Origin of the sequence: Marisediminitalea oceani (assembly GCF_003731635.1) — a bacterium.
GTDB lineage: Bacteria > Pseudomonadota > Gammaproteobacteria > Enterobacterales > Alteromonadaceae > Alteromonas > Alteromonas oceani.
The window spans coordinates 35,000-92,670 of record NZ_RCUA01000065.1; the positions used below are offsets into that span (position 1 = coordinate 35,000).

Here is a 57,671-nt window from a genome sequence, read left to right on the forward strand (position 1 = left end):
TGATCTAAGTCGTTTTGACTCACTCTGAGAGGGTAAACTTCTATGCGGATTGGTATAAACCTTTGATCACAATCAGGAGCATACCGGGTGCGAGTGTTGAATGTATTACTGCTACTGGGCGGTTTAGCCGTATTTAACAGTCAGGCGGCACCGGCCGATGAACTACTCTCATTGCGCGAGCGCGCACAAGTGCAGGATACCTTGCTGGCAAAGCGGGTTGAGCAGCTCTTACCCCAGTTAATGGCCCGCAGCGGCATCGACATGTGGCTTATGATTAGCCGCGAGTACAATGAAGACCCGGTATTACGCACCTTCCTGCCGGCAGACTGGCTGCAAACCGCCAGACGCACCACTATTCTGGTTATCGCCAGGGATGATCAGGGCAAGGTGCATACGCTGGCGGTAGCGCCTTACAAGGTGGGGAGTATGTTTGAACGAGCCTGGGATAAATCTGCGCAGCCGGATCAGTGGCAGGCTCTGAATGCGATTATTGAACGTTTTGATCCCAAGTCTATTGGCGTAAACCAGTCCGAAATCTGGGCCCATGCCGATGGTCTTACCGTTACCGACCGCGCCAGTTTAATGGCCGAACTGCCGGAAAAATACCAGTCGCTGGTGGTATCGGCGGAAGCGCTGGCCGTTGGCTGGCTGGAAACCCGCATTGATGCCGAGATTGCCCACTACAAGAAAATGGTCGCGGTCGCCCATCAGATAATTGCCGAAGGCTTTTCAGCCAAAACTATCACGGTAGGTAAAACCACCACCGACGATTTGGTGTGGTGGTTCAGAGAGCGGGTAGCGGAACTGAAGCTATCGACCTGGTTTCATCCGTCTGTCTCCTTGCAGCGAAGCGATAATCAGCGCTTCGATCATGAAGCTACGTTTGACGATGATAAGGCCGAGGTCATTATGCCCGGTGATTTGCTGCACGTGGATTTTGGCATTACCTATCTGGGCCTTAATACCGATACACAGCAGCATGCTTACATTTTAATGCCTGGCGAGAGTAGCGCGCCTGAATACCTGCAGCAGGCGCTGCAAAAAGGCAATCAGTTACAGGATATCTTTACCGGTGAGTTCGCCGCAGGCCGCACTGGTAACGAGGTATTGGCAAGCAGTTTAGCCAAAGCAAAAGCGGCGGGATTAAAACCGACTATTTATACTCACCCGTTGGGTTATCACGGCCATGCAGCAGGCACCACACTGGGTATGTGGGATAAGCAGGGCGGTGTACCGGGCGACGGTGATTACCCGCTGCATATGAATACTGCCTACAGTATTGAGCTGAATAACGCGGTGATGGTGGAAGCCTGGGGCAAAGAAATTCGCATTATGCTGGAAGAGGACGCGTTTTTTGATGACACCGGCGTCTGGTATCTGGACGGGCGACAGACCCGCCTGATAGAAATCCCCTCGCGCTCAGTGTTTACGCATCAGTTTTAACATCCAAACAAGAAGAACGAGATATGGATAAACGTACATTTTTAAAATTAACCGGCTTAAGTAGCGTTAGTTTGTTGCTGGCCGGCAAGGCAGGCGCCGCAGAGCAGCGGGAAGAACTGGCTTCGCTGTCATCACTGGTAGGCGATTTGTCGCCTATTTCTGCCAGTGAAAGACGCGCTCGAATTGCTAAGGCACAACAACTGATGGCACAACAAAACATCGATGCCATTGTTCTGGAACCCGGTGCGGCCATGGTGTACTTCACCGGTATTCAGTGGTGGCGCAGCGAACGGCTTACCGGCGTAGTGATCCCCGGGGAAGGTGAGATTGGCGTAGTGTGCCCGTTCTTTGAAGAGCCCAGTATCCGCGAATCCCTGGAAGTAGGCGATGACGTTCGGGTATGGCAGGAGCACGAGAGCCCATTTGAGTTAGTGACAAAAATCCTTGCCGATCGCGGTATTAAAAAGGGCGCCGTTGGTTTTGAAAACAGCGTACGCTTTTTTGTATCCGACGGGATCCTGAGTGCTAACCCACAGCTGCGTGCGGTAAGCGCCGAACCGGTTACTCGCGGCTGCAGAATGATGAAGTCAGATCATGAGCTCAGGCTAATGCATAAAGCCAATGAAATCACCCTGGCGGCTTACGGCTACGTGTATAAACGCTTACGCAAAGGCATGTCGCAGGCCGAAGTCAAGAGCATGATGAATCAGGCCATGGTGGCGCTGGGAGGCAGCCGGCCGTGGAGCCTGGCACTGTTTAACGAGGCCAGTGCCTACCCTCATGGCACCCGTCAGCAGCAGGTCATCGGGGATGGCTCTGTGGTGCTGATGGATTGCGGTTGTGCGGTGCATGGTTACCAGTCTGATATCAGCCGGACGTTTGTATTTGGTGAGCCTGATAAAAAGCAACAGCAGGTGTGGCAGACCGTACGTAAAGGGCAGGAGATTGCATTTGCGGCGGCGCAACTCGGTAAGCCTGCTGGCAGTGTGGACGATGCGGTGCGCGAACACTATACCGCGTTAGGTTACGGACCGGATTATGTGTTGCCAGGGCTATCTCATCGAACCGGTCATGGGATAGGTATGGAGGGGCACGAAAGTGTTAACTTCGTCAAAGGCGAAAGTACCCTGTTGCAAGCCGGCATGTGCTTTTCTAATGAACCCGGCATTTATTTACCCGGCGAGTTTGGCGTGCGACTGGAAGATTGTTTATACATGACGCCTGATGGCCCGGCCTGGTTTACGTCACCACCAGAATCTTTGGCCGACCCACTGGGTAAACTGGAGCCGCTGAAAGTTTAAAAATAAGTGGCAGGCGGCTACTGCCGCCAGCCGCTTTTAAACCTACTTATTCCATCGGGGTTACCTTAAGCCCTACAAAAATGGAGTCGTCTTCCTTGTCGTCGGGAATGATCACCGGGCCTGGCATTGGTGCTGGCATGGGAATGGGATTCAGACCCGGTAACGAGACTATCCCCGCACCGTTAACGTTAAGCAATTGGTGAGGCTGAAGTGAGGTAAGGGTTGTTTTGCTCATGATTTTTCTCCGTGATTAAAAAATAAACTGCCAGCTCATAGTAGTGCCTGAGACGCACGATGAGAGCTGACAGGAAGACCGGAAAAAAGCCAGTATTGTCAGATGGTATAATCGGGGTTAAGCATCGCTAAAACGGTGTTGAGCAGAACTTTCTTGCGTAACGGTTTAGTGATGTAGGCGTTCATGCCAGCTTGCAGACACTCTTGTTTGTCCTGCACAGAAGCGTTAGCGGTACACGCCACGATGGGAATGTTCTTGTACTGCTCGCCTGCCTTGCCGGTGCGGATAGCATAGGTAGCAGCAAAGCCGTCCATTACCGGCATGCGGCAATCCATCAGGACAAGATCGATATCATTGTTGGTTTTCAGTAAATCGATCGCGTGTTTGCCATCTTCGGCCGACAACACCGAAAGCCCTGCGTCCTGCAGCATATAAAAAGCTACCTCGCGATTAATTGGGTTGTCTTCTGCTATCAGGATGCGACCTGTTGGAGCCACCATCTGGTGGGACGGGATAAATGACAGATCGGCATTCTTTGCAACGTCTTTGGCTGAGCCCTGCAGCAAGGCGAATAGCTCATGACGTAAAACCGGCTTATTGAGCTTATGAAAAGTTTTGTCAGGTAAAGCCTTAGCATCACTGGTAGCATTGCGTTCGGCAAGGATAGCCAGATTGGCGGGTAATAGCTCAACCAGGTGGGCCTGCTTTTTACTGTTTCTCCAGGCGCTGAATTCAGCCTGTAGCGCGTCATCAATAATCAGCCAGTCCATGTTGGGCGGCATTTTTTCACTGAACTCAGCCAGTGAGTCGAGCGAGTCAATTAATACAAAGCGAACCTTCCAGACAGCTAATTGTTTACACAGTAATCGCGCCTGACTGTGCAGTGAACTCAACACGATAACGCCACCTACCTCCGGCAATTGTTGCAGGCGTACCGGCGAAGATAAAGTTGCCGTGGCGATAAACTGACTGCCTTCATTGAGTTTACTGGTTACGGAGATTTTGCCTTTCATCATGTGAGTCAGGCGATGGACAATAGACAGCCCGAGGCCGGTGCCACCAAAGCGCCGGGTTGTGGATGAGTCGGCCTGGCTAAACGGCTTAAACAACACTTGTTGCTGGGCTTCGGTCATGCCTATTCCGGTGTCTTTCACGGTGATTTCAAGCAGAATATGTTCGCTGTCCAGCGGAATACCTCGCAGACTCAGGTGCACCTCCCCCTCGGCAGTAAATTTAATCGCGTTAGACAGTAAATTGGTTAGTACCTGCCCCAGGCGTACTTCATCGCCGGTAAGCCGGCTAAAGGGTAGGTCACTCAAATCGACCTGGAGTTGTACAGGCTTTGTGCTCAGGTGAACTAATTGTTCCTCAACAATACGCTTAACCAGTAAATCTATTTCAACAGGCGCGTATTCCAGCTCCATTTTCTGCGCTTCGATTTTAGAAAAATCGAGAATATCGTTGATGATAGTAAGTAAGGCACTGGCACTGGTGCGGGCAAGCTCAAGGCGGCGTTGTTGTTGTTCGTCACAGGCGTGCTGAACCGCCAGCTGCAACATACCCATAATGCCATTCATTGGCGTGCGGATTTCATGACTCATGACGGCTAAAAACTCACTTTTAGCCTGATTGGCCTGTTCCGCTTCAGTTTTTGCCAGTTGCATTGCCAGTTCACTGGCCTTCACATTGGTAATGTCGGTAGCTACACCCAGAATAAAAGATTGCCCCCGGGCATCCTCAAAGCGGACTTTCTTGGTCCACAGAGTACGGACTTCGCCGTTGGGAAACTGGATTTGCTCTTCGTTTTCTGAACTGCCTGAGGCAAAGGCCAGGATATCCATTCGCAAAAACTGCGCGGCTTCATCCTTGTTGTATTCCTCGACAGTTGTATAGCCAATTACGTTTTGCCGCTTCTCTGGCGGATAAAGTGAGATAAATCTATCGTTGGCCATCACAATGCGGTAATCGGTGTCTTTCACAAATAAATATACTGGCAGGTGGTCGAACATTAACTGCTGAAAACTGGCCTTTTCGGCGAGCGCAATTTCGGTACGCTTTTTGTCATTAATATCCGTGTGGGTGCCCGCCATCAGCAAAGGTTCGCCCTTTTCGTTATAATCGGTAACCTTGCCCCGCTCGTGAAACCACTTCCATTCGCCGCTTTTATGCAGCATGCGGCATTCAAAATTGTAGAATTCTGTATGACCCTGCAGGCAATCGTGCAGTAGAGCTCTGGCTGTCTCGCGGTCTTCAGGGTGCATGGCATTAAACAGGGTATCTATCGACAGCGGGCCCAGCTCGTGAAGCTGGTAACCAAGCATATTCGCCCAACGGGCGTTGAGTTGCACGCGCTGGGAAGGGATCTCCCATTCCCAGGTGCCAGCTCCGGTAGCTTCTACAATAAAACCGAGACGTTTTTTCTTAATCAGCCTGGCCTGTAAAATGCGCTGCCGGGTAATGTGCTCACACAGGGTTGTGAGTATTTGTAAATAATGCTGCAGGCGATTAAACAGCTCTTCATCGGTAGTAGTGCCAGCCTTTAGCATCACGCACAGGCTGAGTTCTATATTGAGTGGTTCACTGAATAAGGTAAGTGCTGCCAGTTCATCGTGACAAGGCAGGGCAAAGTCGAGAATACCGGCGGGACAATGCCAGCGACTCTCGGCCCTAAATTGCCCCAGCAAAGACTCGATAAAATCGCTATCGAGGGATTGCTCGGTGGTGAAATACAGCTGATTCCACAGCGAACGTGAATGACACAGCAGCACCGCACCATCCAGACTAAGGTGATCGGTGAGTGTTTGAAAAACAGGTGTAAGCTGGGCGGCTTCCTCTGCGGTCATGTCACTGGTTAACAGAGAATAGTCGTCGTCAACCAGATTGCTGTCTATGGGGGTACTTAGCATATCATCGAAAAACACGGGCTTTGAGCAAAGTATAGTGCAAAGTCGCGAACCCCCAAGTTCAAATGGAAATTATCGTTCTCTTAATCGACGAGTAATGAAGTCTGCCAGTGTTCTGCTTACAACCGGGTGCTGGGTAGACTGAATAAACAGGCATACGTTGATCCCTCCCAGTGCCGGCAGGTTTTTGTGTTTCAGCTCCATCAGATTCGCCGGCATACTGGAGCGCGCCAGCGCGGTGATGCCCAGACCCTGTTGAATCGCCGCTACCAGGCCGGATAAATCGGCGTTGGTGTAGCTTATCTTCCAGGCCGTGGTTTGTTGTTTAAGGTGGGTTATTACGCGACTACGATAAATACAGCCATCGGGCGCCAGCACCAGGGCAATATTGGGAGTGATGAGCGGATGAGCCGGATCGCCAACCCAGACTACCTCATCTTCCAGGATCACATCGCCATCGGTAGCTTGCTCCGGGTTAACCAGCGCGAGGATCATGTCAAAGTCATTTTGCCGCGAAGGGTGAAGCAGCTCGCGGCTCAGGGCTGAAGTCACCTCCAGCGATACATCCGGATAGCGTTTTGAGAACTCGCCAATCAGGCCAGGCAGCAAGGTTGAGGCAAACTCGTTAGGGATCCCTAACCGCATGCGGCCGCGTAACGGAGTGGGATCCAAACTACGAAAAATACTGTCGTTAAGCTCCAGCAGCTCCTTGGCTTTCGGGTACAGCCAGTTGCCGTCAGAACTCGGAAAATGCCGTTGACCCACTTTAGTGAACAGCTTTTTACCCAGCTGTTCTTCCAGTTTTTTTATCTGCAGGCTGATGGCAGGCTGCGAGCGCCCCAGCCATTGACCGGCCTTGGCATAGCCGCCTTGTTCAATGACACCAACAAAGGTGCGCAGGTTGTCGAGGGAGAGCTGCTTCATCATAAAGATTAGTAATTCTGATATTTTACCTTATGTATATAAGCATTTTAAATGTATTCATAAGAATTTCCAATTTGTTGTGATTGCCAGGCCTCCCTATACTTTTATGCAATATCTTCACAATGTCGGGTTAGCCACAATGAGCAGCGCAACTACACAACGCACCGCGTTATACAACAAGCACCTGGAATCAGGTGCCAAGATGGTCGATTTCCATGGCTGGGATATGCCGCTTCACTACGGGTCGCAAATCGAAGAACATCATATAGTTCGCCAGGCGGCGGGCATGTTTGACGTGTCGCACATGACCATTGTTGATGTTACCGGCAGCCAGGCTAAAGACTATCTGCGTTACCTGCTGGCTAACGACGTTGATAAGCTTAAGGACAAAGGCAAAGCGCTATACAGCGGCATGTTGAACGACGATGGCGGCGTGGTTGATGATCTGATTGTGTATTATTTTGATGCTACTAACTACCGCATGGTGGTGAACTCGGCGACCCGCGAAAAAGACATGAACTGGCTGTTAAAGCAAACCGAAGGCTTTGACGTAACGGTTACCGAGCGTTCTGAATTTGCCATGATTGCAGTGCAAGGGCCGGAAGCCAAAGCCAAAGCTTCAGTGGTGTTCTCTAACGCCCAGAATGAAGCGGTAGAAGGCATGAAGCCGTTTTACGGTGTGCAGGCCGAAGACCTGTTTATCGCTACCACCGGTTATACCGGTGAAGCCGGTTACGAAATTATGGTACCGGTAGAAAAAGCGCCTGAGCTGTGGCAGAGCCTGCTGGATGCCGGGGTTAAACCCAGCGGACTGGGCGCGCGCGATACGCTGCGTTTGGAAGCGGGCATGAATTTATATGGTCAGGACATGGACGAGACCATTTCGCCGCTGGAAGCGAACATGGGCTGGACCGTGACCTGGGAACCTGCCGACCGTGACTTTGTGGGTCGTGCAGCGCTTGAGGCGCAACGTGAACAGGGCACCCAAAAGCTGGTTGGCCTGGTGATGAAAGAAAAAGGCGTATTGCGCGCCGGACTGAACGTCAAAACAGCAGAAGGCGAAGCGGGCATTATCACTTCGGGTACCTTCTCACCTACCTTAGGACATGCCATAGCCATGGCGCGTATTCCTGCGACTAACAGCAGCACCGTAGAGGTGGAAATGCGTAAAAAGTGGGTTAAAGTAGAAGTGGTTAAGCCCAGTTTTGTCCGCAATGGAAAAAGTGTTTTATAACAATTTAACGAAGAGCAGGAATACACATGAGTACTATCCCAAATGATTTACGTTACGCGGCGTCACACGAGTGGGTTCGCCCCGAAGGTGACGGAGTTTTTACCATTGGTATCACTGAACACGCGCAGGATTTATTAGGTGATATGGTATTTGTTGATTTACCGGATGTGGGTGATCAGGTAAATGCCGGCGACGACGTGGCAGTAGCTGAATCGGTAAAAGCCGCATCAGACGTTTACACCCCAATCACCGGCGAAGTACTGGCGGTAAACGAAGAACTTGAAGACTCACCTGAGCTGGTTAACTCAGACCCATTTGGTGACGGCTGGTTATTTAAAATCAAGGCCGACGATGTGGCTGAAGTGGACGAGCTGCTCGACGCTGAAGGCTACGCCGCCAGTATCGAGGACGACGAATAAGTCTGACGTTACAACATTGATAATAAAGGGGCGGTATTGGCCCCTTTGTTTATTCTTTTTACTCTATTGCAGATGCTTAACGAATTATGTCAAACGCTTCAATTTCACTGGCTCAGTTAGAGCAAAAAAACGCCTTTGTTGGCCGTCATATTGGCCCCAGCGAAGAAGAAATTCAGCAGATGCTGGACAAAGTGGGCGCCAGCTCACTGGATGACCTTATCGAGCAGACCGTGCCCAACAGTATTTGTCTGGATAAACCTATCGAAACCGGCGAAGGCGCCACCGAAGTTGAAGCGCTGTCAGCCCTAAAAACCACCGCCGCAAAGAATAAAATTAACCGTTCGTTTATTGGCATGGGCTATTACGATACCCACGTGCCAAACGTCATTTTACGTAACGTGCTGGAAAATCCAGGCTGGTATACCGCTTATACGCCGTATCAGCCAGAAATTGCCCAGGGTCGTCTGGAAGCCATCCTTAACTTCCAGCAACTGACAATCGACTTAACAGGTCTTGAGCTGGCCTCAGCTTCATTACTGGACGAAGGTACCGCGGCGGCAGAAGCCATGGCGCTGGCCAAACGGGTATCAAAAAACAAAAAAGCTAACCTGTTCTTCGTGGCCGATGACGTGCACCCGCAAACCCTCGACGTGGTAGAGACCCGTGCTGAGATGTTTGGCTTCGGCATTATTACTGGCCCTGCCGAGCAGGCGGCCGATCACGATGTGTTTGGTGCGTTACTACAATACCCCGGCACTACCGGTGAAGTGAAAGATCTCACCGACATTATTGCCGCGGTACAGGCCAAAAAAGGCATTGTAGCGGTTGCCACCGACCTGATGAGCCTGGCGCTGCTGAAATCGCCCGGGGAATTGGGTGCAGATGTTGCTTTAGGCAGTGCCCAACGTTTTGGTGTACCCATGGGGTACGGTGGTCCACACGCCGCCTTTTTTGCCACCCGTGATGCTTACAAGCGTTCATTACCAGGGCGTATTATTGGCGTAAGTAAAGACACTCGTGGTCGTCAGGCACTGCGTATGGCGCTGCAAACCCGCGAGCAACATATCCGCCGCGAAAAAGCCAACTCAAACATCTGTACTGCTCAGGTATTACTGGCCAACATGGCTTCGTTCTACGCGGTTTACCATGGCCCTGAAGGCATTAAGACCATCGCCAGCCGTATTCACCGCTTTGCCGATATTCTGGCTGCTGGTTTAACCAAAAAGGGTTTGGCACTGAAGCACTGCACCTACTTTGATACGCTCACCGTGCTGGTGGATAACAAAGACACTGTGATTGAAAAGGCGTTGGCACTGGGCCTCAATCTGCGTGCAGATCTTGAAGGCGCAGTGGGTATTGCGCTGGATGAAACCACAACCCGCGATGATATTCTAAACCTGTTCAGCGTACTCATTGGTGACGAGCACGGCCTGAGCATTGACGACCTCGATGCCCAGGTGACCACTCAGGGTAGCCAGTCTATTCCGGGCGACCTGGTTCGTACCAGTGACTACCTCACGCACGAAGTGTTTAACAGCTATCACTCAGAAACTGAGATGCTGCGTTACATTAAGAGCCTGGAAGATAAAGACTTAGCGCTCAATCACTCGATGATTTCTTTAGGCTCATGCACCATGAAGCTGAATGCTACAGCCGAAATGATCCCGGTGACCTGGCCGGAGTTCGGTCAGCTGCACCCGTTTGCGCCGCTGGATCAGGCAGCAGGTTATCAGGAGATGATAAGCGAGCTCAGCGACTGGCTAATCAGCATTACCGGTTACGATGCGCTATCTATGCAACCTAACTCAGGTGCCCAGGGCGAATACGCCGGACTGTTGGCCATTCAGCGTTACCACGAGAGTCGTGGCGAAGGCCATCGTAATGTGTGCCTTATTCCAAGTTCTGCCCACGGGACAAACCCGGCTTCGGCACAAATGGTTAGCCTGAAAGTGGTAGTCGTTGCCTGTGACAAAAATGGTAACGTAGACCTGAACGATCTACGTGCTAAAGCAGAAGAAGTGGGAAGTAACCTGTCTTGTGCCATGATCACTTATCCTTCAACCCACGGCGTATACGAAGAAACCGTGCGTGAAATTTGCGATATCGTGCATCAGTATGGCGGTCAGGTGTACATGGATGGCGCCAACATGAACGCCCAGGTAGGGATTACCGCACCTGGCTTTATTGGCTCAGACGTATCGCACTTAAACCTGCATAAAACGTTCTGTATTCCACACGGTGGCGGCGGCCCGGGTATGGGTCCTATCGGCGTAAAAGCGCATTTGGCGCCGTTCCTGTCTAACCACACTGTGGTAGACATTGAAGGTGCGGGTAAAGACTGTGGTGCGGTATCTGCTGCGCCATGGGGCAGTGCGTCGATTCTGCCTATCAGCTACATGTACATCAAAATGATGGGCAGTGCCGGTTTACGCAAAGCCACCGAAGTTGCCATTCTGAACGCTAACTATGTGGCACGTTCACTGGAAGGCCATTACCCGGTGCTTTACAAAGGCCGTAACGGCCACGTGGCACACGAATGTATTATCGATTTACGCCCGCTTAAGGAAGCCTCCGGGGTTACCGAGCTGGACATCGCTAAGCGCCTGAACGATTACGGTTTCCACGCGCCAACCATGAGCTTCCCGGTAGCCGGTACGCTGATGATTGAACCAACTGAGTCAGAATCGAAGTTTGAGCTGGACCGTTTTGTAGAAGCCATGATCCACATTCGCGAAGAAATCGCCAAAGTGGAAAGCGGCGAATGGGATGCCACCGACAACCCGCTGCACAACGCACCACACACACTGGCCGATATCTGCGACAACGACTGGAACCGCAGCTATGACCGCACCACCGCGGCATACCCGGTACCTACCGTTGCCCGCAACAAGTTCTGGCCAAGCGTAAACCGTATCGACGACGTATACGGCGACCGTAATCTCATGTGTAGCTGCCCGCCGCTGGAAAGTTATATTGAGGAATAGTGAGATTGTCGTACTCTAATAAAGTCTGTGACTTTATTTTGGTAGTTTGTGAGTCGAATATAGTTTGTGACTCGTAAAGAATTGAAAGGTGAGCCTAGTGCTCACCTTTTTTGTTATGACGGGCACAAAGTATATTCTTTACTTCAACAACAGGTTGGTACGAGTCCACGGCAAAGGAAAACAGGCTGTTGGACAAATCTGATTGTTCTCTCCCCTCTTTTAACTGCTTGTAATTTAATGGGGTTCTCACTGTTATTCTTTCGAAATTACATGATATTGAAGTAGGATAAATGCATATAAAATGTTAGCTTAAAATTCATAATATTGTTGTCAACAAGGAAGAATGTGATGCAAGAAATAAAAGTTAAAAGTAGTACCGTAACGTGGCAACCTTTAAATGACGAACAACATTCAGTAGAAGATATATTCGACTCGTGGTGTAAATCTAATTTTTCTTTCATTGAGGAAAACGAAAAACTAGGTATCGCTGGGCTGAGGCCCCCACAATTGGGTGGTATATTTGCTGCTCTAGGCTTTGATAGGTCGGACGAAAAAAATGCCGCAACAGTTGTCATGCCAACCGGGACGGGGAAAACTGAGACTATTTTATCTATCGTAGTTGCAGGGAAGTTTAAGAAAACTCTTGTGATTGTCCCGTCTGATGCTTTAAGAGAACAAACTAAAAATAAATTTGTTCAACTTGGTCTGCTTAGGCAACTGGGACTTGTTTGTGATGAATTTTTTAACCCTATAGTTTCAACTATTAAACATGGAATAGATGACCCTTCCGATTTATCCAAAATTCTTGATGCCAATGTGATAATTACATCAGCAGCCTCTTTATCAAAATTTTCTAAACAGTATTTCGAGAAATTAACGCAAGAATGTACACATTTAATTGTTGACGAGGCTCATCATGTTACAGCGACAACATGGGCGCAAGTTAAGTCTCGTTTTAGAGATAAATCAGTATTCCAATTTACTGCAACGCCATTTAGAAGTGATGGTTCGAGAATAGAAGGAAAAATTATATTTAATTACCCGTTAAAAAAAGCTCAAGATGACGGATATTTTAAGCCTATAGAGTTTCACCCTGTGAGAGAATTTGTTGAGGAAAAGTCAGATGAAGCGATAGCTCAACAAGCTATTTCTCTGCTCAGAAAAGACATAGAAAACAAGCTTGACCACATTGTTATGGCAAGAGCGGCAAGTAAAAAACGCGCAAAAGAAATATTTGAGATCTACGCAAAGGAAAAAGATCTTAAGCCTGTTTTGATTGATAGTAATACCAAGAATAAATCAAAAGTTCTTGAAGCAATTAAAAATAGAGAACACAAAATCATTGTTTGTGTAAATATGCTTGGTGAAGGTTTCGATCTCCCCCAACTTAAAATTTCTGCGATTCACGATCCACACAAGAGTATCAATGTAATGCTCCAGTTTACTGGGCGTTTTACAAGAACGACATCAAATGTCGGTGACGCTAAGTTTATTGCCAATATTGCGAACCCTAACGTAAATGAAAGTCTAGAAGAGCTTTATAAAGAAGACTCTGACTGGAACAATGTTATCAGTAGTATTAGTTCTAAAAAAATAAAAGTTGAAAAAGCCTATCAAGAATTTCGAGAAGAGTTTTCCGAGCCTAGTAAACTTTTGGATCTGGGACTGACCCCAAGTATAAGTACCACTGTCTATAGAATGCGAATTGCCAAATGGAAACCAGAAAGGTTTAGTAGATTTGGAAACAAGCAGTTTCAGATAATTGATTCCGTTATTAATGACGAAAAAGATACGTTGGTATTTTCGGTTAAATCTTTTCTTCCAGTAGGGTGGACCAGCTCTAGGGAACTTTTTGATGAATCTTGGGACCTATATATTGCGTTCTATGACAAAGCAAATGGTTTGTTGTTTATTCATTCTTCCGCTAAAGATGGCCTAGTAAAAAGGTTAGTAAAGTTGATTGCTGAAGATGCTACTCAAGTTCAAGGAGAATACGTATTCCGAGCACTTGCGGGACTCAAGCGTTTAAAACTGCAAAATGTTGGCCTTAATAAAAATAAAAAGGGGTTACGATACTCTATGCATACTGGTACAGAGATAAATGAACAAATACCTGATATTGAAGCCAATAGAGCAACAAAATCAAACATCTTTGGTAAAGGCTATGAAAATGGCGAACTAGTTAGTATTGGTTGTTCGCATAAAGGTAAAGTTTGGGCAATGGATAGCGACTCTTTAGATCAGTGGATAAAGTGGTGTAAAGGGGTCGGACAAAAAATATTGGACGACAAAATTGATACAAATGAAGTGATGAAGACGGCCATGCAAACCGAAGAGCTAGTTGAGTTTCCAAACATCCCAGCACTAGCTATTGATTGGCCTGTCGAAATACTTAGAAAAAATGAACTGAAAATTTCTATTGAGTCTGTAGCATGGGAAGAAACGCTAATAAACTGTGAATTATTGCTAAGTGACCAACTCAGCCCAGATTCTAAAGAAATTAGATTTTTCCTCAATAATCAATACGGCAAGCACAATCTGTCAATGAGAATTAAAGGCAACGGAGAAGTTGCTATTAGTTCGGAAAGCAAGTTAAACATTAAGATTGGGGAGCAGTCCACTCCGCTTGCTGAGTTTTTTGAAGAGCACCCCCCTACAATATTTTTAAGTGACACTTCATTAATAGATGGTGCATTTAGATATTACCCTAATGAAGATTACATTTATAAATACGATCTGAACAATACAGAAGATTGGGATTGGAATGGAGTTGATATATCAGTTGAATCACAGACCACAAGTAAGATTGCAAATTCAGTCCAATACTATACGATTCATAAAATTTTAAATGAATATGATTTGGTTTTTGATGATGATGGAGCAGGAGAAATTGCAGATATTGTCGCGATAAAAAACATAGATGACAATAAACTGGTGATTGATTTGTTTCATTGCAAATATTGCTCTAAAAAAGGTGGAGTGGCGACTCCGGGAGCAAGAATCGATGATGTTTATCAAGTCGTAGGTCAAGCAGAGAAAAGTGTTAAGTGGTTTGCAGACAAAGAAAAATTGATTTTACGACTGATGGAGAGAGAGCGTGGAAGGCTCAAAAATGGAAAAACCTCTCGAATAGAAAAAGGCTCATTTGAAGACTTAGTTAATCTAGCAAAAATATCTCGATATGCTGACTTTAAATTAGGTGTTTCCATTGTTCAGCCTGCTATATCTAAAGCAAAAATTTCTGATGATCAGCTAACAGTGATAGGTGCAACAGCGGCATACATAGATGAGATAAGTGGAGTGAAGCTTAGGGTCATTATTAATAAGTAAAATTTACCTTTAGGAATTGGATCGTAGTTCGTACTGATTTATATGCAGTCACGATACTATGATCCTTTAAATTGAATCTATTACCTAGAATTCATTGAATTTCGAGTGCCGAAGACTTCAATTTTCAAGCATCACTGTTTTAATGAATCATTCCATTCGATGCTGTATTTAATTGAGCGATCTGTATTGGGCTGTACCCCATTCGTAATAATTCAAAATCACGAAAATCAATGGCAGCATCTGTTCCCGTCCCATGAAGTACATAGACGCTGCCACTGTGCGTTTCAATAATACCTCTTTTCAGGTCACATTTCTCAATACGAGAGCTGGTGACATAATCATTTGGTGCAAACCTGTAGGTTTGGTCATCTAGTACGAAGCCATATAAAACCTTGCCTACGAACGTATTATGGTCATGTTGATCATAGCGGTCATATACGGAAACTATAATCCAATTGTAAACTGTCGTTGTTGCCATAGTAAGTTCGCTCTAGTGTTGGTCTTCATAAATCCTAGCTGAGTAGCTTTTAAAAACATAGGCCAAAGCATGGAGGTAATATGGATTATTTGCACTATGAGAATTTGAGATCTTTGATCTGCTCTTCAATTTCAAACACGAATCGAAAAAAATACAAAAAGTTTTCTGCGTGATTTTTTAACTTATTTTTCTCTGAATCGCCCTTAAAAAATAATTTATATGAAAATATATATAAATTAAGTTCTTATTAAACAATGTATTGGGAAATTACTAAATAATAAACATTAAAATAAATATATAATTTAACGTTTATTAAATCCTTTAAAAACAACGGGTTATGCTATTCCGCTTCTTGATTTTTGTGTTTATTTGTTCTATTTGTTTTAAGTGATTAAAAACTTAAGGTGAAATCATGAATACACTCAAATTAAGCGAACATTCTTTTTCAAGTGTTAAACAACTTTGTAAATCAGTAATTAATTCAACAGCTCTGAAAGTGCGCTTGATGCCTCAGTGTATAGAAGTTGAAAAAGTGGGATTATGCAGATTAAGCCAAAAAATGGTAACGGTACTTAGCATCAACAATATCGAATGTATCGAAGTACCGAGTTCACTTTTGAACTCTCCTGATGCACGTAAAATATTGCAGCTGCTTTTTAACTTAAACATAAAGCTTTGTTTTGAACCTGAGCTGACTAACTCCCAGTTGAAGTTGCTTCCATTGTCTGTTTTACGAAGAGTAACCTTTGGGTAACCGTCATGGCAGTCAAGCAACCTGATCTAACGGCTGAAATCGTTGGTGATTTGAGACGATGGAAAAAACTGACTCTTGAGCAAGGACATGCTCCTTGGGTAAGGGTCACTGATGTGAACAAAATGGGACGGAGACACTTAGTTGAATGTCCAAAACAAAAGCGAACCATTCACTTGCTTAGTGATGGCGAATACAGGGCATACCAGATACTAATATGGCGGCCCAATGTTATAGCAGTATATGAGCAAGTACCGTTACACATTCCGTCAACACTTAAGATAGCTCGCCAACTTAACATTGTTCATCATAAAAACTATGAAACCAATGAGGCTTATGTAGCTAGTACAGATTTTGTTGTTCATGAGGTAAACCTCAAGTCTAAGCAAATAGAGAAAATCGCTTATAGCTTTAAGTACTTTGATCAGTTTTACAGACTCGATGAAAGAGGAAAGCCTGTTTTAAAAAGAGGACGCACGCTTCAAAAGCAAAAAATAGAGCGTGAGTATTGGCGCAAAAAAGGAGTTATATTCCGTCTTATAACAGAATTAAATGCTACCAAAGCCAAATGCTGGAACATTGATTGGTTTACTCAGGCGTTTGGTATTGACGTTGATAAACACACCCAAATAAAATTTTGTGAATTGTTTTTAGAGCACTGGTATCTAGCACCTTTAAGTACTATTCAGGATCACATCGACTTTGCTTGCAAAAAGCTTCTGTTAAGTAAAAAGCAAGGCATTACTTTATTTAAGCTATCTGCACTAGATCAATTGTTACCGTTAGATCTCAGTGAAAAGTTGAAACTTTACTACCCAGTGAAATTAGTGGGCTAGGGGGTAGTTATGTACGAAGGCCTGCAAATAGTTAACCAAAATGAAGGCATAAATTACTTCATTTGTGCAATCGATAAATGGTCAGATCGAGTTGCAGTCATCGATGTTAATCACCTCGAAAATCCTAAAAATAACAACGTTAAAAAGCCTAAAATATGGACCTTCGATACGTTCAACTCATTTAAAAATAGAAAAGGAACAGAAATCCAGCGTTATGTGATGCCAATTGAGCTAGACATGACAGACTTACAAATTTTAAAAAAGCGCAACCAAACTTGGATTGATTTTAGAGAAAAACGAGTCAAAAAAATCAAATCATTACTTAATGACGAATGTGTCAACGAGTACTTATTTGGTGACGGTATCGCTGAAAAGATTGAACAGCTAATAGAGCAAGGTCACGAATGGAAAAGTGAAGGGGCGTTTTACAATGCCTTTAACAAGTATATTGCTTTTGGTTGTGTTGAGAATGCTTTTTTACCTTTTGGATTTAAGAATTGTGGTTCAAATTACCACCATGTAATTACACTCAAAGATGCAAATATCAAACGAGGACGCAAATCAGGAAAGCTTGATAAACAGTCCAAAGGTCGTCAAAAAACTGTTAGCAAACATCGTGGAGTGACCGATGTTGATAAACAAAATATGTTTCGTCTTTATTCATATTTTAAGCGCCATAACCTTCGGTACAAACCTGCATATGCACTGAGAGTATATCAACGAGAATTTGAAGTCGTTATTGAAGTAGTAGAAACCCCTAATGGAACAATCGAATGCGTAAGAGCCTTGCCTCCTGAAGAATGTATTTCAGATGGAATGTTCTACAGGCATTGGCGTATTTTGATCAAACATGAAGATTTGATGAGATTAAAATATGGTGATATTGCTTATGATAAGGACTGGAAACCCAGATTTGAGAGAGCGCGAGATGGCGTAATTGGACCCTCGTTTCGTTATGAAATAGACGCCACTATTGCCGACATATACATTCGATATTCCTATGATACTACTGGTAGATGGTCTGTAGGTAGACCCGTAATCTATTTTGTTGTTGATGTGTATACCACAATGATTGTTGGCTATTACATAGGATTTCATGGCCCCGATTGGATAGGGGCATCTGAGGCTATGGTAAATGCATGTTTACCAAAGGCTGAACATTGCGCCAAATATGGCATAACTTTAAAAGAAAATGAGTGGCCTTGTTTTCACATTCCATCTCAACTTACCGCTGATAATGGTTCTGAATATTCACTTAAACATTTAGAACCTATGCTCAAAGCCAACCTTCGCCTTCGCACTGTCAACTTTGTTCCTGTATATCGAGGAGATTGTAAGTCAATTGTCGAAAGACGTTTTGGCATTGTGCAAGACATGACGATTAACTTTGTTGCGGGTGCAACTGTAGATCTGAAAAGAGAAGAACAGCACCCTAGTAATAAGGCTATCTATACTATAGACGCACTTCATAGCATTATTATCAAAGACATTCTTCATCATAACAATACGAGCAACAGAGTTCATTTACTGAATAAGCGTGATGCTAAAAATAGTATTGGATTTACTCCAAGAGAGCTTTGGCTAGGCAACATTGATGAAGAAATGAATGGCGGTAATCCAGTTTTGACTGAGTATGATCGTATGCATGTTAGATGGGCTTTCTTATTAAAAGATCAAGCTTCTGTGCGAGACGGGTCTATTCATTTTCGGGGGCTTGAATATGATTCAGGCTACGCGCATGAACAAAAGTGGTATATCAGAGCTAAACAACATGGGGTCTTTAAGATCACTGTAGGTTGGACAAGAGCTTCAGGCAACTTCTTAATTTTTCGAACCGATGATGGTTCCTATGTCGAATTAACCCTTAAGCGAGATGACCATTGTGAACGATTTGCCGATGAGTCGTGGGACATGATCTTTCATCGTTTGTACGAAGAGCTACAAGAGTCCTATGGGCTTGGGCAAATAGAAAGAGATGAACGGATCAAAAAAGAGCATGAACTTAAAAAGCTAACTGCGCAACAATTTGAAGCCATGCGAGATGCACCTGAGAATACAAGAAGATCCATACAGCCGGGTATCAGGGCAAGACAAAACATACAACGTCAAATAGATATGCTAGAGGTGTCTTCTAACATTCAAGGGGCATTTAAAGGGTCGTCACCTTCTCAAAGCACAACTAAACAACCTCAGAAAACCTCAGATATAGATAGGAGTTTGTATGACGCAGACTAATTTGAACAAGGTTATGCAAGCGGTATACAGCAAACATCCAGATCCCGTTTTAAATGGAAACCCACTGACAGAGGCATTAACCGTTATGTTAAAGCGGGAAGAGGTTATTAAAAAATTACACAAGCCTCATCCAACTGCCAATGATTTTACCGAGTTTCAAAGCTTTTATAAAAAAACACAGATAAATCATTTTAGAAAAGTTGTGTCACCTCATCCTCATAGCTTTTATATGTATCATAAATTTATGGAGCTTATATTGTGCGGATACGTTGATAGAAACCCTTTTGAACCTAACTATCTGAATCAGAGAACCACCATTGGTGAAAACGCAATAGAAGGAGTTTATGACGATAATTTAAACTTATCTTTTAGTATTTCATCAGCACCTAGTTGCGTTGTTACTGGGATAAGTGGAACATCCAAAACTACTACAGTGCGCTCAGTTCTCTCATTAATACCTCAAGTAATTGAGCACGAGAGCTTTCATGGAGAGCCGTTTCAAACTAAACAATTAACATATGTAAGCTTTGATTGTGCAGCATCGAAGTCACCAAAGGCACTTGCACTATCTTTTTTTGCTGCTGTTGATGCTGTATTGAACACGCAGTACTTTAAAACTTGGGAAAAGCGAAGCAAAGAGTCTGTTGAGCGGTTTTATGCGAACATGCAATTGGTTGCTACTAAGCATCACATTGGTTTGATTCATATTGATGAAGTTCAGTTTTTCTTAAAGCACATTACCTCTTCAGACTCTCCAAATTTAACGGTAATTGAGTCTCTTTTTAACAAGATAGGCATACCTGTGGTCCTTAGCTGTACTTTAGAAGGGCTTGAACTATTTGAACCTATTCCGTCAAAAGACCAAAGTAAATACCTCGACATGACCACAACTCGCAGAATGCTTGATGATAGAGAGTTTGTATTTGGCACATATCCTTTAGATTCAGATGAGTTTAATAAGATTTTTACTGATTTTTTCCCAGAGACAATTTGTAGGGGTGGTGTTCCTACAGATGCTTTCAAAGCAGAGTTTCATCGCTTATCAGTGGGTATTCCAGCAATCATTAATCGTTTAGCGAAACTTCATCATGAACAGGTGATTATTACAAAAAAGAAAACTGATGACATCGCAATACTTAATCAAGTTTATAAAACTCAGTTTAGGCATATCGATTTTGCGTTAGAGCAATTGCGTATGGTTGAACAAACAGACAGCCCTAACGAAAGTCAGTTAAAAAATTATGAGGAAGCTCTACCCAGAGATAATAAGGGTAACGCTGTTTGGGAGAATAAGAAAAAGGATGATATTGATAAACCTCCTGTCGTACATCAAGTTCCTGATATTCCGGAGTATGGTGGGCCGGAAGATAATAACAGCAATCTTATTGATGACGACAATTTTGAAAGTGGGTTTTAACCATGTTTAGCGGTTTTCCCGCTCCAATTATCGGAGAGCATATTAATGGCGTGTTAGCTCGTTACTGTGTGTGGGAGGGGAATAGGTCATTTAGAAGAGTAATTAGGTTTGTTACATCTTCAGATTATGAGCTTAATAACAAATATTTTTGGCGCGAGAATTTCGAGAAAATATGGCGTTTATACGAAGGAATTCTTCCAAGGGAGCAACTTCTTGCAAGCCATACAGCATTTCGTTTTAATTCAAGGTTTTTACCAAAAGTTCTAGTACAAGATATTAGTGAAGCCGCAACCAACCAAACATTGTCATTTAGCGGTGTAAAGAATATTGCATTTAATAATGTTTGGCGTTGGTGTCCAGTTTGTGTTGAACAAGATAAGTTAAATGTGGGCACACGTTATTGGCATGTCATACATCAAATACCCACTATACTGAGATGTCCAAGTCATGAGGTAAAGTTAATATATGGCTGCACCTGCAAAGGTTATCACCTTACAAAACTCGCAAACCATCCACTACCGCCCAATGATAAAAAATGCCCTTTATGTCATAAAATTATTCAGACCAATATTGTTGGCTTGTCAGATGAAGAGCTTTGGCTTGAATTGTTAACTCTAGAGGTAATAAAGAAAAAGCCTCAAAGTCGGTTAAATAAAATAAAAAACGCACTCAAGGTTGCTCTATCTCTGCCTAATTCTGCTGAAAAGCTTAGTAAAAGTCATCGAGTGTCACTTAGAAAGTACCAGAGTGTTTTGGATTACTTGGTTTTAGATTGGCATTACAAAAATTTTTTTGAATTTCCCAACTTCAACCATGAATCATCTACTTCGCCATATTGCATCAATCTCACCATGCTAATTTACAGCAATAAGTATTTTGCACCTCTTTCTTATATTGCCAGTCTACGCATGTTTTATAGCCAATCTGAAGTTGAAAATATATTACTGGGAGAGCATTGTGGACTATAGCGGCTTATTCCCAGATGAAACCCTAACCAGCTTTATCGTAAGGCAATTATACTTTAGTGGTTATCCTCACATTCGCATTGCTCAAAACTACTATTGGGGTAGTGATAATCTGCAAATAAACAGTCCATTTCCTAGCTTGATTCCTTGGATTTCTGACAACTATGGCATTCATCCTATTGAGCTATTAGACAACCACACATGTCTAAACTACTTCAAACCATTTCTAGGTCAAAATAAATATGAGCCAGTCAAACAAGCACTTATTGATGGTAATGTTGAGTTTGTGCAAAAGTGGCTTGGTATTACATCTAACCGAGTGAATGAAGGAAGTTGCCTGTACTATTGCCCTGAATGTGTAAATGACGATTTGGAACAATATGGTGTGGCATATTGGCATCGGAAACATCAACTTTATGCATTGGTAACCTGCCCAGTACATGCTAAAGAGTTGTTGAAGATACAGGTCACGCGAAGAGAAGTGTCGTTACCTCCACAACGGCATAATGAGATATTTGATGAAGGTGAATTGCATCACAATCACTTTTCGAGTTTTAGCCATTGGGCACTAACTCAATCAGATATTGATATGTTTGATTATGAAAGGCTAACAAACTGTTATCGCATTGAGCTATTTAACAAAGAGTTTGCTTGCAAAAGCCTTAGGATTAGGCAGAAGAATCTAAGAGAAGATTTGCAGGGGTATTATGCCGCAGAATTGAACCATGCTGCATGGCAGACGTTATTTGCAACCAACAAAACCTATCCGTACCCAAGTCAGCTTTTTTATAACTACCATGATTGCCATTTACATCCTGCGAAACATTTGGCTTTGATGTCATATCTATTCTCTACACCTGACTCATTTCTATCAAAATACCATAGCGCTAATGAAGATTTAGAAAAGCACTATAAATCCAGTATCTCAGTTCGAAGGCGTACAAGCGACAGCTTAAAAAGTAAGTTGATTCTGAGTCTATTTAGACAGGGAAAAAGCCTTCGTAACATTGCCAAACAGGTCAAGTTAAGTGTTACTGCCGTCAAATCAAAGGTTGTTGCTGGTGGCGGGAAAGTGAAAAGCCGCGCATCTAAGATTTTTGAAAATGACCGCAGAGCGATATTGCGCAAACTGATGATGGGCATCCCAGCTAAGGATATTGCAAACGGACTTAATTTAAGTACAGGTGCTATTGAGCAAGTATTGACCCAACATCCAGAACTTGTTGAACAACGTAAGCACCTCCGTTTTAGGGCAAAGCTTGTAAAGCATCGTAAATCTTTGTCACTAGCAATGAAGAAGTTTCCTAGATATTCACGCAATCAACTTAAGCATAAATTTAACGCTAGTTATTTGTGGCTTTTTAAGCATGACAAAAATTGGCTATACCGACATTTACCATCCCGCAAGCAATATATAAAACTGGAGAAATAAAATGACTGATGAAAAATATGAACTTAATGTTAAAGGTTTAGTTAATGAATTTGTCTCAGACAATGGGCCTAGCTTTAACTTTTTAAGAGGTGATTACAAAAGTAAAGAAGAGCGAGAGGCTGGTGAAAAGCAGCAATTAGAACGAGCCATAAATTCATCAAATATTGGTCTAAACAAGAAGCAATAGATTGAACATTTAAATTCGTATGACAGCAGCTTAGTACCTAACCTCTATGCTTCTTTGCTAATTTCGGAGCTTATTGTATGTAATTAAGGAAGCAAATTTATTCCAAATTGTTTCAGCAATAACGAAAACAGCCAAAAACAAATTATCGTTACTATTGAGCTGATGAGTAACGATACCCAAAAACTGTAGCGTTGCATCAGCGTGGGGAAAATAAAAAACATTGGTAACGTCGGAAGAACATACCAAAAGGTGTACCAAGCATGATTGGCTATTTTCTCTGACGGCTGCTTTTCAACATATAACCAAATCATGGTTAAAATGGTGACTGTCGGTAATGCCACTATCAGTGCGCCTAGTTTATCATTTCGTTTTGCTAGCTCTGATGCCACGACAATGACCGTAGAGGTGATCAAATACTTAGTTATTAGCCAACCCATATAATACCCTTAAATCTAAAAACCGATTGCCTATCGGTTTTTGTTGTGACAATATAGCCAGCGAATTAAATAGAGTAAAGTGTTATGCAGTTAGGTGAACTAGAAAAGTTAGTGCTTCAACATTTCTGGAATGTCAAAGAGGCGGACGCAAAGCAAGTACATAAAGTACTGGGGCTTGCACGTGGTAATTCGTTAAATACCATTCAAAGTACGCTTGATAGGTTATTTAAAAAAGAGTTACTTAAGCGAACTAAACAAGGCCATGCGTATTGTTATTCAGCCAGAGTAGATCGTGAAGGTTTAATTGCTCAGCTTATTTCAAATGTGACCAGTGACTTTGTTGAAGATGGTGAAAACAGCTTAATAGCCGCTTTTAGTTCCGCTTCAGCACAACTTAATGACGCACAACTCGATACATTAGAAAAAATGATCGAAAAACAGCGCCAGTTGAGAAAGGAACAGGCTTAATTATGTTAGTTGGAGATATGGCAATCGCACTAAACTTGCTCAGTGTTGCAGTGCTTGCATTTGTGATCGGTATTGCAAGTGTAGCTGTCGTATCTCGTTTTGTGTTGTTCAGGCTCAATCAAGTCAGTTTTAATAGTCAAAAATTTATAATGTGGTCTCTTGTTAGTGCGCCTTGGTGGATAGCACTTTCTTGCATCGGTTACTTTATGCCCTACTCGATAGGGCTTGATAAAATTTTTAAAATAAGCTGGTTCGAAGATTTTGCCCATTGGCACCATATCGATATTTTCAGCTTTTCAAGTTGGCACGCGTTAACATTGCTTTTGGCATTGATCTATTTAGCATGGCGCGTAGCAAAGACTATCTTAGCTAGGACCAAACAATCTATCGCATTATCGAGTTTGCTAAGCTTTTCTGACGCACAAGATGCTAAGACGACTAATGGCAATCAATATTTCTTGATGCCTGTTAAAGTACCTGTTGCTTTTACTACAGGCTTTATATCGCCCAAGATCTACGTATCAACCGGACTACAAACCCAAGTTAGCGATGAACAACTTAATATCATCGTTAATCATGAGCTTGCCCATGTAACGGCAAGAGATCCGTTATTTAAAGTGCTCTTCACGGCACTAGCCAGCTTCTATCCATCACGTATAAAACAAACCCTAATTGAGCAATATGTCTTAATGACGGAAAAGATAGCCGATAATGAGGTCTCTAAAGAATACGACCACCTTGATGTCGCACAGACATTGATTGACGTCGCTAGGCTTCAAAAGGCACTTCCTACGGATTACGATCAGGCTCCTGTTAGCTACTTCGGACATGATCACACCAGTCTTCGTGTTGAGCGGTTATTAAATCCAATTAATAAACCATCACTTACCACTATCTTCATTACTCTAGCATTATTGGTAACTATGCCTGTATTTGCTGCATCCACGGTCGATAGTTTCCATCACTTTATCGAAACTTTTTTCATCCATTAATTAAGGATATGGAATGAGATTTAACCCATATAAAAACAAGCGTAATGGCAACAGCCAAAAACCGATTAGCTATCGGTTTTTGGCTATTGGTATAGCTGTAACAACGGGAGTTGGTTTAGCAATACCAACCCCCTCTTTGGCTAATTCGCAGTCCCAGCAGCAAATACAGTCATCACATCAGATTATTAATCTGAGCAAGGCTGTGACCATGACTCTGGAAAGTCATCCCGAACTGAAAGCCTTGGTAGCTGAAGAAGCTGTGTGGCAAGGCAATATCGAGCAAGCTGCCATTGGAGAACGCCCTCAAATAGGTTTAATGATTGAGGATGCGTTAGGGACAGGTGAGCATAGTGCATTAAAAAGTATGCAATCGACACTCACTTACTCTTGGCTACTTCAACAAGATCAAATTGATGGCAGAGTTAATGCGGCAAAAAGCCAAGCAAGTGCAGTAATAGTAGAGCAAAAAATAAAAGCACTCGATCTTTCTGCGATTGTTGCAAAGCAGTTTGTTGAAATCTTGATAAAGCAAGAGCGCTTGAAATTAAATCAATTAGCAGTTTCTCAGGCACAGGAAGTGGTTGACGCGATTGCCAAAAGAGTAAAAGCGGGTAAAAGTTCCAATGTTGAAATGCGCTTGGCTCAAGCCGAGCTGGTTCGAAGAAATCTCGCTGTAGAAGATTTAGAGCACGAATTAAAAGCCAGTCATTATCAACTGTCATCCTTATGGGGCAAGCCTCAGGCTGAGCTTAAATTAACGGGGAATTTAATGCTTAAGCCGGAAATTCCCTCGGTAGAAAGCCAGCTAATCAAGCTTAAGGAAATCCCACAAATACAGCAGTTTGTTAATGAACAACGTATCGCTCAGTCTCAAATGGAGCTTGCACGCATTGAAGCAAAACCTCAGTGGCAACTCACTGCGGGATTGAAACGATATGAAGCGACAGATGACTTTGGTTTAGTGGCGGGTATCTCTATTCCTTGGGGGAATGCCAATAGAAATGCAGGAACAATAGCGGCCTTACGCGCAAAACAAGATGTACTGGCAACTCAGCAACAAGCCTTAATGCAGAAACTTGATGCACAGCTATATGTACTATTGCAAGAAATGGCGCATTCCCACCATGTCATTGAAACGATTCAAGCTGAAATTATTCCCGTACTAGAAACCGCATTGACTGAAGCAAGTCAGGCATTTGATATCGGCAAGCTTAGCTACAACCAGTGGAGTAATATCCGTAGAGAGCTACTTAGCGCCCAAAATCAGTTACTTGATGCATATCAATCTTTGCACTTACAACATATTGAAATTCAACGTCTAACTGGCGTGTCCGTTAGTGATAGCGAGTAGAACCGTGAGCAAACTTATGAAAAATAAAAATATCCTGTTGTCACTGAGCTTGGCGATACTTATCTCATTAACAGGTGTCATCGCACCTAATGCTGTTGCATCATCAACACCAGCAACAGAGCAAGCTGAACCAGAGAAAGGTCCACACCGTGGGCGCATGTTACGATATGGTGACTTTGCAATAGAGCTATCTATTTTTGAAACAGGTGTGCCACCAGAATTTCGAGTTTGGGCGACTAATGATGGACAGCCTATCGATCCAAAGAAAGTCGATTTAAACGTAAAATTAATTCGCTTAGGCGATGGTACTGATGATATTAACTTTAATGCCCAAGGTGATTTTCTTCGCGGTGATATGGTCATTTATGAGCCTCACTCTTTTGTTGTTGCCATTGAAGCCACTTATCAGGGTAAAAAGTACAATTGGCGATATGACAACTTCGAAGGTCGCACCACGATTGAACAGGCAGTTGCCGATGCAATGGAAATCAACACTGAAATTGCAGGCCCTGCGACCATTCATCAAACCATTCCCGCTTATGGCAAATTAAGTTTACCTGTGGACGCTAAGCGAAACATTGCTGCCCGTTTTGATGGTGAAATCACCAAGTTACATGTCAATTACGGTGAAACTGTTAAACAAGGCCAAACGCTGTTCACAGTAGAGAGTAATGAAAGTCTTAAACCCTACGTTATTAAATCGCCCACTAACGGTGTTGTTACCCAGTTATTCGCAAACGCGGGTGAGCAAACGGGTGGTAGAACCTTACTGACCATTACTAATTTTAATCGCCATATTGCCAAATTAGCGGTTTATCCTTCGGATTATTCCAAGGTGAAACTGGAAACGCCAGTAACGTTAAACGTTGAAGGTCATGAGGAAACCCTAGCTGGTAAGGTGTCATTTATTGAGCCTAGCGTGAGAGATGATCAGGCAAGAATAGTTTGGGTCGAATTAGCTGATGGCCTCTTTTCTGAAGGCAGTTTTGTTAAAGCTGACATAGAAATTGCCACTATTGATGTGCCACTGGCAGTTAAACGTGTGGGCTTGCAAGGCTTTAGAGATTTTACTGTCGTTTACGCCAAAGTGGGTGAGCAGTATGAAGTTCGTATGCTTGAGTTAGGCCGCGCTGGAGGCGAATGGATTGAAGTATTAGGTGGCTTAAAAGCGGGAACCGAATACGTGACCGACAATAGCTACATCTTAAAAGCCGACATTGAAAAGTCTGGCGCATCACACGATCACTAGGAGTGTAACAATGTTGGAGTCAATTTTACGCTTTTCAATAAAGCGCAAATTCCTTGTGATGGTGATGGTGTTAGCGGTTTCAGGTCTAGGTATTTGGAATTTTACCAAACTACCGATTGATGCAGTGCCCGATATCACCAATGTGCAGGTAATGATCAATACCGAAGCGGCTGGTTTTACTCCGTTAGAAGTTGAGCAAAGGGTAACCTTTCCGTTAGAGACCGCGTTGTCGGGTTTACCGGGGTTGACCTATACCCGCTCAGTTTCTCGTTATGGCCTATCTCAAGTGGTTGCAATATTCAGTGATGATACTGATGTCTATTTTGCCCGTCAGCTTGTTAATGAGCGTTTATCAGCGGCACGCGCTGAATTACCGCTGGGCTTAGAGCCTCAACTTGGGCCAATTGCGACAGGTCTTGGTGAAATATTCATGTTCACCGTTGATGCTGAGCCTGATGCTACACATGCTGATGGCACGCCTATAACACCAACGGATTTACGCACCGTACATGACTGGACAATAAGACCACAGTTAATGCGGGTTCCGGGTGTAGTAGAAGTGAACCCGATAGGGGGATTTGAGCGTGAAATATTAGTCGCTTTCAAACCTGAAAAGTTACTTGCTTTTGGGCTGTCACAAGCCGATGTGGTTGATGCAATTTCGCAAAACAACCAAAACCAAGGTGTAGGCTTTATTGAGCAAAATGGCGCACAGTGGTTGTTAAGGCTGCCCGGTCAGGTTACTGATATGACTGCCATTGGTAATATTCCGCTTAAGTCGGTTGATGGTTCATCAATTTATATAAAAGACGTAGCCGATATTGAAAACGGCAAAGGGCTAAGAACTGGCGCTGCTACACAAAATGGTCGTGAAGTGGTAATGAGTACTGTGTTCATGCTTATTGGTGAAAACAGCCGCACCGTTGCCCATGCAGTGGGAGAAAAGCTCAAGGAAATTAACGCCACTTTGCCAGAAGGTATTGTCGCAACTGCTGTTTATGACCGTACTAAATTAGTAGATAAAACCCTCAAAACAGTTCAACTTAACCTGACCGAAGGGGCGATACTGGTAATCGTTGTACTCTTTGTTCTTTTAGGTAACTTCAGAGCCGCATTCTTAACTGCCTTAGTGATCCCTTTTGCCATGTTAATGACAGTGACAGGTATGATACAAACTCGTGTGAGTGCAAACCTGATGAGTTTAGGCGCGTTAGATTTTGGTTTGTTAGTCGATGGTGCCATCATTATCGTAGAAAATTGTCTTCGCAGGCTAAGTCAAGCAGGAAACAATCCTCTGCCGCTAAAAGAACGTATGGAACTCGTGTTCGAAGCAACAAAAGAAGTCATACGCCCAGCGCTATTTGGCGTGTTTATTATCACCGCTGTTTACTTACCAATTTTTGCCTTAGAAGGTGTTGAAGGCAAAATGTTCCACCCGATGGCGATCACCGTGGTTATCGCTTTACTTAGCGCTATGGTGTTATCGGTTACCTTTGTGCCCGCTATGGTTGCCTTGTTATTTAAAAAGCCTGTGAAAGAAAAACATAGCCCAATAATTCGTGGTGCTGCTGTTCTTTACAAGCCCGCTTTGAGCTGGGTATTAAAAGCCCGCTGGTTAGTTGTTGTAGTCGCAACAGTATTAGTGGGTTTGTCAGGTTATCAGGCAACTAAGCTAGGTAGTGAATTTGCGCCTAATTTGGATGAAGGTGATATTGCCATGCACGCGCTGCGGATTCCGGGTACATCACTGTCTCAAGCAATCGCGCTTCAGGAATCCTTAGAATATAAAATTAAACAAATGCCAGAAGTTGAGCGCGTTTTTGCCAAAATAGGAACGGCCGATGTTGCAACCGATGCCGTGCCGCCAAGTGTCGCTGATAACTTTATTATCTTGAAACCTCGCGAGTTATGGCCTGATCCTGACAAAACTAAAGTACAAATCGTAGAAGAGCTAGCCGCGCTAGTAGAGCCAATTCCGGGTAACCGCTATGAGTTTTTACAGCCAATACAAATGCGTTTCAACGAATTATTGGCAGGGGTCAGAGCTGAACTTGCGATAAAAGTGTTTGGTGATGACTTTGATACGTTGACCACGTTAGGCGATGAGATAGAGGGTGCAATCTCTCAGGTTGAAGGTGCCGTAGATATACAAGTTGAGCAAACTACTGGGTTACCTATGCTTAATCTTGTACCAAACCGTGAAAAACTGATGCAGTTTGGCATTAACATCAGCCAAGTACAGTCTCAAGTGGCAACGGCTATGGGCGGTACAATCGCAGGTAAGTTTTATCAAGGCGATGTCCGTTCTGATATTGTAGTGCGTCTTGCAGAGTCTAAACGTAATGATATCGATTCATTACCTTATTTACCGATAACTTTGGCTGATGGACATTCAGTACCGCTTAAAGAATTAGTTGATATTGAGTTGATATCTGGTGCAAACCAAATTAACCGTGAAAATGGTAAACGGAGAGTGGTGGTAACTGCCAATGTTCGCGGAAGAGACTTAGGAAGTTTCGTTGGTGATATTAAAACGGTTATTGAAGAAAACGTAGAAGTTCCAGCAGGCTACTGGGTGGAATATGGCGGCACTTATCAAAAACTGCAATCCGCTTCAGAGCGCCTGAGTATTGTTGTACCTGTCACTTTAATCATGATTGTTGGTTTGTTAATCCTCGCACTTAACTCATTTAAAGATGCCATGATCATCTTTACGGGGGTTCCGCTCGCATTAACTGGTGGTATTGCAGCGCTGTTACTACGTGATATTCCATTCTCAATTTCGGCAGCGGTTGGCTTTATTGCCTTATCGGGCATCGCCATCTTAAATGGACTGGTTATGGTGTCGTTTATTAGAGAGCTGCGCAAAGATGGGCTGGCACTTGATAAAGCAATCTTTGACGGTGCGCTGACGCGTCTTCGACCTGTGTTAACAACGGCACTCGTTGCATCATTAGGTTTTATTCCTATGGCGCTAAATACGGGCATAGGCTCAGAGGTTCAGCGGCCTCTAGCAACAGTGGTCATTGGCGGCATTATTTCGTCAACGATTTTGACCCTGTTTGTCATTCCTGCCTTGTATAGAATTTTACATAAAGAAAAGGAGTCTATTTTGACTGATGTTGAAGTATTGGAGTCACAAGATGCCAAGTAACATGATTAAAGTACTGACCTATCTGACGATTGCGCTGTTAGCGCTTATCAGTGTTGAAGCTTTGGCTCACGGAGTTGATGACAAAACCAGAGCGTTTTTAGAGCAAAATACGGGTGTTCAGTTTATTCCATTCTTATACATAGGCGCTAAGCATATGATAACGGGCTATGACCATTTGTTGTTTTTAGTCGGTGTTATCTTCTTCTTATATCGCAGCCGTGACGTACTTTTGTACGTCACTATGTTTACTATCGGACATAGCACAACATTGCTATTTGGCGTGTTAAGCGATATTCAAGTTAATGCTTATTTAATTGATGCCATTATCGGTTTTTCTGTAATTTATAAGGGCTTCGATAATCTAGGTGGCTTTAAGCGTTGCTTTAATTGGCAACCTAATACCCAATGGGCGGTGCTGATTTTTGGTCTGTTTCATGGCTTTGGTTTAGCAACCAAGTTACAAGAATTCAGCCTTCCGGATGATGGCTTAGTGACCAATTTAATTGCGTTTAATATTGGTGTCGAGCTTGGTCAATTTGCGGCACTTGCACTGATACTTATTTTGATAAATGCGTGGCGAAAATTACCGTCATTCCAACGATTTTCAACAATTACCAATGGCGCATTAATGAGCGCTGGTGTGATGTTGATGGGCTATCAACTTACAGGTTATTTCGTTATTTAATTGATTCAATCAATAGAAATACGCGACAAATTAGAGAAAACAAAAAGAGAATCTTATGCAACATACAGTTAGTACCAAAACACTCGTTAAAGCGAGTATCTCAGCAGTCGTCGTCGCGGCTATTACTCTGGTTACCTTTATCTTACCAGCAGAGTACAACATCGATCCGACAGGTCTCGGTGGCAAGTTAGGTTTAACAGCACTTGCACAAGCGGCTGAAATGGAAACAACGTCATTAGAGACGACTAAAGGCACCGATGAGTTTCAAACAATAGAAGTGACCGTTCCAGCGGGACGTGGCATTGAATATAAATTCTATATGAAACAGCATGAAAAAATGACCTATGAATGGTTAACCGATGGTGCTTCATTGTACTTCGATTTACATGGTGAGCCTGAAGGCGACACAACGGGATATTTTGAAAGCTACACCATTGCTACAGCTAATGAAATGAAAGGCAGCTATACCACGCCATTTACTGGCTCTCATGGTTGGTACTGGAAAAACAAATCAGATAAGTCTGTTTCTATACAGCTACTGGTTAAAGGGCAATATGAAGTTATTGGCCTTAAACAATAACGACTTGAAACTTAATATCAGATATCTAATGGGAACTAAAATGAACAAACTAATATCAATTGTTGCACTTTGTGGTGCCTTGCTTACTGGTAACGTACAAGCTCATGGTGATCATGGGGTTATCAGCGGTCAGAAAGCAATTAGCATTTCTGCCACCTTGATCAAAAAGATGACATTTAAAGACGCGGGTTTTGAAGTTGGTAAGTTAGATGAGTCATGGAAGAATATTGATAAATCTCAACTTTCGATTGCTAATGTTGAAGACAATTTTTACGTTGTTAGTGCGTCTAATCCTAGCAATGAAAATAAGCTTTATTTCCAAATTGCTAAAAACGGTCAAGTTATAGCGGTTAAAGATAAAAACGATTTTTGATGAACAAGAGGCTCCTCTTTGCAACATAAGAGAAGCCTTTAACCTGCCATGATTCACAAACTTTATTAAAATAAGTTGGGTCAAAACCTTTTGAGTTATTGGGATAGTCACAAACTCTATTCAATTTTCGGCCTCAAGAAAGCCTTATAAATTAGACACCCGACTCACAAACTTTATTAGCGTAAGACAGAGATGTCAGTCGGGAATTAAGTTTGTGACTAGCGCAATTAAGTTTGTGACAGTAATTAAGTTCGTGATTATGACAATTGAAGTTGGGAACAGGCCTAATCTAGTTGGGAACTAGGTGACTGGCCCATGAAAAGCGAGTATTACGGAAGTGATGCTCGCTTTTTTGTTGCCTCTTCAATACGGTATTTACGTTAACAAACGAATCATTGTGTTTATATGCAGGCACTGACCTTTGCCAGAATTTAAAGCAGTACGACCATCTACAGTGTCAATATTCACATCAGAAGATTCTGTAGGACTACCAAAAGACACCTCTCTACCGTAAAAAGCACGCTGGTATTGGGACTATCTGGTCCATTTCGATGAGGTTAAGCAGCAAATGAATCTTGGTATGCCTCAAACGACCAACATTGATATGAACAGTGTGGCTTCGCATGAAAAACGCAAAGAATAAGTGGCGTAGACCGCCGTTGTATATTGCCTTAATTGATTGTAACGCTGTATCTCACAACGATTAAATCCAGTTATTTTTCAACACAGAAAAATTGAGCTAGTCGATTGGTTGATTACTATTTATACTGATTTCAACTTTTATGGCCCGGTAGTGTTGTCTCTTTATTGGTGTCGACTTCAAACAGGCGATTACTTGTCTGGTGAATAATCTTTTAAAGCACGGGGCTTTGCAAATGAATGAAGAGGAATACATTTCCACCAGGCTCGATGCTCAAATAGCTTGGTATGACAACAAGAGTCAGCGGGCTCAAAGTTGGTTTAAACGGCTACGAGGAATCGAAGTGGTGGCAGCGTCTTCTATTCCTGTGATTGCCGGGATAGCGCCTGAGCACCCCGCAACCATTATTATAATTGCAATATTAGGTGGGCTGATAGCCGTACTGTCAGCGCTGATAAGCCTGAATAAGTATCAGGAAAACTGGCTGGAATACAGAACGACTTGCGAAACCCTTAAGCATCAGAAATTCTTGTATCTGACAGGCTGCGAGCCTTATCACACTGTCGAGGCCTTTACTGAGTTTGTTATAAAGATTGAGGGGTTAATTTCAAAAGAAAACAGTAATTGGAATAGCTATGTAAAGTCTCCAGCTAAAAAAGATCAGCCATAGTGAGTCTGTGTCGCTCGCTAACGCCGCGAACAAAAGGCTGGGTTGCATATTCCGCTTCAGTATTGTTGATACCACTCACACTGAGTGTGTTTTTACTGGCAATTATGGGTGATTATGTTCTCATAGGCGTTGTGGTGAGCGTGTTGCTTTTTGGCGTAGGGATACTGCTATACAGTTACGGCGAATCATTGCTCGCCCCCACCGTAAAAGAAGTGCTGGAAAAAGACACCCGGCCGCCCGTTATTTTCTTGCGACCATTCGAAAAAGATCTGCACTTTGTTGAAGACCAGGAAGAAATATTTATAGACCCAAGTGGAACAAGAAGCACCCGTTTTGAAGAATTACTGACCCCTTTAAACGCACTGGGCCCCTTGATCTCGATAGCTGATCCAAGCGCAAAAGGCCGCTTTGCGGGTACACACCATGGTGGAGCTTATCGAGAATATGTCAGTGTTGATGACTGGCAGACACGAGTCACTGAATTTCTTCGTACGGCAACTTTGGCAGTATTAATTGTAGGGGAGTCTGATGGTATCACCTGGGAGTTTGAGCAAGCCCGTAAACTGTTACCGCCGCAATCTATATTGCTCTGTTTACCCGATGTAATGCGTATCAGTAACAAATCCAATTACGAGCATATTTACTGGGATTTCAACGAGCAATTTAAGCGCATTTTTGGCAGTGAATTACCACCGCTGGAATCTGCCACCTATTTTATTGGGTTTGACCCACAGGGCAGCCCTTTCTTTCCTGATATTTCTGAAGAAGACATTGAGAAATTTAGTAAAAATGGTTTTACCTCTATCTTGATCTCGCATCAACTCGACTCAGTCTTGCACCGCCTGAGGCCCGACGTTAAATTACGCAGACAACGGCTCATCGGTACAGTATCGAAACGATGGCGCTTAGGGATTTTAATCCTGTTTGGACTCACCAGTATTCCTTTGTCGATACTTTTATTGGTAGTCATCTGGCGATAACAACACTTTTTTACTTACTAATACATGATGAACGCTTTCTCCACTTGCAAGCGGCCTCTGTGAGTTATCGCATGGCTTTTGTGCCTGCTTCAGGGAACGTATTTGCTCTGCAAACTATCGCTGCCATATATTGAGTTTGTCTGCAGAGCATTTGGGCACATTTTTTAGTTACGCTCCGCTGACCAGAGCTCCCCAATTATCCGGGGGGCTCTTTATAAACAAAATGGCTTAAGAACCGAGTTGCTTCACCATGGCTGTAGCCACACTGTGAGCGCTTGCCGGGTTCTGGCCGGTGATAACACGGTCGTCTTCTACCACGAATTCCTGCCATGGCTGTACTTTGTTGAATCGTGTCGCTTTGCGGGCCAGTGCCTCTTCCAGCAAAAACGGAATGTCATTAATTGTGCCGTAGTCGACTTCTTCTTCACGCGTAAAACTTGTGACTGATTTATTCGCCAGAAGAGCTTCGCCTGAGCTCAATGTAATGGGCAATAAAGCTGCAGGGCCGTGGCAAACCGCGCCAATTAATCCGCCTTTTTCGTAGTGAGTTGCGGCCAGCTTGGCAAAGTCTTGATTGCTGGCTAAATCGCTCAGCAGTCCAAAACCACCAGGGTAAAAAATGGCATCGTAATCGTCGATGTTTACCTCGGAAACCGGTAGGCTGCTATTCGTACGGTTTTTAAAATTTTCGCTGGCTAATACCTGTTGGTTAACCTCATCGCCCTCAATGTCGGTACCGTAAACAGGCACCTGGCCGCCTGCTATTGAGGCAATGTCATAATCAAATCCATGTTGGGTAAACACGTGAATTGCATGGGTGATCTCGGGTGAAAAGGTGCCGTTGGCCTGGTCGGTGGTGCCAAGCGTAGCGTGATTAGTTACAGGGATAAGTATTTTTTTCATGAAAGTTCCTCATAGTCAGTTTCATTGTTCATTTGCAATCACTATAAAACGTCCCTCATTGAATGATAATATGCTAATTTTTGGAAATACTGTTGTTGTACAGCAATAATAGAGGCAGTGCTTTGGATAGTTTTGAAGGGATCGTCGAATTTATAGCGGTAGCTGAGAGCAGAGGTTTTTCAGCCGCGGCCAAACAGCTCGGTTGTAGCACCAGCCATGTGAGTCGTCAGCTGGCCAGACTGGAGGAGCGCCTGGGGTGTGTTTTACTTTCACGTACCACCCGGCTGGTGAGTTTGACTGACACTGGCGCGGTGTATTATCAGCAGGTTAAAGATCTGCTCACCGGCTTACAGCAAGCTAATGAGCTGGTGAATCTACAGCAAATTAATCTTACCGGTACTTTACGAGTAAGTGCGGCTGGTGGCTTTGCCGAACACTATGTGGCCCCGGCGCTGATGAGTTTTGCTCAGGCCCACCCTGAGTTAACCATTGATATGGACTTTAACAGTCGCATGGTTAACTTTGTTGAAGACGGCATTGATTTTGCCATTCGCTATGGTGAGCTCTCCGATTCGAGCCTGATCGCTCGTAAACTGGTTAACCGGCCAATGATGGCAGTAGCCGCCCATGATTACCTTCAACAATATGGTGAGCCGAACCAGCCGGGCGATTTAAAAAATCATAGTTGTATTGTTACCAATAATGATACCTGGAAGTTCATCCATAATGGCGTACCGGAAAGTGTAAAAGTAAAAGGGCGCTGGCGAAGCAATAACGCTAATGCTGTGTTGCAAGCTTGTGAGCAGGGGCTGGGCATAGCCTACATGCCCAAAAGCACGTTTACCGAAGCAGTGAAAGGCGGCCGCGTGACCCCGATACTACAACCCTATTGGGGAAGCGGCTCAAGTAGCTGGATTGTTTATCAGAACAGGCGCTTTATGCCCCTGCGGACCCGTATGGCCATTGATTTTCTGGTGCAGTATTTTGCCCGGTGGCGAGAAGATGAGGATATATAACATTATCCAGCGTGGCTTTAGTAGTAATCAACTTGCTGAATTGGCAACAAGTTGAGCTTATCCCTGATAAATCACGTAGGTACCTATAATGATTATGAATAGCGTGTCGCATTAGCGTGTGACGAGTAGTGCGCTAACAACGAATTAGGTAGGGAGCCTCATTATGCAAAAAATACCCGCGCGGAAAAAGCTACTGTTTTTTATGACGCTACTCACCACATCGTTTGTGGCGTTTGCTCAAAGTGCCTCGTCAGCACAAGTTAAGATGGAAGGCAGCGAGGGCACAATGCTCACTGGCCAGGTAATGGCCTCGTTTGATCAACCCTGGGCAATGACATTTTTACCGGATGGCCACAGTCTGGTAACCGAAAAAGAAGGTGTCATCTGGCTGCTCGATAAAAATCAGCAAAAGCGGTTTTCAGTTGATAACGTGCCAAGTGTTACCGCAAGAGGACAGGGTGGTCTGGGGGATGTGATTATCCATCCTGATTTTGCCACCAACAATACCGTTTATGTGTCGTACATTGAGCGCGACCCACAAGACGATGCGTTCAGCGGCGCTGTGATTGAGCGCGCCACGCTAAACATCACTAACAACAGCGCAAGCTTGTCAGACCGTGAGATTATCTGGCGCCAGTCACCTAAAGTGACCGGTAACGGGCACTATTCGCATCGCATGGTGTTTTCGCCCGACGGTTACTTGTTTATTACCTCAGGTGAAAGGCAAAAATTTACGCCAGCGCAAAATATGGCAATGAATCTGGGTAAAATCCTGCGCTTAAACGACGATGGCAGTGTGCCGGACGATAATCCTTTTGCCGGCAACGGCAATGTTACCGGGCAAATATGGACCCTTGGTCACCGCAACCCGCTGGGTATCGATTTTGATGCCGAGGGCAATCTGTGGGCGCATGAAATGGGGCCTCGCCACGGTGATGAGCTTAATATTATTGAAAGAGGCCGCAACTATGGTTATCCCATGGTTTCACAGGGCGACCATTATTCGGGTACAAAAATTCCCAACCATGAAGACTTCCCGATCTTTAAATCGCCAGAAAAGGCCTGGGTTCCTGCTATCAGTCCGGCTGGGTTCATTATTTATAAAGGAACTATGTTCAGCGACTGGACCGGCAATGGTTTCATTGGCGGGCTGTCTTCTAAGGCCTTAGTGCGCGTGGCTTTTGATAAGGATGACAAAGGCGCCTGGAAGGTCGAAGAGGCAGAGCGTTATGAGTGGGGGAAACGGGTTCGCGAAGTCGAGCAGGATGATAAAGGCAACATCTATGTGCTGGAAGACAAAGAGGGTGGCCGCTTAATCAAAATTCAGCATAACAATTAATTCGTAATCCGGATGACAGCATGGCTTTGGCCATGCTCTTCCGGTTGTTATCTTCTCTATGCAGTGCCAGCTGTTTGCGACAGCATGTCAAATCACTGTGCATACCGACGGAAAAATTGACTTAACACTTTGTCTCCAAAGAGTTTTTATACCTGTAGATGTAAAGCAATACGCCTGACAAGTTGTTTGTCGGATAAACAGTGTGTATAAGCTGTCATAAATTAACGCAAGCGCCAGACCTGACTATCAGTTTTAAAGCTCTAATGGCAATTGCCGATAGTTGTTTTTATGCCGCTAAAGCGGCTGGTAATAATACCCGGATTGGCGTGGAGTCTGCGCAGGATCCTATGCTATTTGAGGGTGAGGCATTGTTACCGCGAATAGAAAGTTTATTGGATAACGAACTGGTCGTTTTCCGACGCGCTGGTGGCTAGTTGGCGATTATGGAAAACACGGTAATTATTTGGAATTGAGCTAAACTTTCTATAAGTGTACGATTATGAAAGAAATTTACAAAACACTGCTTAGTGCTTGTATAGGAAGACAATGTTTTCAGATAAACGGGAAATGACAAACTTCGGCGACTCCTATGATGCGGCAGAACTGAGATTTTTGGATCTTATCTGTTCACTTGCCAAAGTGTCTATTCAGGGGTACGACAAGCACAGAAATGTCATCTACTGGAATGATTCGAGCGAAGAAATTTATGGGTTTCCTCGTGAAGAGGCCATCGGTAAAAAACTTGAAGAGCTGATTATTCCTCCTGCCATGCGGGATGAAGTGTTAATGCTGCACCAACAGTGGCTGGATCAGGGCATCCCAATCCCGTCTGCTCAGTTACCACTGCAACGTAAAGACGGCAGTATCGTGCACGTCTTCTCTTCGCATGTCATGCTCAAGGCCAATACTGATTCGCCGGAGATGTTTTGCATCGATATTGACCTGAGTGAACAGCATGCGGCGCGGGAAAAGCTGGAGCAGATGGCGTCTACCGATTTACTTACCGGTCTGCCCAATCGTCGTCATCTCGAAAACACCCTGCAGAGCCGCATTGAACAGGCTCAACAAACCGGTGATAACTTCGGGCTTTTCTTTCTCGATCTGGACATGTTTAAAGAGGTTAATGATACGCTGGGCCATTCCTGGGGCGATGAGCTGTTGCGAGCCGTTTCGCAACGCTTGCACGAGTGCCTTGACGGTAAAGGGCTCATTACCCGGTTTGGCGGTGATGAGTTTGTGGTGGTGAGCGATGCTCTGAATGAAACCGGTGCCAGTGAACTTGCTGGCAAGCTAACTGATTGCTTCGAGCAAGCATTTGAGCTGAGTGGTGAAAGTGTGCGAATTACCCTTAGCGTGGGCATTAGCCTGTATCCTAAGGATGGCGATAAAGCCGGCGATCTGCTCAAAAACGCGGATTTGGCCATGTACGATGCAAAAGCCAAGGGGCGCAATCGCTACGAATTTTTCAGTGAATCCCTGGCTTTGCAACTTCAAGAGCAGCGCACCCTGGCCGCGCAGTTACACGAGTCGCTGAATAACAACGAATTTGAATTGGTGTATCAGCCGCAGTTTGATTTAACCACGGGTAGAATTGCTGCCTGTGAAGCCTTATTGCGCTGGCGGCCCTCTCAGGAAGTGGCCAGTGTTTCACCGGGGGTTTTTATTCCGGTTGCTGAGCGCACCGATCTTATCCTGCATATTGGTCGCTGGGTGATGGAGCAGGCCTGTCGGCAGGTTAAGGCATGGCGTGATCAAGGCATTAAAATTCGGGTCGACATCAACGTGTCTGGTCGGGAATTGGTTGAGCCTGGTTACTTTGCCGGGCTCGATGATTGCCGTGCGCGTTACGGGCTCGAACCTCAGGATATTGGTATCGAACTTACCGAGAATATCCTCATTAAAGCGGGTAGCGACGCACTCGAAGAGCTTAAAAAACAGCGTGAAAAAGGTGTTGAAATCTCGGTAGACGATTTTGGTGTGGGTTATTCATCGCTGAGTTATCTGAAACACTTCCCGGTGAGTCATCTTAAAATTGACCGTACGTTCCTGAAAGATGCCCCTGAAAGTGCTTACGACGGCGCACTGATGGAAGCAATCGTAAATGTGGGTCACAAGCTCGACTTATTTATTGTAGCCGAGGGCGTAGAAACCGCTGAGCAGTCCCGCTATTGTCAGGAGCTCAAAGTTGAGTACGCTCAGGGCTTTTTGTACGCTAAGCCAATGCCAGCCCGCGAGCTTGAAGTCCTTCTTATTAGTAGTAAAAAATAAAAGTGAACCGGTGAGTTCACTTTTAATATAGAGTCGAGGTAAATTTAAAAGTAGAGATATTTATTGGAAAGTATTAGAGCGCTTTTCATCTTTCCCAAATTGTCCCCATTGGACATCACCGTGATTATCGCCACCGAGGTCATAAACGAAAACGACTGGCGCTTTAGTTTCAGAACTACCAGATAGAACTATTTCATTGCGCCCATCTAAATCTATATCACCGATGGCTGGAGTAATCGGAATTCCGTGGACACTCGCAAAGTCATCTATTATTTTGGGGAACCCTGATAAAAGCTTACCATGATTACTGAAGGCTAGAAGACGTCCTCTACCTTCGATTGGTCTAAAACCATATTGTGTAGCATCATCCCCTATAGTTACACTAGGTCCATGATTCTTAAAGTAAATAACTATATCTTGCGCTCCATCACCATCAATATCACCTACTACAGGATAAATACCAAGATGTGAAAATCCTCCCAAAAAATTATATCTTTGGGGCCAACCATCCAATATTTGATATCGATTCTGTTTATATGTGTAAACGAACAAATAAGAGTCGCCCGCCACAATAATCTCTGGTATATCATCATTTGTTAAATCAGCAAGAACAACGTGAGCATTATGTCCCATTACTAATTTTTCCTGGGGGATGGTTGCTTCTTTTACTCCTTCCATATTGTAAATTTTAAAAATTTGAGTGCCTGGCATATTTTCCATCGAAATGATTTCATTTTCCCCGTCACCATCTACATCGCCTACTACCAAAGTGTATGCTATCGGAGATGAATCAATTATCGGGAACCCCTCTTTAACGTTGCCTTGCAAGTCCGTTAAAAATATCCCTTCTGCTGCTTGTTTGCTGGCAAACAAAAGCTCAGTTCCGGGGGAGTTATCTAATTGACCAACAATCGGAGGTCTGAAGAAGTCATTACATTGATCAAATTCAAGAAAGTCACAATATAAATCTTCTTCCAAAACGCCTTCGTTTGAATATCTTAAAATGTTTGAAGGAGGAGTCGGCAGAAATATGCTTTCTTGCTGCATATCGCCAAATTTTGCAGTGGTAGGTGGGTAAATACTATTGCCTGGTCGTTCGAATAATACAGTGTTATTCAAAAAACTATCTTTAATGCCTACAGCAGAAGCAATCAATTTGTAGGAGGGATTATGCGGGTCGTCAATAGCGGAGAATCCCATTACGCCTTCCCCTTGATTATAACTAATGAGTTCAGTTCCTTCATGATTTAGCATTACAAGCCCACCACAAGGATAAATATTAACTATGATTTCCAGTTTTTCATCACCCTGTAAATTGGTTAGCAAAACACTGTTGTGAGGCCCGCCAAGATATTGGCATGTGGCATTTGTAATCCTATCTTTATCTTCATAGGGGAAACCCATTTCTAGGTTTGAGTTTCTTTCAAATTCCGCCTTTCCATAAACCTCATATGATTGAGCGTACGCTTTGGCTTTATTCACATCACCAATTATTGCATCAACTAATTGCTCATCTGATAACTCCTGCCATCCAATAAATGAATTTCGGATGTCATGATGGTATTTATCAAGGTTACTACGAACAATATCAGTAATATTGTTCGTTTCAATAAAATCATCGGTCGGTACGTAAAAGTCTATTTCTGCATCTATCTCAATATCCAATGCTATATCAAAGCTGCCTAGTTTGCCGTTAGAATAAAGCTGATCCCAGTCTAGTATCTGAAGCATCCAGGAAACATTTGTTTTGTAGTGATCTGGCAAAGTTTCTCCGTTAAGTGTCATATCCATTAAATGCATGTCTTCCTGACAATTTATTTCACCAAACTTATTAACCCCGATGTAAAAAGATACTGTCGTTCCAGTGTTACAGTAGGTCGCTCCGCCTGCTTCTGTTCTATTTAGCGACGTGCCTTGTTCGTCTAATTTATATTCAATGCCATAGACCAAACCTAAATGGTGTACAAAGCCATTGAGACGATGAGATTCGCGATAAGTGATATTAATAATGCTGGGAGCGCTTTCAACTTTGCCATCGTTAACGGTCAATTTAATTTGGTATTCCCCGATTTTATTTGCCGAAAATTCAGTTGTTGCAGCCCTGTCATTTGAAAAGGAATATAGACTATCTTCGGGAGCGCTGAGTACGTCCCAACGATATGTTAATGTGTCACCATCTTGATCAGTCCCAGATCCGTTAAGCGTTATGTTCTCGCCTATATTAACTTCCTTATTTACGCCGGCATTTGCGACAGGTTGATGATTTTGTGAGGCAGATTTATCGGTCTCCCCGGCTCCCCCTCCACATGCACTGAGTAAGATAATTAGAACGCAAAAAAAGACAGTGTTTTTATAATTCATTTGATACATCCATGTTTTTTAACTGAAATCCAGAGTGGATTTAGTTACGTTCCTGTTAATTTTAATGGCCCGATTAGATCATAAAACTAAAAATTAGACAATAGACTCAAATTGATCATGAGCGCGATAAGCTGGATGGTTGAATTTACACCGACTGTTGTGACTATTAATTATTTGCCGATAAGCCGGAGGAATTAGAACCAAAGAAGAGCATCCTATTTTGGTGCTCCCCTGGTTTTGTGACGTTACCTGAAGCTTATTTTTTGCGCATCAGTTGTAGCTGGGTGAAAAGCGGGAAGTGATCGGAGCCATACCCCGGTAGCCTTTCTACTCTTACCATCTCGAAATCCTTCGAGTGAAAAATGTGATCCAGCGGCCAGCGCACCAGCGGATATTTAGCGTGAAAGGTATTATAAAAGCCGCGCCCGATTCGGGGATCCTGGGCCTTGCTAAGCTTGCGGAAGCGTCGTGTGCTCGGCGACCAGGCCACGTCGTTTAAATCGCCGGATACAATCACCGGGTCGTTGTGTTCGGCCATTTCTTTGCCAATGATGGCTAACTCGGTATCCCGCGGGGCGGCAGACTCATTCTCGGTTGGGCTTGGCGGTTTGGGATGCAGAAAATAAACGGTTACCTGAGTGCCATTGATGTCGATTTGTACTTCCATAGACGGCACGTCATCTTCCACCACATAGCGGATCTGTTCGCCTTGAAAAGGTAGCTTGCTGTATAAATGCATGCCATAAAGATTTTCCAGCGGGCAGGCCAGGCGGTGCGGATACTCGGAGTGAATCGATGACATCGCGTCCTGCCAGTCATGGTTACTTTCCAGCAGGATTAGCATATCAGGCTGATATTGCCCCACCAGTTTCTTCAGCCCGTCGTAGTTATCGTTATACATATACACGTTACTGGTAAGAATACTCAGCGTACTGTTGTTATCCAGCTGGCTTATCTGCTTTACCTGCTTAGGCCAAAGCACAGTATAGGGGAGGATCCAAATCGCCTGATAGATACCTGCAAGTGCCAGGGCGGTCATCATCACTGCCGCTGTAACCGTGTGCTCCATCGCCTGAAAAGTCCAGCCAGTAATGCACAACAGAATGAGTACAAACAGCTGTAAACGGGGGAACTCCCACACTCTGATAAGCCAGTGTTTACCGGGCAGGTGCGGAGCCAGAGTCGTAAACAGCATAAATAAGCTTGCGATGAGCAGCGTGATGTACATTTGTCGTCCTTGATCAGCAGGTCCTGCAGGTAAGATACCTCTATTCCTTAACTTTTAATACTTTACTGCTGTATTCGAGCAACTATGGCGCTCAATTTTACTGGACCTTATAACTACTTTTATTATTTTGCTGCGCAGGCTAAATCTTCTTTGTTGAATGCCGGGCCATAATGGTTGGAATAAACTTGTAGGAGCGTTCTTCTGATGGTGTTTTTTCCTGAGCTAAATCCATAGCAATGGTTGCCGCTGTTGAGGCCATTAACTTGATCGGGTAGTGCATAGTGGTTAACTTTGGCCGACAGTACTGAGCCAGAATAACATCGTCAAATCCCATTACCGATACGTCGTTAGGCACATCCATATTATGGTCATAGAGCGTATTCATTACGCCAGAGGCCATGGCATCGTTATAGGCAAGCACTGCAGTAAACTCCGTCTGCGAGGCCAGCAGCTCCCGCATGGCTATTTCACCGCCTTGTTGGTTTGGTGACGAGATGGCAATGTGACTGTCCGGTAAAGGGATGTTGTGTTCGGCCAGGAAATTTCTGATACCTTGTAGTCTGTCCCGGGGATCTTCGATGTCAAAATCACTGCTGACAACAGCGATTTTTCGGTGCCCGAGGTTTACCACGTGCTCAGCCATTTTGTAGCCGCCAAGCACGTTGTCGAGCCATACGCATCGTTCACTGATTGCTTCGATATAACGGTTTATCAGTACAAAACCCGGCACCGTGCGGGCAATGTCGACCAGTGTTTTATCATCAAGAAATTTAGAGTGAACAATCATGGCTTTCACTCTGTGATCAAGCAGTGTTTCTATTGCGTCCAGTTCACTACTGGCGCTGGATGAGCCTGAACTCATTAAGAGTTGCGAGTTTGATTCGCGGGCGACAGTTTCGATGGCATTGGCGTAGGTAGCAAAGAAAGGATCCATCAATTCAGCCAATACTAACCCCAGCGACGTGCTTTTCTTATTGACCAGTGCTCTGGCATTAATATTTGGGCGATAGCCCATAGTCTTCATAACCTGTTTAACGTGCTCACGAGTTTTCAGGCCAACTTTGGGTCCATCATTAATCACGCGGGATACGGTTGCAGGGGAAACGTTTGCTGCTTTAGCTATATCTTTAATAGTTGTCACTTTATAACCTTAAATACTGCTCAAATAGCCGGGCCAGCGATTTTTTACTTCGCATTAACACTTTGCTTTGGTGAGAATAGCACAGCGCTTGTGTAATAAGCGAAACTAAAATGATTTTGCAATGAGTTTTTAGTCATATTGAAATTATACCTTAGTCCTGCTTTCCTTTAGTTGTAAATGCTTTTACCTAAAATTAACAAACTTTGTTGACAGAAAAGGGAAAACGTTTTACCTTTGTCTTAACTTAATCGATTAACCTTCATCGAAATGCATCGCTGAAGAGATTTATTAGAGGAACGTTGATCTTGAAAACAGTCAACCACTTGAAAACTATTGCGTCTTTAGCTGTTGTTCTGACAAACCTTGGGGTTGTTGAAGCAGCTGTTGCTGGCTCTGTGCATAAACTTAACTCGCCGGATGGCGATATCACCGTTACCGTTAATGCAGACAAGCAGGTTAGCTACTCCATTAACTTAAATGGGCAACCCTTACTTGCGCCTTCGGTTATCGATTTAGCTATTGATGGTAAACCGGGACTTTCCTCAGGCGTTGCGGTAGACAATGTTTCTTATCAGGCGCACTCGCAGGTGCTTTATCCTGAGGTCAGAGTAAAATCTGCAGAAGTCGTTGATGAATATAAGGCCATGACAGTTACCTTTGCCAATGGCTATACGGTTGAATTCAGAGCCTATGATAATGGCGTTGCCTACCGGTTTGTTACCGATTTTGAGCAACCTGTTACGGTGCTGAATGAGACCGCTGAATTTAACTTTTCAACCAGTGCCACGGTTTACTATCCGCTGGAAGAGAGCTTTTATTCACACAATGAGCGCAGCTATCTCCATCAGTCGATAGGCGAGATTAAGCCAACCGATCTGGCAAGTACGCCTACGTTGGTGGATGCTGGTTCCGCAAAGGTTCTGATTACCGAAACGGCCTTGCGTGATTATGCCGGGTTGTGGTTATTAGGTGATGGCAAAGATGGCCTGAAAGGCACTTTCCCACAACAACCTACCAAGGTTGTTGATGGCGAACCAGAGTGGATCGACCGCAACCAACCTGTTGTTGAACGAGCGGATTACATCGCGAAAACCGATGGCAAGCGAGCGTACCCATGGCGAGTTCTGGCAATAGCAGAAAACGATGCAGAACTGCTAACCAACCAACTCACTTATCAGCTGGCAATCCCTAATAAAGTGGCAGACACCTCGTGGATCAAGCCTGGTAAGGTAGCCTGGGACTGGTACAACGCTAACAATTTAAAAGGCGTGGATTTTGAAGCAGGCCTGAATACCGAAACGTATAAGTTTTATGTGGATTTTGCCTCTGAGCACGGTATTGAGTATGTCATTCTTGATGAGGGTTGGTATCCGCTGGGTGATTTGATGGGCTCAGTGCCCGGATTCGATGTGCCGGAAATTATTGCCTATGCCAAAGAGCGCAATGTGGGCATTATTTTGTGGACAACCTGGCTCACCCTGGAGCAGCAGTTTGATGAGGCTATGGACCGCTTTGCCGAGTTAGGTGCAGTGGGCATTAAGCCAGACTTCTTTCAGCGTGACGATCAGGAAATGGTTAATTTCTACTGGAAGATTGCCGATGAAGCTGCCAAGCGCCATCTGTTAGTGGATTTCCATGGTGCCTATAAGCCAGCAGGCCTACGCAGAACTTATCCTAACGTTATCTCTCGCGAAGGTGTAAAAGGCCTGGAGTGGAATAAGTGGAGTCTGGATAGCACGCCTGAGCATAACACTACGCTGCCATTTATTCGCATGGTGGCTGGACCAATGGATTATACCCCGGGTGCCATGTCTAATGCTGTTGGGCCAGCCGCCTACGAGCAAATCCAATACAGTGGTAAAGCTCCTGATCATGCCGACTTTACCATCCGCTTTAACCGCCCCATGAGCCAGACTACCCGGGTGCATCAGATGGCAATGTTTACAGTATTTGAAAGTCCTCTGCAAATGATGGCGGATAGCCCCACGCAGTATCTGGATAACCCGGAGTGTGCCGAGTTTATTGCCAGCGTACCCAGCGTATGGGATGAATCTATCGCGCTGAACGGGCAGATAGGAGACTACGTTACTTTTGCCCGTCGCTCTGGTTCTGAGTGGTTTGTTGGTGCGATGACAGACGAGCATTCTCGTAAAATGAACATCGACCTGGACTTCCTGCCAGCTGGTCGCTACGACATTGTTATCTTCCAGGACGGCATCAATGCCCACCGTTTTGCCGAAGATTTTAAGAAAGTCACAAAAACCGTTACCCACCGCGATAGCCTGACTATGCAGCTCGCTCCGGGTGGCGGATTTACCGCAAGGATTACTCCACGGAACTAGAGTGCCCCTTGTTCCGGGGAGTTGCACGGACGGTGCAAGATTCATGGATGAATCAACCTTTCCGACCAGCCCGGCCCGCTAAGATAACCCAACTATCCAGGGCCGGGTTAGTCCTTTAAAGTAATAAACTGTTGATGCTGATATGGCGTTACCACCAAAAAGGCCGCAAGTAATATTGCGGCCTTTTTGCGTTTTAAAGCTAAGCAGTGTTTAGCTTTTAGTCATGTTATTTATGTATGCCATATGGCCAGGTGCCTGTTGGGCATACTGGGTCATAACCTGATTTAACTTATTGAGCCAGCCAGTGTAATCAGCGTCGCTATAATGGACCAGCGGGTCGGTTCGCTGTGGAGTGTTACCCTGGCCGATATGCACAGCCAGCCAGCTGGTATTGCCAAAAAGGTCCATTTCACCTTTGGTAATGCGCCCGAACTCTCTGAAATGCGCTATTTTTTCTGCCAGTTCGTCTGGTACATCCATGTCGGCACAATAACGCCACATCTCGGTATCGCGGCGTTCCATCAGTTTGTAGTGCAGGATTATAAAGTCTCTGATCCGCTCAACCTCAGCAATGGCGATACGGTTGTATTCGTCAATGCTGCGCTGGTTAAAGGATTTATCAGGAAACAACGCCAGCAGTTTGGCAATGCCAGCCTGTATCAGATGAATGCTGGTGGACTCCAACGGCTCAATAAAGCCGCTGGCCAGGCCTATGGCTACTACGTTTTTATTCCAGAATCGCTTGCGCCTGCCGGTTACGAACTTAATCAGCCGCGGCTCAGCCAGCGTGTCGCTGTCGAGGTTGTCGAGTAGTTGCTGGCGGGCGTGTTCTTCACTAATAAAAGCGCTGGAGAATACATGGCCATTACCGACCCGGTTTTGCAGTGGGATGCGCCACTGCCAGCCGGCCGTGTGTGCGGTAGTGCGGGTGTAAGGAATAGGGTCTGCATTGCCTGCGGTGGGTACGGCCCAGGCCCGGTCGCAAGGCAGCCACTCGGACCATGTCTCGTAGCCGGTATGCAGAGCCTGTTCTATAAGCAAACCACGGAAGCCGGAACAATCTATGAAAAATTCGCCATCAATCACCTGGCCATTTTCAAGCGACACCGAGGAGATAAAGCCGGTGTCTTTGTTCTTGCTCACATGACTGATTTTACCCTCAATACGCTTTACGCCCCGTTGTTCTGCGTAGTCTCTTAAAAACTTAACGTACAGCCCGGCGTCGAAGTGGTAGGCATATTCAAAGGTGGAGAGTACATTCTTAGGATCGCCGGACGGGTGAATAAATTTACCCTTGCGGGCCAGATGCCATGCCATGGCATATTCATCCAGCGGTTTGGCTTGCCCCTGTTGGTGCGCGCTGAGCCAGTAATGATGCATGGATACCGTATCGAACTGACGGCCGTAAGTACCAAACGGGTGGAAGTAACGGGAGCCGTTACTGCCCCAGTTAACAAATTCGATCCCCAGTTTAAAGGTGCCATTGGTCCGCTGCAGAAATTCGGCTTCACTGATCCCCAGGGTCTGATTAAATACCCGGATAGGCGGGATGGTTGCTTCACCAACACCAACAATGCCAATCTCATCGGATTCGATAAGGGTTATGTCGCACTTACCTTTTAGCACGTTACTTAGCGAGGCTGCGGTCATCCAGCCAGCGGAGCCGCCGCCGACGATGACAATTTTTTGAATGCTTTGCGAGGGATTACTATTCATAGTTTATCTTCTTTAACGGGCCGGAGATTGCACATCAAAAGCAACCACCAGGCGTTCGCCTTGTTCAAAGGGGACGGTGGAGTGCCACATGGTGGAGGGAAACAACACCACGTTACCTACAACCGGTTTTATTTTTAAAGTAGGGGCTAAGTTAAGCTTAAGCTCCGGCGGCGGTGTGCCAAACTGGATGAAGCCTGCGTCGGGTGTGGCCGGATCACTCATTTCAGGGAGCTGTAAATGCAGCGCAGAACTTATCCAGCCCTTAGGATGCGTATGGCTGACGTTATAACCTTGTTGTTGCAACTTTACCGACCAGCTGCCAGAGAATTTTATATTGCCCTCAAGAGCAGCCGCTCTGGGCTTGCCTAATAACGGGTGGGTTTTCTCATCATGCTCAGGCAGTTGCGCCACGTAACGGCTGACAGTCTGTTTTAGTTTGTCTCGCAGGGTTCTTAAAATAGGCTCATGGCGCAAAAACAGGTGCTGATCGGTTTGTGTGCCGCCTCTTACCGATTGCTCGATGAAAGGAGAACGTGAGGAATGCAGCTTGTTCAGGCAAGCTTTCAGCTCACTAAGCTCGTTTTCGCTCAAATGAACCGGCATCGACTTAACCAGTTCATCATTATGTTCGAGCCAGGCAAAGTAGGGGCTGTCGGTTAGGCGCCAGATAAGTGACAAATACGGAATAAAAACCAGTGCTGAGGACTTTGCGACTCTGCGCATAGCGATGCTTTCAGCGGTCTGAAACTGTTGTTGTTTTATAAAGTATCTGACCAGAGCTAAATCCAGCGCGGTATCATCAATATGCTGAGCTTGCTGTAGCAGCGGGTTAAGCTGCTCTGTCTGGTCTGACTCAATGGCCAGAATAATACTGGCAATCGTGGCAAAGCGGGTGAGTGCCGGTTGCTTACGCATGTTTTCAATGAGCTGCTGTGCTTTATCCCAGCCTTTGTTCTGTACTAGTAAATTAAAGTAGTGCTGATGTAGTTGCGCGTGTTGCGGTTGCTGGTTGATTGCCTGTTGGAAGCTGTTTAAAAAAGTGGCGTCATCACCCTGGGTATATTTGAGTGTGGCTAGCAGTTTATGCCCTTCCACCCAGTCCGCGTGCGCTTGCAGTTTCGACTCCAGGAACTGCTGTGCCTCTACTACATTACCTTGTGATGCGACTGCCAGTGCATAACCATGCCAGGCACTGCGCAGGGCCGGATTGAGCCGGGTGATTTTGGCGAAGGTGTCGGTGGCGCTAAAACCCGCCAGTAACTGACTTTGAGCGAGCGCTAATAAGGCGTCGGTATTGTCCGGTTGATGTAATAAAAACGCTTCAAATGCGGTGATTGATTCGGGGACCAGTTGCTCCTCGAACTGCAGCTGACCTAGCAGCAGGCATTCCGATTCGGTGGCCTGGTTGTTTTCAAGCTTCTGACCCAGTTGCGCTATTGCTTGTTGTGTTTGCCCACTTGCGAGCAAGGCGTTTACTTGCGTGGTCAATTTTCCTCCCGCCGATCGAAAAAAGCAGGTAGCAAAACTGCCACCTGCTCATCGACTATAGCTAATATTCTGCCATTAGAATAATAGTCTCACTGATGCACTCAGGTTTCTGCCTAACACCGGTTGCGCAGAAATCACACCGTTATCGGCATCTACCACACCACTTAAACCTCGCAGGGCAAATTCGTCGGTCAGGTTTTGCCCGATGATGGCGAATTCAAGGTTAGGAGTAGGGCGATAAGAAATGTTGCCGCCAAAGATAGGTTTGTTTTCTGTCTCAACTCCGGCACCGTTACGGTTTCCGTACTGTCCGGACATGTTCAGACCCACTCTGATCTGGTCTGAAATTTCGTAGGAAGACGTTACCGCATAGGTTAATTCAGGGATGTCGTTAGCCGGACCCCAGGTGCCGCCATTTGGCTTTTGCTCGGCATCAGTATAGGTAGCGTTAGCAATTACCGACAGAGCATCCCAGCGTAACGTGCCGTAGAATTCAAAACCCACCGTGCGGTATTCGTTATCCAGAATACAGCCGCCGTTAGGACAGGCAGGCGTTGAGGTTGGCTCATAGTTACTTTGGGTAAAATCACCTTTGAGTAAGGTAAACTCAACGGTATAGTCGGTTTCACCCAGGTCACCACGGTTTTTCACGCCAATCTCATGTTGATTCACTTCATCCACAGCCGCTACGCGACCGGCCTGAGTTAATGAACCATCCGGTTGAATCTTACCGCTCACGGTCTGACGGTCTGAGTTGAAACGGTTGCCTTTCGAGGTGCGTACAAAGAAGCTGGTATCTTCGTTAAATTTGTACAAACCACCAAAGGTGTATGAAGTATAGCTTTCAGAATAGTCAGGGTACTCTTCTTTACCATCCGCCATCAGGGTTGGTATGGCTACACCATCAATAACGGTGTCAAAAGACTCACCACTCGACTGTACGGTATAACCTGAAGCGTCGATGGTATCCCGGCGCACGCTACCATCCACAATGAAGTCATCCAGTTCTAACTCAAGCGCTACATAAGGGGCCGTGTTGGTATATTCCAGATCGTACACACGAGCACAGCAATCACCCCAGTTGTCGTTAAAGCCAGCCAGACCGTTGGCGGTTAACTGGTTGCCTGCGGCATCAAATAAATCCAATTGTGCCGGGTTACTGCTGCCCGCTTCGCGGAAGTTACGGTTGGTATGCCAGTCCATTGCGATTTTCTGGTTCATGTAGAAGTAACCGGCACGGGCATTTAACGTCGCACCATCAAGCGCAAATTCTTTTGAGATGGTGAGGTCGTTCACAAAGCTGCCAACATCATTGATATCAGTGCGAACGTTAGTGTTGGTATCAATATAGGGCTTGTTGTATAACTCACCTGCCATCGGGCCATTGGCGTAACGGATTGCATCGACAACTGAACCGTTAACCGTTGAGCCAATCACATTGGAAGTCATGCCAGGGCCGTGGAAAGGCTCGGTAAAAGCACCGCTCATATCGGTCCAGCGCATTTTGTTATCCACCATGATGTCGTTTTCCATCACATAGTGAACTTCGTTGCCTAATGCCAGTGCTTCGGTGGTAATGCCCGACATGTTAACCCGCTCTACCGCGCCTTCGTTATTCACGATCAGGAAACTTTGGTTAAGAGTCGAGAAGTTAGATGCCGAACGACCATCCATACCAGGGTAAGGTCTGACATCAGAAATCTTATTGTTGCTGATATTGGCATAAGCCAGCGAGCCGGTGTAGAACGGCTCTTGTGTATCAGCGGCTTTCAGATAGAAACGAACATAACTTTCATCATCTTCGAGGTATTTGGTCAGGTTCGCTTTTAACTGCATGCTTTCAGAGGTATTAAAGCCATCATCCAGCGGGCCGCGGCCGGTTTTCATGTAACCACCAACGTGGTAGATCACTGAGTCTGAGGCCGAACCGCCGTAACGAAAGTCAACGCGCTTTTCGTCATAGCCGATACCGGTAGAAAGGCCTACATAGCCGCCTTCCACATCACCGATATGTGAAATGTAGTTAATGATGGCGCCAGGGGCTTGCGAAGCAAAGGTCGCAGCGGTACCGCCGCGAACAGATTCAACCCGGGCTGTTGAGGCATCAAAACGCGTCCAGTAGTCATTGTTACCAAACTGCATATCACCAAATAGTACTGTAGGCAGGCCGTCTTCCTGAATTTGCACGAAAGGTGAACCGCCGGTTGCTACCGGTAAACCGCGAACCGCAATATTGGCATTACCACCCGGGCCATTGCCGCCGTTAGCCTGGATACCAGGGATTAGGCGGAATAACTCAACTTCAGAGTTAGGTTTAAAGTTCTGAATCACTTCGTCATCGATACTGGTAACCGCTACTGCAGATTCAATCTGTGTGCGTCCACCTACTGTACCGGTGACAACAATGGTTTCAAACGCATCATCTTCAGGTGTTTTTGTTTCATCAGCCGCGACGGCTGTAAAACTGACACCAAGCATGACTGACGTAACGGCAGCCGCCAGTCGGTTTTTAGCAAACGTTGGTTTTAATGGTGTGGTCATTTACGTTCTCTCTTTCTCTACAAACCCTAAGCTTCGTAAGTTGTCTGTTTAGCCAGGGAAACTTAGCAAACAACTTAAGTTTTAGCTTAATCGATTAAGCTTGGGTAAATATTAGTGAAAACGTTTTCCTTTGTAAAGTTATTGTTATTAAAATTTACATGGAATTTCCGTTAAAGTGGCTGACTATTTAATAAGCAATTGTTTGGTATGGTATTTATTTTTACATTTGTTATAGCTTTGTTGCCCCTTTTCACCAGTCCCGGCAACTTTGGGTCGTGAATTTGACTGCTGAGAAAATGCAAAGCTGAGTAATTAATGAGCGCTCGGTAAATCGGTTTCCCTTTGTTAATCGGTAACTACACAATACTTTTCAATTTACCCCTTGTTGCGTTGCACTACTAACGCTTACTATTTAATTTTTCTTCAAGTGCAATTGTTATGTATCAGAATTTTCAAGCTGAGCTGGCCTGGGCCACGCTCCATATGCCGCGCACTCGCGCTGCCATTAACGCCTTACCTGACCTCAGTGGCGTAAAACTCGCCTGTAATATGCATCTGGATTTAAAAATGGCTCCGCTGGTGGCGGGGTTACTTGATGCGGGTTGCGAAGTGTTTTTGACTACCTGTAACCCCACTACCGTGCAGGATGATGTAGTATCGCATCTGGTGAGCAAAGGCGCGGTCGCCCATGCCTGGCGAGATATGAGTGATAAGGACTGGTCTGACTCATTTGACAAGGCACTGGCCTGGGGGCCAACCCATTTATGCGAAATGGGCGCCGATCTGACTACACGCTTACACGAAGGTAAGCTTCAGCCTGATATTATTGCCGGCCTTGAAGCAACCGGCTCTGGCATCAACCGGTTGGGCAATGTTACGCCCCGTTATCCCATTTTTAACTGGGATGATCTGCCGGTAAAAGAAGGGCTGCATAACCGCCACATGGTAGGCTTAAGTGCCTGGCAAACGTTTTTCCAAACCACGCACCTGACCTTGCACGAAAAGGTGGTAGTCGTTATTGGTTACGGATTAGTAGGGCAGGGCGTTGCGGCCTCGGCCAAAGCCTTTGGCGCACAGGTACAGGTTGCCGAGCTGGATCCGGCGCGCGCATTACAGGCTAAATACGATGGCTGGCCGGTGGTCGATTTAAGTGAGGCGGTGAAAACGGCAGATGTCATTGCCACGGCAACCGGCGCTTATGGCGTAGTGAGTGCAACGCATCTTGATAATATGAAAGACGGAACCTTCATTTTAAACGTGGGCCACGTCGCGCAGGAAATTGACGTGCCTTATCTTAAGCAGAATGCATCCCACAGCGAGCCAATGCCCTATGTTAATGCCTACCAACTGGGCGATAAAACGCTGTTTTTGCTGGCGGACGGTTCTATGTTTAACCTGACTGCGGGCTATGGCGATAGTCTGAATGCCTTTGATGTAACTCTGGCGGTAATGGCTGCCGGGATTGGCCACATCGTTGGCGAAGGAGCATCAGCAGAAAAAGGCCTGTATTTACTTCCCGAGCACGCCTGGATGAGCGCGCTCTGATTAGCCGGTTTACAGGAGGTGCATTAGCGCCTCCTATTTACCCCATTGCTTTAATATCTCTCTTAATTTCTCTTTACATGGTGTCACCCAACGGTAGCGCTCACAGTAAAAAAAGTGTTATCTTTGGCGCTGAAATTCATTTGTATGACAAATGCCTCGATCTAACTTGAGAAATAAATGATGACAGCAAAAACAAATGACCCGTTAGTCGCCCAGCGTGCTGACCCTTTTGTGTACAAACACAGCGACGGTTTTTATTATTTCACCGGTTCAGTGCCCACCTATGATCGCATTGAGTTAAGAAAGTCTGCGACCATTGAAGGCTTGCAGGACGCCGAAACATTCGATGTGTGGTTTAAGCACGAAAGCGGCCCTATGAGTCGCCACATCTGGGCACCTGAAATTCACTATCTCGACGGTAAGTGGTACATCTATTTCGCCGCCAGCGAAGAAGAAGATATCTGGGCGTTACGCCCTTACGTGCTCGAATGTACAGGCCAGGATCCGCTTAATGATGAGTGGGTAGAACTAGGCATGATGCAAGCCGCCGACGGCGATGAAAAATCCTTTATCGACTTTTCTCTCGACGCTACGGTATTTGAAAATAACGGTAAGCGTTATTTTTGTTGGGCCGAGAAAACCGGCGGACAGTTTGCCGCGTCTAACCTGTACCTGGCTGAAATGGAATCACCCATTAAGCTTAAAACCACGCAGTTTATGCTCACTACTCCGGACTACGACTGGGAGCGGGTTGATTTTTGGGTAAATGAAGGCCCGGCTGTACTTAAGCATAATGGCAAAATCTTTATTGCGTTCTCGGCCAGTGCCACAGGCGCCTGCTATTGCATGGGCTATATGGAAGCCGATGAAAACGCCGATCTGTTGGATCGCAATTCATGGACTAAAACCAGACATCCCGTGTTGCAAACGGACTACGACAAGAAAATTTACGGCCCCGGCCATAACTGTTTTACCGTAGCCGAAGATGATGTAACGCCTTTGTGTGTTTATCATGCCCGGGATTACGAGCATGCTGTTGGCGATCCGTCCGTGGTACCGAAAACCGACACTCGCCCGCTGGAAGAAATTAAACAGGATCCACTGTACGATCCCAACCGTCACGCCCGCGTGATGGAAGTTAAGTTTGATGCCGAGGGCAAACCGGTGTTTGAACTCTATTAAATATCTTTAAAGCTGCCGCTTTTCTAGGCGGCAGCTCCTATCATTTCCACGAATAAAACCCTTCTCACAGTGCTATCGGGTACTGATTTTGTTTCTTTATTGGTTGCGTTGCACGCGGCGACTCTCACATCAATACTGTTCGCCTAATCTGGGGCATCATGTCAGCGTAGGTGCCGGTTTGATCAAAGCCAATAAAAGCCAGTTTTCGCGGATCTAATGCTGGGTGAATTGAGTAATAACCGTTACATTATACGGCAGACGTTTTTCAACACGTTAGTTTTCGTTAGTGTGTCATTGGACTGTCGGGTGGTGTTTGTTCCCGCTGTTGGCAGATGGCAATGGTGGCCGGAACACAGGCTTTCCTGCACAATGTTGGCAGAGTCTTAGCAGACTGCAATAAAATGACTATCCTTTAACGAGTATTTAAGGATAAATGTGGTGCAATGAGTTCACAGCCATCGCTTACAATTCAGCAAAACCTGACAATTCGGTTATTGCGGGTACTTCGTTATAACAAGGCCCGTATCGAGCGGGCGCAGGCGTTATTGCCGCCAGAGCGCCGGCCGCTGTTTCATGTCATCCCTTTTTTACTGCATGTTAATCATCCTGAACTTCCCGGTTATGTCGATGCCGATGCAGAGCTCTTTTATGGCCTGAATAACTTCAGTTTTCGTGACGAAATAAAAGACGCGTTGTTTATTGTTTTTCCTCAGCATCATGACTTATTTGATGACATCAAGTCTGTCTGGCCTCGCCAGCGAGCCATCGACGCTTTGGTGTTAATGGGCAGTATTGGCACCATCGCGCAATCTGAGAAGTCTGACTTTGATTACTGGGTTTGCGTGGATGGCGATAAACTGAATGCAGCGTCGCTGGATGCCATGCAGCGTAAACTCCACGCTATTGAAGACTGGGCGATGAGTTGTTATGACATCGAAGTCCATTTTTTCCTGTCGGATATCGAAAAAGTCAGAAACAATGATTTTGGCGTAGCCGAGGGAGAAAGCGCCGGGTCGGCTCAGGCCGTGTTCTTAAAATCCGAGTTTTATACCACTAATATCGTGGTGGCAGGTAAGGCACCGTTCTGGTGGCTAACCCCCGACGCTACTACCGAACAGCAGTATTATTCGCTGCTGAATGCTCTTGAGGAGGGCGGCTCACCGGATCCCAACTGGTTTATGGATCTGGGGCATCTCGACAAGCTGGATATTAAGGAATTGTTTGGCGCGGCCATTTGGCAGTTGGGTAAAGCTATCGACTCGCCATTTAAATCCGTTTTAAAAATGGCCAAGCTGGAAGTGTTTCTGGAGAATCTGGAGCAAGAGCAGCCATTGTGTAACCTGCTTAAAAAACGGGTTCATCATGGCGATGAAGCGCCGGGCAACGTGGCCAATATCGATCCCTACGCTTTGATGTTTGATCAACTGCTGAGCCATTATCAGGCGGTCAACGAACCGGAAACCGTACTGCTGCTACAGCAGTGCCTCTATATTAAGTGCAATTGCCAGCTCAGCCAGCCCGTGGCAGAAAGTGATATTACCTTTAAACGGCGCATTATTGCTGGTCTGGTTAAACAGTGGGGCTGGACCAAGAGTCAGATCCGCCATCTGGATAATTCCCATAACTGGTCGCTCACCGAGTTAGTCCAGCTAAGCCGCAAAATTCACCGTTTCTTAATTTATTGCTACCGGCGCATGTCCTCGCAGCTGCAAATGGATAATCAGTCGGTCAGTCGTGAAGATATGGCCGTATTGGGCCGTCGCCTCGATACGTTTTATTCCAAAAAAGAGCACAAGCTGGAATTTTTACGCATCGGCTTTGACGACAAAGTATTCTGCCCGGTGATTACCATTAAACAGCACCGGCGTAAAAATGGTCAGCAGGTCTGGGCAGCCTACTACGACGATCAGCTCGGCGTGCTTGGTAAGAACCAGGAAAAAGCCCGCAT

Annotated in this window: 43 protein-coding genes (1 of these 43 cut by a window edge); 31 read left to right on the forward strand and 12 right to left on the reverse strand. The window is 45.0% G+C overall.

Annotation, left to right across the window (positions count from 1 at the left end; all coding sequences use genetic code 11):
* Positions 1-93 precede the first annotated feature (93 nt).
* Positions 94-1,443, forward strand: coding sequence for a M24 family metallopeptidase (locus D9T21_RS16335; RefSeq protein ID WP_377907565.1), 1,350 nt, complete (start codon positions 94-96; stop codon positions 1,441-1,443).
* 23 nt (positions 1,444-1,466) lie between these two features.
* Positions 1,467-2,744 (forward strand): M24 family metallopeptidase, encoded by a 1,278-nt coding sequence (locus tag D9T21_RS16340; protein ID WP_123326054.1) that lies wholly within the window; start codon positions 1,467-1,469, stop codon positions 2,742-2,744.
* Between the two features lie 46 nt (positions 2,745-2,790).
* On the opposite strand, the gene D9T21_RS16345 is transcribed toward D9T21_RS16340, so the two are convergent.
* From D9T21_RS16345 to D9T21_RS16355, 3 genes are all read right to left on the reverse strand, one after another.
* On the reverse strand, positions 2,791-2,979 hold the full coding sequence (locus tag D9T21_RS16345) for a hypothetical protein (RefSeq protein WP_123326056.1): 189 nt from the start codon (positions 2,977-2,979) through the stop codon (positions 2,791-2,793).
* Between the two features lie 98 nt (positions 2,980-3,077).
* Positions 3,078-5,885, reverse strand: coding sequence for a PAS domain-containing hybrid sensor histidine kinase/response regulator (locus tag D9T21_RS16350; RefSeq protein ID WP_123326058.1), 2,808 nt, complete (start codon positions 5,883-5,885; stop codon positions 3,078-3,080).
* 69 nt (positions 5,886-5,954) lie between these two features.
* Positions 5,955-6,806 (reverse strand): LysR family transcriptional regulator, encoded by an 852-nt coding sequence (locus D9T21_RS16355; protein WP_123326216.1) that lies wholly within the window; start codon positions 6,804-6,806, stop codon positions 5,955-5,957.
* Between the two features lie 139 nt (positions 6,807-6,945).
* Here D9T21_RS16355 and gcvT point away from each other — a divergent pair, with 139 nt between their 5' ends.
* The 4 genes from gcvT (at position 6,946) to D9T21_RS16375 (ending at position 14,773) form a co-directional block, all read left to right on the forward strand.
* Positions 6,946-8,040, forward strand: a complete 1,095-nt coding sequence (gene gcvT, locus D9T21_RS16360) for a glycine cleavage system aminomethyltransferase GcvT (RefSeq protein ID WP_123326060.1) — start codon at positions 6,946-6,948, stop codon at positions 8,038-8,040.
* A gap of 26 nt (positions 8,041-8,066) precedes the next feature.
* On the forward strand, positions 8,067-8,459 hold the full coding sequence (gene gcvH / locus D9T21_RS16365) for a glycine cleavage system protein GcvH (protein ID WP_105935947.1): 393 nt from the start codon (positions 8,067-8,069) through the stop codon (positions 8,457-8,459).
* 86 nt (positions 8,460-8,545) lie between these two features.
* Positions 8,546-11,443 carry an aminomethyl-transferring glycine dehydrogenase gene (gene gcvP / locus D9T21_RS16370; protein WP_123326062.1) on the forward strand — a complete coding sequence of 966 codons (2,898 nt, stop codon included), beginning with the start codon at positions 8,546-8,548 and terminating at the stop codon, positions 11,441-11,443.
* A 348-nt stretch (positions 11,444-11,791) separates the two neighbouring features.
* On the forward strand, positions 11,792-14,773 hold the full coding sequence (locus tag D9T21_RS16375; RefSeq protein ID WP_123326064.1) for a DEAD/DEAH box helicase: 2,982 nt from the start codon (positions 11,792-11,794) through the stop codon (positions 14,771-14,773).
* Between the two features lie 139 nt (positions 14,774-14,912).
* Here the strand turns inward: D9T21_RS16375 and D9T21_RS16380 are convergent, their stop codons facing one another.
* Entirely contained in the window at positions 14,913-15,251 is a 339-nt protein-coding gene (locus D9T21_RS16380) for a hypothetical protein (RefSeq protein WP_241155737.1), read from the reverse strand.
* Positions 15,252-15,663: 412 nt separating this feature from the next.
* Between D9T21_RS16380 and D9T21_RS22775 the strand changes: the two genes are divergently transcribed.
* The 7 genes from D9T21_RS22775 to D9T21_RS16410 are packed head-to-tail and all read left to right on the forward strand — an operon-like array spanning position 15,664 to position 23,074.
* Entirely contained in the window at positions 15,664-16,005 is a 342-nt protein-coding gene (locus D9T21_RS22775) for a hypothetical protein (RefSeq protein ID WP_164464718.1), read from the forward strand.
* Between the two features lie 5 nt (positions 16,006-16,010).
* Positions 16,011-16,838 carry a TnsA endonuclease N-terminal domain-containing protein gene (locus D9T21_RS16385; RefSeq protein WP_123326066.1) on the forward strand — a complete coding sequence of 276 codons (828 nt, stop codon included), beginning with the start codon at positions 16,011-16,013 and terminating at the stop codon, positions 16,836-16,838.
* 9 nt (positions 16,839-16,847) lie between these two features.
* On the forward strand, positions 16,848-19,073 hold the full coding sequence (locus D9T21_RS16390; protein WP_123326068.1) for a DDE-type integrase/transposase/recombinase: 2,226 nt from the start codon (positions 16,848-16,850) through the stop codon (positions 19,071-19,073).
* Complete coding sequence (locus tag D9T21_RS16395) at positions 19,060-20,490, forward strand: ATP-binding protein (protein WP_123326070.1); 1,431 nt, start codon at positions 19,060-19,062, stop codon at positions 20,488-20,490. Before D9T21_RS16390 ends, D9T21_RS16395 begins: the two co-directional genes overlap by 14 nt.
* A gap of 2 nt (positions 20,491-20,492) precedes the next feature.
* Positions 20,493-21,458 (forward strand): TniQ family protein, encoded by a 966-nt coding sequence (locus D9T21_RS16400; RefSeq protein WP_123326072.1) that lies wholly within the window; start codon positions 20,493-20,495, stop codon positions 21,456-21,458.
* Complete coding sequence (locus tag D9T21_RS16405) at positions 21,448-22,887, forward strand: TnsD family Tn7-like transposition protein (RefSeq protein WP_164464719.1); 1,440 nt, start codon at positions 21,448-21,450, stop codon at positions 22,885-22,887. Before D9T21_RS16400 ends, D9T21_RS16405 begins: the two co-directional genes overlap by 11 nt.
* 1 nt (position 22,888) lies before the next feature.
* Positions 22,889-23,074, forward strand: coding sequence for a hypothetical protein (locus tag D9T21_RS16410; protein WP_123326076.1), 186 nt, complete (start codon positions 22,889-22,891; stop codon positions 23,072-23,074).
* Positions 23,075-23,157: 83 nt separating this feature from the next.
* On the opposite strand, the gene D9T21_RS16415 is transcribed toward D9T21_RS16410, so the two are convergent.
* The gene (locus D9T21_RS16415) at positions 23,158-23,511 is read right to left on the reverse strand and encodes a DUF3147 family protein (protein WP_123326078.1); all 354 of its coding nucleotides are present in this window, start codon (positions 23,509-23,511) and stop codon (positions 23,158-23,160) included.
* A gap of 84 nt (positions 23,512-23,595) precedes the next feature.
* Here D9T21_RS16415 and D9T21_RS16420 point away from each other — a divergent pair, with 84 nt between their 5' ends.
* The 10 genes from D9T21_RS16420 (at position 23,596) to D9T21_RS16465 (ending at position 34,653) form a co-directional block, all read left to right on the forward strand.
* On the forward strand, positions 23,596-23,979 hold the full coding sequence (locus D9T21_RS16420; protein WP_064663795.1) for a BlaI/MecI/CopY family transcriptional regulator: 384 nt from the start codon (positions 23,596-23,598) through the stop codon (positions 23,977-23,979).
* A gap of 2 nt (positions 23,980-23,981) precedes the next feature.
* A complete protein-coding gene (locus tag D9T21_RS16425; protein WP_123326080.1) occupies positions 23,982-24,971 on the forward strand; it encodes a M56 family metallopeptidase in 990 nt (329 codons plus the stop codon).
* A gap of 13 nt (positions 24,972-24,984) precedes the next feature.
* Positions 24,985-26,322 carry a TolC family protein gene (locus tag D9T21_RS16430; RefSeq protein WP_206427291.1) on the forward strand — a complete coding sequence of 446 codons (1,338 nt, stop codon included), beginning with the start codon at positions 24,985-24,987 and terminating at the stop codon, positions 26,320-26,322.
* A gap of 16 nt (positions 26,323-26,338) precedes the next feature.
* Complete coding sequence (locus tag D9T21_RS16435; protein ID WP_123326082.1) at positions 26,339-27,571, forward strand: efflux RND transporter periplasmic adaptor subunit; 1,233 nt, start codon at positions 26,339-26,341, stop codon at positions 27,569-27,571.
* Positions 27,572-27,581: 10 nt separating this feature from the next.
* Entirely contained in the window at positions 27,582-30,725 is a 3,144-nt protein-coding gene (locus tag D9T21_RS16440) for an efflux RND transporter permease subunit (RefSeq protein ID WP_123326084.1), read from the forward strand.
* Position 30,726: 1 nt separating this feature from the next.
* Positions 30,727-31,410 carry a HupE/UreJ family protein gene (locus tag D9T21_RS16445; protein WP_370626083.1) on the forward strand — a complete coding sequence of 228 codons (684 nt, stop codon included), beginning with the start codon at positions 30,727-30,729 and terminating at the stop codon, positions 31,408-31,410.
* Between the two features lie 55 nt (positions 31,411-31,465).
* Positions 31,466-31,990, forward strand: a complete 525-nt coding sequence (locus D9T21_RS16450) for a hypothetical protein (protein ID WP_123326088.1) — start codon at positions 31,466-31,468, stop codon at positions 31,988-31,990.
* A 40-nt stretch (positions 31,991-32,030) separates the two neighbouring features.
* Positions 32,031-32,363 carry a DUF6488 family protein gene (locus D9T21_RS16455; RefSeq protein ID WP_123326090.1) on the forward strand — a complete coding sequence of 111 codons (333 nt, stop codon included), beginning with the start codon at positions 32,031-32,033 and terminating at the stop codon, positions 32,361-32,363.
* An 875-nt stretch (positions 32,364-33,238) separates the two neighbouring features.
* Positions 33,239-33,673 (forward strand): DUF4231 domain-containing protein, encoded by a 435-nt coding sequence (locus D9T21_RS16460; protein WP_164464720.1) that lies wholly within the window; start codon positions 33,239-33,241, stop codon positions 33,671-33,673.
* A complete protein-coding gene (locus D9T21_RS16465; protein WP_164464721.1) occupies positions 33,673-34,653 on the forward strand; it encodes a hypothetical protein in 981 nt (326 codons plus the stop codon). The genes D9T21_RS16460 and D9T21_RS16465 overlap by 1 nt, the downstream gene beginning before the upstream one ends.
* A 228-nt stretch (positions 34,654-34,881) precedes the next feature.
* Here D9T21_RS16465 and D9T21_RS16470 read toward each other — a convergent pair whose 3' ends face one another.
* The gene (locus tag D9T21_RS16470) at positions 34,882-35,556 is read right to left on the reverse strand and encodes a type 1 glutamine amidotransferase domain-containing protein (protein ID WP_123326096.1); all 675 of its coding nucleotides are present in this window, start codon (positions 35,554-35,556) and stop codon (positions 34,882-34,884) included.
* A gap of 122 nt (positions 35,557-35,678) precedes the next feature.
* Between D9T21_RS16470 and D9T21_RS16475 the strand changes: the two genes are divergently transcribed.
* The 4 genes from D9T21_RS16475 to D9T21_RS16490 all read left to right on the forward strand — a co-directional run bounded on the left by D9T21_RS16475 (position 35,679) and on the right by D9T21_RS16490 (position 40,179).
* Positions 35,679-36,572: a LysR family transcriptional regulator gene (locus D9T21_RS16475; RefSeq protein WP_123326098.1), complete on the forward strand. Its 894-nt coding sequence runs from the start codon at positions 35,679-35,681 to the stop codon at positions 36,570-36,572.
* Positions 36,573-36,735: 163 nt separating this feature from the next.
* A complete protein-coding gene (locus D9T21_RS16480) occupies positions 36,736-37,911 on the forward strand; it encodes a PQQ-dependent sugar dehydrogenase (protein ID WP_123326100.1) in 1,176 nt (391 codons plus the stop codon).
* Between the two features lie 263 nt (positions 37,912-38,174).
* Positions 38,175-38,345, forward strand: a complete 171-nt coding sequence (locus D9T21_RS16485; RefSeq protein WP_164464722.1) for a hypothetical protein — start codon at positions 38,175-38,177, stop codon at positions 38,343-38,345.
* Positions 38,346-38,457: 112 nt separating this feature from the next.
* Complete coding sequence (locus D9T21_RS16490) at positions 38,458-40,179, forward strand: putative bifunctional diguanylate cyclase/phosphodiesterase (protein ID WP_123326104.1); 1,722 nt, start codon at positions 38,458-38,460, stop codon at positions 40,177-40,179.
* A 60-nt stretch (positions 40,180-40,239) separates the two neighbouring features.
* Here D9T21_RS16490 and D9T21_RS16495 read toward each other — a convergent pair whose 3' ends face one another.
* The 3 genes from D9T21_RS16495 to D9T21_RS16505 form a co-directional block, all read right to left on the reverse strand.
* Positions 40,240-42,540: an FG-GAP repeat domain-containing protein gene (locus tag D9T21_RS16495; protein WP_123326106.1), complete on the reverse strand. Its 2,301-nt coding sequence runs from the start codon at positions 42,538-42,540 to the stop codon at positions 40,240-40,242.
* A gap of 256 nt (positions 42,541-42,796) precedes the next feature.
* Positions 42,797-43,768, reverse strand: coding sequence for an endonuclease/exonuclease/phosphatase family protein (locus tag D9T21_RS16500; RefSeq protein WP_123326107.1), 972 nt, complete (start codon positions 43,766-43,768; stop codon positions 42,797-42,799).
* 139 nt (positions 43,769-43,907) lie between these two features.
* Positions 43,908-44,909, reverse strand: coding sequence for a LacI family DNA-binding transcriptional regulator (locus D9T21_RS16505; RefSeq protein WP_123326109.1), 1,002 nt, complete (start codon positions 44,907-44,909; stop codon positions 43,908-43,910).
* A 305-nt stretch (positions 44,910-45,214) separates the two neighbouring features.
* Here D9T21_RS16505 and D9T21_RS16510 point away from each other — a divergent pair, with 305 nt between their 5' ends.
* Positions 45,215-47,251: a glycoside hydrolase family 97 protein gene (locus D9T21_RS16510; RefSeq protein WP_241155738.1), complete on the forward strand. Its 2,037-nt coding sequence runs from the start codon at positions 45,215-45,217 to the stop codon at positions 47,249-47,251.
* Positions 47,252-47,461: 210 nt separating this feature from the next.
* Here the strand turns inward: D9T21_RS16510 and D9T21_RS16515 are convergent, their stop codons facing one another.
* From D9T21_RS16515 to D9T21_RS16525, 3 genes are all read right to left on the reverse strand, one after another.
* Positions 47,462-48,967 carry a tryptophan halogenase family protein gene (locus D9T21_RS16515; RefSeq protein WP_123326111.1) on the reverse strand — a complete coding sequence of 502 codons (1,506 nt, stop codon included), beginning with the start codon at positions 48,965-48,967 and terminating at the stop codon, positions 47,462-47,464.
* A 12-nt stretch (positions 48,968-48,979) separates the two neighbouring features.
* Entirely contained in the window at positions 48,980-50,455 is a 1,476-nt protein-coding gene (locus D9T21_RS16520; RefSeq protein ID WP_123326113.1) for a putative 2OG-Fe(II) oxygenase, read from the reverse strand.
* 75 nt (positions 50,456-50,530) lie between these two features.
* The gene (locus tag D9T21_RS16525; protein WP_123326115.1) at positions 50,531-52,996 is read right to left on the reverse strand and encodes a TonB-dependent receptor domain-containing protein; all 2,466 of its coding nucleotides are present in this window, start codon (positions 52,994-52,996) and stop codon (positions 50,531-50,533) included.
* 438 nt (positions 52,997-53,434) lie between these two features.
* On the opposite strand from D9T21_RS16525, the gene D9T21_RS16530 reads away from it, so the two are divergent.
* The 3 genes from D9T21_RS16530 to D9T21_RS16540 all read left to right on the forward strand — a co-directional run.
* Complete coding sequence (locus D9T21_RS16530; RefSeq protein WP_123326117.1) at positions 53,435-54,541, forward strand: adenosylhomocysteinase; 1,107 nt, start codon at positions 53,435-53,437, stop codon at positions 54,539-54,541.
* A 180-nt stretch (positions 54,542-54,721) separates the two neighbouring features.
* Positions 54,722-55,723, forward strand: a complete 1,002-nt coding sequence (locus D9T21_RS16535) for a family 43 glycosylhydrolase (RefSeq protein ID WP_123326119.1) — start codon at positions 54,722-54,724, stop codon at positions 55,721-55,723.
* 443 nt (positions 55,724-56,166) lie between these two features.
* Positions 56,167-57,671 carry the 5' portion of a class I adenylate cyclase gene (locus D9T21_RS16540; RefSeq protein WP_123326120.1) on the forward strand. 475 nt of this gene lie beyond the right edge of the window, so 1,505 of the gene's 1,980 nt are visible here — the first part of the coding sequence; it begins with the start codon at positions 56,167-56,169; its stop codon lies off the right edge, out of view.

Coding starts and splice junctions, on each gene's coding strand:
- D9T21_RS16420 (WP_064663795.1), top strand. CDS start 23,596: ATGCAGTTAGGTGAACTAGAAAAGTTAGTGCTTCAACATTTCTGGAAT.
- D9T21_RS16450 (WP_123326088.1), top strand. CDS start 31,466: ATGCAACATACAGTTAGTACCAAAACACTCGTTAAAGCGAGTATCTCA.
- D9T21_RS16445 (WP_370626083.1), top strand. CDS start 30,727: ATGATTAAAGTACTGACCTATCTGACGATTGCGCTGTTAGCGCTTATC.
- D9T21_RS16525 (WP_123326115.1), bottom strand. CDS start 52,996: ATGACCACACCATTAAAACCAACGTTTGCTAAAAACCGACTGGCGGCT.
- D9T21_RS16395 (WP_123326070.1), top strand. CDS start 19,060: ATGACGCAGACTAATTTGAACAAGGTTATGCAAGCGGTATACAGCAAA.
- D9T21_RS16455 (WP_123326090.1), top strand. CDS start 32,031: ATGAACAAACTAATATCAATTGTTGCACTTTGTGGTGCCTTGCTTACT.
- D9T21_RS16375 (WP_123326064.1), top strand. CDS start 11,792: ATGCAAGAAATAAAAGTTAAAAGTAGTACCGTAACGTGGCAACCTTTA.
- D9T21_RS16470 (WP_123326096.1), bottom strand. CDS start 35,556: ATGAAAAAAATACTTATCCCTGTAACTAATCACGCTACGCTTGGCACC.
- D9T21_RS16500 (WP_123326107.1), bottom strand. CDS start 43,768: ATGTACATCACGCTGCTCATCGCAAGCTTATTTATGCTGTTTACGACT.
- D9T21_RS16425 (WP_123326080.1), top strand. CDS start 23,982: ATGTTAGTTGGAGATATGGCAATCGCACTAAACTTGCTCAGTGTTGCA.
- gcvT (WP_123326060.1), top strand. CDS start 6,946: ATGAGCAGCGCAACTACACAACGCACCGCGTTATACAACAAGCACCTG.
- D9T21_RS16400 (WP_123326072.1), top strand. CDS start 20,493: ATGTTTAGCGGTTTTCCCGCTCCAATTATCGGAGAGCATATTAATGGC.
- D9T21_RS16535 (WP_123326119.1), top strand. CDS start 54,722: ATGACAGCAAAAACAAATGACCCGTTAGTCGCCCAGCGTGCTGACCCT.
- D9T21_RS16350 (WP_123326058.1), bottom strand. CDS start 5,885: ATGCTAAGTACCCCCATAGACAGCAATCTGGTTGACGACGACTATTCT.
- gcvP (WP_123326062.1), top strand. CDS start 8,546: ATGTCAAACGCTTCAATTTCACTGGCTCAGTTAGAGCAAAAAAACGCC.
- D9T21_RS16530 (WP_123326117.1), top strand. CDS start 53,435: ATGTATCAGAATTTTCAAGCTGAGCTGGCCTGGGCCACGCTCCATATG.
- D9T21_RS22775 (WP_164464718.1), top strand. CDS start 15,664: ATGAATACACTCAAATTAAGCGAACATTCTTTTTCAAGTGTTAAACAA.
- gcvH (WP_105935947.1), top strand. CDS start 8,067: ATGAGTACTATCCCAAATGATTTACGTTACGCGGCGTCACACGAGTGG.
- D9T21_RS16515 (WP_123326111.1), bottom strand. CDS start 48,967: ATGAATAGTAATCCCTCGCAAAGCATTCAAAAAATTGTCATCGTCGGC.
- D9T21_RS16380 (WP_241155737.1), bottom strand. CDS start 15,251: ATGGCAACAACGACAGTTTACAATTGGATTATAGTTTCCGTATATGAC.
- D9T21_RS16485 (WP_164464722.1), top strand. CDS start 38,175: ATGGCAATTGCCGATAGTTGTTTTTATGCCGCTAAAGCGGCTGGTAAT.
- D9T21_RS16355 (WP_123326216.1), bottom strand. CDS start 6,806: ATGAAGCAGCTCTCCCTCGACAACCTGCGCACCTTTGTTGGTGTCATT.
- D9T21_RS16415 (WP_123326078.1), bottom strand. CDS start 23,511: ATGGGTTGGCTAATAACTAAGTATTTGATCACCTCTACGGTCATTGTC.
- D9T21_RS16390 (WP_123326068.1), top strand. CDS start 16,848: ATGTACGAAGGCCTGCAAATAGTTAACCAAAATGAAGGCATAAATTAC.
- D9T21_RS16495 (WP_123326106.1), bottom strand. CDS start 42,540: ATGAATTATAAAAACACTGTCTTTTTTTGCGTTCTAATTATCTTACTC.
- D9T21_RS16410 (WP_123326076.1), top strand. CDS start 22,889: ATGACTGATGAAAAATATGAACTTAATGTTAAAGGTTTAGTTAATGAA.
- D9T21_RS16440 (WP_123326084.1), top strand. CDS start 27,582: ATGTTGGAGTCAATTTTACGCTTTTCAATAAAGCGCAAATTCCTTGTG.
- D9T21_RS16435 (WP_123326082.1), top strand. CDS start 26,339: ATGAAAAATAAAAATATCCTGTTGTCACTGAGCTTGGCGATACTTATC.
- D9T21_RS16430 (WP_206427291.1), top strand. CDS start 24,985: ATGAGATTTAACCCATATAAAAACAAGCGTAATGGCAACAGCCAAAAA.
- D9T21_RS16385 (WP_123326066.1), top strand. CDS start 16,011: ATGGCAGTCAAGCAACCTGATCTAACGGCTGAAATCGTTGGTGATTTG.
- D9T21_RS16460 (WP_164464720.1), top strand. CDS start 33,239: ATGAATGAAGAGGAATACATTTCCACCAGGCTCGATGCTCAAATAGCT.
- D9T21_RS16480 (WP_123326100.1), top strand. CDS start 36,736: ATGCAAAAAATACCCGCGCGGAAAAAGCTACTGTTTTTTATGACGCTA.
- D9T21_RS16345 (WP_123326056.1), bottom strand. CDS start 2,979: ATGAGCAAAACAACCCTTACCTCACTTCAGCCTCACCAATTGCTTAAC.
- D9T21_RS16490 (WP_123326104.1), top strand. CDS start 38,458: ATGTTTTCAGATAAACGGGAAATGACAAACTTCGGCGACTCCTATGAT.
- D9T21_RS16340 (WP_123326054.1), top strand. CDS start 1,467: ATGGATAAACGTACATTTTTAAAATTAACCGGCTTAAGTAGCGTTAGT.